At 69.2% G+C, this 57671-nt stretch carries 49 protein-coding genes and 1 pseudogene (1 of these 50 running past the window's edge); 24 read left to right on the top strand and 26 right to left on the bottom strand.

What is annotated here, in order from left to right; translation table 11 throughout:
* Window positions 1-398: 398 nt before the first annotated feature.
* The 7 genes from ASG60_RS06430 to ASG60_RS06455 form a co-directional block, all read right to left on the bottom strand.
* Window positions 399-1256 carry a DUF4336 domain-containing protein gene (locus ASG60_RS06430; protein WP_347379654.1) on the bottom strand — a complete coding sequence of 286 codons (858 nt, stop codon included), beginning with the start codon at window positions 1254-1256 and terminating at the stop codon, window positions 399-401.
* Between the two features lie 94 nt (window positions 1257-1350).
* A complete protein-coding gene (locus ASG60_RS06435) occupies window positions 1351-2178 on the bottom strand; it encodes a WecB/TagA/CpsF family glycosyltransferase (RefSeq protein WP_082515361.1) in 828 nt (275 codons plus the stop codon).
* A gap of 83 nt (window positions 2179-2261) precedes the next feature.
* Complete coding sequence (locus ASG60_RS06440; RefSeq protein WP_056384565.1) at window positions 2262-3830, bottom strand: GumC family protein; 1569 nt, start codon at window positions 3828-3830, stop codon at window positions 2262-2264.
* Between the two features lie 187 nt (window positions 3831-4017).
* Entirely contained in the window at window positions 4018-4860 is an 843-nt protein-coding gene (locus ASG60_RS06445) for a polysaccharide deacetylase family protein (protein ID WP_162244778.1), read from the bottom strand.
* Window positions 4847-4996, bottom strand: a complete 150-nt coding sequence (locus ASG60_RS23020) for a hypothetical protein (RefSeq protein ID WP_162238659.1) — start codon at window positions 4994-4996, stop codon at window positions 4847-4849. The genes ASG60_RS06445 and ASG60_RS23020 overlap by 14 nt, the downstream gene beginning before the upstream one ends.
* Window positions 4997-5197: 201 nt before the next feature.
* The gene (locus ASG60_RS06450) at window positions 5198-6154 is read right to left on the bottom strand and encodes a DUF6492 family protein (protein WP_056384569.1); all 957 of its coding nucleotides are present in this window, start codon (window positions 6152-6154) and stop codon (window positions 5198-5200) included.
* Window positions 6155-6231: 77 nt separating this feature from the next.
* On the bottom strand, window positions 6232-7593 hold the full coding sequence (locus ASG60_RS06455) for an oligosaccharide flippase family protein (RefSeq protein WP_056384570.1): 1362 nt from the start codon (window positions 7591-7593) through the stop codon (window positions 6232-6234).
* Window positions 7594-7797: 204 nt separating this feature from the next.
* Between ASG60_RS06455 and ASG60_RS06460 the strand changes: the two genes are divergently transcribed.
* Genes ASG60_RS06460 through ASG60_RS06470 form a run of 3 tightly spaced genes read left to right on the top strand, consistent with a single transcriptional unit; the run spans window position 7798 to window position 11257 of the window.
* On the top strand, window positions 7798-8889 hold the full coding sequence (locus tag ASG60_RS06460; RefSeq protein ID WP_056384571.1) for an endo-1,4-beta-xylanase: 1092 nt from the start codon (window positions 7798-7800) through the stop codon (window positions 8887-8889).
* On the top strand, window positions 8886-9842 hold the full coding sequence (locus ASG60_RS06465) for a glycosyltransferase (RefSeq protein ID WP_056384572.1): 957 nt from the start codon (window positions 8886-8888) through the stop codon (window positions 9840-9842). The genes ASG60_RS06460 and ASG60_RS06465 overlap by 4 nt, the downstream gene beginning before the upstream one ends.
* Window positions 9839-11257, top strand: a complete 1419-nt coding sequence (locus ASG60_RS06470; RefSeq protein ID WP_244476589.1) for an O-antigen ligase — start codon at window positions 9839-9841, stop codon at window positions 11255-11257. Before ASG60_RS06465 ends, ASG60_RS06470 begins: the two co-directional genes overlap by 4 nt.
* 115 nt (window positions 11258-11372) lie before the next feature.
* Here ASG60_RS06470 and ASG60_RS06475 read toward each other — a convergent pair whose 3' ends face one another.
* The 4 genes from ASG60_RS06475 to ASG60_RS06485 form a co-directional block, all read right to left on the bottom strand.
* Complete coding sequence (locus tag ASG60_RS06475; protein ID WP_244476590.1) at window positions 11373-12560, bottom strand: hypothetical protein; 1188 nt, start codon at window positions 12558-12560, stop codon at window positions 11373-11375.
* 54 nt (window positions 12561-12614) lie between these two features.
* Window positions 12615-13568, bottom strand: coding sequence for a hypothetical protein (locus tag ASG60_RS06480; RefSeq protein WP_244472888.1), 954 nt, complete (start codon window positions 13566-13568; stop codon window positions 12615-12617).
* A gap of 546 nt (window positions 13569-14114) precedes the next feature.
* The gene (locus tag ASG60_RS22555) at window positions 14115-14327 is read right to left on the bottom strand and encodes a hypothetical protein (protein WP_156398821.1); all 213 of its coding nucleotides are present in this window, start codon (window positions 14325-14327) and stop codon (window positions 14115-14117) included.
* A 505-nt stretch (window positions 14328-14832) separates the two neighbouring features.
* Complete coding sequence (locus ASG60_RS06485) at window positions 14833-15249, bottom strand: hypothetical protein (RefSeq protein ID WP_056384576.1); 417 nt, start codon at window positions 15247-15249, stop codon at window positions 14833-14835.
* Between the two features lie 182 nt (window positions 15250-15431).
* Between ASG60_RS06485 and ASG60_RS06490 the strand changes: the two genes are divergently transcribed.
* From ASG60_RS06490 to ASG60_RS06500, 3 genes are all read left to right on the top strand, one after another.
* Window positions 15432-16562, top strand: a complete 1131-nt coding sequence (locus ASG60_RS06490) for an HWE histidine kinase domain-containing protein (protein ID WP_056303346.1) — start codon at window positions 15432-15434, stop codon at window positions 16560-16562.
* Entirely contained in the window at window positions 16544-17032 is a 489-nt protein-coding gene (locus ASG60_RS06495; RefSeq protein WP_244476591.1) for a response regulator, read from the top strand. The genes ASG60_RS06490 and ASG60_RS06495 overlap by 19 nt, the downstream gene beginning before the upstream one ends.
* Window positions 17033-17196: 164 nt before the next feature.
* Entirely contained in the window at window positions 17197-17472 is a 276-nt protein-coding gene (locus tag ASG60_RS06500) for a hypothetical protein (RefSeq protein ID WP_156398822.1), read from the top strand.
* A 54-nt stretch (window positions 17473-17526) separates the two neighbouring features.
* Here the strand turns inward: ASG60_RS06500 and ASG60_RS06505 are convergent, their stop codons facing one another.
* From ASG60_RS06505 to ASG60_RS23355, 4 genes and pseudogenes are all read right to left on the bottom strand, one after another.
* A complete protein-coding gene (locus ASG60_RS06505) occupies window positions 17527-19305 on the bottom strand; it encodes an ABC transporter ATP-binding protein (RefSeq protein WP_056360098.1) in 1779 nt (592 codons plus the stop codon).
* 323 nt (window positions 19306-19628) lie between these two features.
* A complete protein-coding gene (locus ASG60_RS06510) occupies window positions 19629-20072 on the bottom strand; it encodes a hypothetical protein (RefSeq protein WP_056384578.1) in 444 nt (147 codons plus the stop codon).
* 98 nt (window positions 20073-20170) lie between these two features.
* Window positions 20171-20680 (bottom strand): CinA family protein, encoded by a 510-nt coding sequence (locus ASG60_RS06515; protein ID WP_056384580.1) that lies wholly within the window; start codon window positions 20678-20680, stop codon window positions 20171-20173.
* A pseudogene (locus ASG60_RS23355) lies at window positions 20677-22000 on the bottom strand (bifunctional 2-C-methyl-D-erythritol 4-phosphate cytidylyltransferase/2-C-methyl-D-erythritol 2,4-cyclodiphosphate synthase). The gene ASG60_RS06515 and the pseudogene ASG60_RS23355 overlap by 4 nt, the downstream one beginning before the upstream one ends.
* 142 nt (window positions 22001-22142) lie before the next feature.
* Here ASG60_RS23355 and dusB point away from each other — a divergent pair.
* The 6 genes from dusB (at window position 22143) to ASG60_RS23725 (ending at window position 27894) form a co-directional block, all read left to right on the top strand.
* Entirely contained in the window at window positions 22143-23219 is a 1077-nt protein-coding gene (gene dusB / locus ASG60_RS06530) for a tRNA dihydrouridine synthase DusB (RefSeq protein WP_056384584.1), read from the top strand.
* The gene (locus ASG60_RS06535; protein ID WP_056268354.1) at window positions 23216-24355 is read left to right on the top strand and encodes an ATP-binding protein; all 1140 of its coding nucleotides are present in this window, start codon (window positions 23216-23218) and stop codon (window positions 24353-24355) included. The genes dusB and ASG60_RS06535 overlap by 4 nt, the downstream gene beginning before the upstream one ends.
* Window positions 24356-24364: 9 nt before the next feature.
* Window positions 24365-25825, top strand: coding sequence for a nitrogen regulation protein NR(I) (gene ntrC / locus ASG60_RS06540; RefSeq protein ID WP_056384585.1), 1461 nt, complete (start codon window positions 24365-24367; stop codon window positions 25823-25825).
* 197 nt (window positions 25826-26022) lie between these two features.
* Window positions 26023-27369, top strand: a complete 1347-nt coding sequence (locus ASG60_RS06545) for an adenylate/guanylate cyclase domain-containing protein (protein WP_082531643.1) — start codon at window positions 26023-26025, stop codon at window positions 27367-27369.
* 145 nt (window positions 27370-27514) lie between these two features.
* Entirely contained in the window at window positions 27515-27772 is a 258-nt protein-coding gene (locus ASG60_RS06550) for a hypothetical protein (RefSeq protein ID WP_056174601.1), read from the top strand.
* Entirely contained in the window at window positions 27766-27894 is a 129-nt protein-coding gene (locus ASG60_RS23725; protein WP_277996228.1) for a hypothetical protein, read from the top strand. Before ASG60_RS06550 ends, ASG60_RS23725 begins: the two co-directional genes overlap by 7 nt.
* 84 nt (window positions 27895-27978) lie before the next feature.
* On the opposite strand, the gene oxlT is transcribed toward ASG60_RS23725, so the two are convergent.
* From oxlT to ASG60_RS06565, 3 genes are all read right to left on the bottom strand, one after another.
* Complete coding sequence (oxlT, locus tag ASG60_RS06555) at window positions 27979-29253, bottom strand: oxalate/formate MFS antiporter (RefSeq protein WP_056384587.1); 1275 nt, start codon at window positions 29251-29253, stop codon at window positions 27979-27981.
* Window positions 29254-29326: 73 nt separating this feature from the next.
* Window positions 29327-30199: a class I SAM-dependent methyltransferase gene (locus ASG60_RS06560; protein WP_056174604.1), complete on the bottom strand. Its 873-nt coding sequence runs from the start codon at window positions 30197-30199 to the stop codon at window positions 29327-29329.
* A gap of 58 nt (window positions 30200-30257) precedes the next feature.
* Window positions 30258-31856 carry a gamma-glutamyltransferase family protein gene (locus ASG60_RS06565; RefSeq protein WP_056384588.1) on the bottom strand — a complete coding sequence of 533 codons (1599 nt, stop codon included), beginning with the start codon at window positions 31854-31856 and terminating at the stop codon, window positions 30258-30260.
* A gap of 131 nt (window positions 31857-31987) precedes the next feature.
* Between ASG60_RS06565 and ASG60_RS06570 the strand changes: the two genes are divergently transcribed.
* The 6 genes from ASG60_RS06570 (at window position 31988) to hflX (ending at window position 38780) form a co-directional block, all read left to right on the top strand.
* Entirely contained in the window at window positions 31988-32254 is a 267-nt protein-coding gene (locus ASG60_RS06570) for a hypothetical protein (RefSeq protein WP_056384590.1), read from the top strand.
* Window positions 32251-32673 carry a type II toxin-antitoxin system VapC family toxin gene (locus tag ASG60_RS06575; RefSeq protein WP_082531644.1) on the top strand — a complete coding sequence of 141 codons (423 nt, stop codon included), beginning with the start codon at window positions 32251-32253 and terminating at the stop codon, window positions 32671-32673. Before ASG60_RS06570 ends, ASG60_RS06575 begins: the two co-directional genes overlap by 4 nt.
* A 118-nt stretch (window positions 32674-32791) precedes the next feature.
* Window positions 32792-35140 (top strand): PAS domain-containing sensor histidine kinase, encoded by a 2349-nt coding sequence (locus ASG60_RS06580; RefSeq protein WP_056384593.1) that lies wholly within the window; start codon window positions 32792-32794, stop codon window positions 35138-35140.
* Window positions 35137-36507 carry a sigma-54 dependent transcriptional regulator gene (locus tag ASG60_RS06585; protein WP_056268340.1) on the top strand — a complete coding sequence of 457 codons (1371 nt, stop codon included), beginning with the start codon at window positions 35137-35139 and terminating at the stop codon, window positions 36505-36507. The genes ASG60_RS06580 and ASG60_RS06585 overlap by 4 nt, the downstream gene beginning before the upstream one ends.
* Before the next feature lie 249 nt (window positions 36508-36756).
* Window positions 36757-37020, top strand: a complete 264-nt coding sequence (gene hfq, locus ASG60_RS06590; RefSeq protein WP_056174614.1) for an RNA chaperone Hfq — start codon at window positions 36757-36759, stop codon at window positions 37018-37020.
* 347 nt (window positions 37021-37367) lie between these two features.
* On the top strand, window positions 37368-38780 hold the full coding sequence (gene hflX, locus ASG60_RS06595) for a GTPase HflX (protein WP_056384594.1): 1413 nt from the start codon (window positions 37368-37370) through the stop codon (window positions 38778-38780).
* A gap of 32 nt (window positions 38781-38812) precedes the next feature.
* On the opposite strand, the gene ASG60_RS06600 is transcribed toward hflX, so the two are convergent.
* The 3 genes from ASG60_RS06600 to uvrA all read right to left on the bottom strand — a co-directional run bounded on the left by ASG60_RS06600 (window position 38813) and on the right by uvrA (window position 45819).
* On the bottom strand, window positions 38813-41119 hold the full coding sequence (locus tag ASG60_RS06600; protein ID WP_056384596.1) for a fused MFS/spermidine synthase: 2307 nt from the start codon (window positions 41117-41119) through the stop codon (window positions 38813-38815).
* A gap of 218 nt (window positions 41120-41337) precedes the next feature.
* Window positions 41338-42312: a transporter gene (locus tag ASG60_RS06605; protein ID WP_056268324.1), complete on the bottom strand. Its 975-nt coding sequence runs from the start codon at window positions 42310-42312 to the stop codon at window positions 41338-41340.
* Window positions 42313-42840: 528 nt separating this feature from the next.
* Window positions 42841-45819 (bottom strand): excinuclease ABC subunit UvrA, encoded by a 2979-nt coding sequence (gene uvrA / locus ASG60_RS06610; RefSeq protein ID WP_056360128.1) that lies wholly within the window; start codon window positions 45817-45819, stop codon window positions 42841-42843.
* 405 nt (window positions 45820-46224) lie between these two features.
* Here uvrA and ASG60_RS06615 point away from each other — a divergent pair, with 405 nt between their 5' ends.
* From ASG60_RS06615 to ASG60_RS06630, 5 genes are all read left to right on the top strand, one after another.
* Window positions 46225-47382, top strand: coding sequence for a Gfo/Idh/MocA family oxidoreductase (locus tag ASG60_RS06615; RefSeq protein WP_056384599.1), 1158 nt, complete (start codon window positions 46225-46227; stop codon window positions 47380-47382).
* Window positions 47383-47404: 22 nt separating this feature from the next.
* Entirely contained in the window at window positions 47405-49267 is a 1863-nt protein-coding gene (locus ASG60_RS06620) for a glycoside hydrolase family 15 protein (protein WP_244476592.1), read from the top strand.
* Between the two features lie 175 nt (window positions 49268-49442).
* On the top strand, window positions 49443-49940 hold the full coding sequence (locus tag ASG60_RS06625; protein ID WP_056268319.1) for a ferritin-like domain-containing protein: 498 nt from the start codon (window positions 49443-49445) through the stop codon (window positions 49938-49940).
* 163 nt (window positions 49941-50103) lie between these two features.
* On the top strand, window positions 50104-50253 hold the full coding sequence (locus tag ASG60_RS22560) for a hypothetical protein (protein WP_156368854.1): 150 nt from the start codon (window positions 50104-50106) through the stop codon (window positions 50251-50253).
* Between the two features lie 31 nt (window positions 50254-50284).
* Complete coding sequence (locus ASG60_RS06630; protein ID WP_056384601.1) at window positions 50285-50686, top strand: STAS/SEC14 domain-containing protein; 402 nt, start codon at window positions 50285-50287, stop codon at window positions 50684-50686.
* Between the two features lie 54 nt (window positions 50687-50740).
* Here ASG60_RS06630 and ASG60_RS06635 read toward each other — a convergent pair whose 3' ends face one another.
* Window positions 50741-50989: a hypothetical protein gene (locus tag ASG60_RS06635; RefSeq protein WP_056384603.1), complete on the bottom strand. Its 249-nt coding sequence runs from the start codon at window positions 50987-50989 to the stop codon at window positions 50741-50743.
* 712 nt (window positions 50990-51701) lie between these two features.
* Between ASG60_RS06635 and ASG60_RS06640 the strand changes: the two genes are divergently transcribed.
* On the top strand, window positions 51702-53753 hold the full coding sequence (locus tag ASG60_RS06640) for a nitrate- and nitrite sensing domain-containing protein (protein WP_056384633.1): 2052 nt from the start codon (window positions 51702-51704) through the stop codon (window positions 53751-53753).
* A gap of 260 nt (window positions 53754-54013) precedes the next feature.
* Here the strand turns inward: ASG60_RS06640 and ASG60_RS06645 are convergent, their stop codons facing one another.
* The 4 genes from ASG60_RS06645 to ASG60_RS06660 all read right to left on the bottom strand — a co-directional run.
* Window positions 54014-55099 carry a hypothetical protein gene (locus tag ASG60_RS06645; protein ID WP_162244779.1) on the bottom strand — a complete coding sequence of 362 codons (1086 nt, stop codon included), beginning with the start codon at window positions 55097-55099 and terminating at the stop codon, window positions 54014-54016.
* A 180-nt stretch (window positions 55100-55279) separates the two neighbouring features.
* Window positions 55280-56209, bottom strand: a complete 930-nt coding sequence (locus ASG60_RS06650; RefSeq protein ID WP_156398823.1) for a hypothetical protein — start codon at window positions 56207-56209, stop codon at window positions 55280-55282.
* Window positions 56139-56933 (bottom strand): 2OG-Fe(II) oxygenase, encoded by a 795-nt coding sequence (locus ASG60_RS06655; protein WP_056384608.1) that lies wholly within the window; start codon window positions 56931-56933, stop codon window positions 56139-56141. The genes ASG60_RS06650 and ASG60_RS06655 overlap by 71 nt, the downstream gene beginning before the upstream one ends.
* Window positions 56934-56998: 65 nt before the next feature.
* Window positions 56999-57671: the 3' portion of a glycosyltransferase gene (locus tag ASG60_RS06660; RefSeq protein ID WP_082531645.1), read on the bottom strand. 521 nt of this gene lie beyond the right edge of the window; 673 of the gene's 1194 nt are visible here — the last part of the coding sequence; the start codon falls outside the window, past its right edge; the stop codon is at window positions 56999-57001.

Here is a 57671-nt window from a genome sequence, read left to right on the forward strand (position 1 = left end):
GCGCCTGTCACCCTCCCGGATCTGGCCTTCCGGCTACCCATGGCCGCCACCATGCAGTAGCCTTCCAATTGGCTCGGTCCAAAATACCGGTCAGGTCACGCCGAAAAAGATCAACGATTTCAATGTCATCTAATGGTGCGGGGGGTCTCCCGCCGTCCGCACCATTTCGTAGACATCGTGACAGCCACTCTGGGAAGCCAGGCTCACGCAGGTCGCGGGACGATGACGTCCGACGATCCTTGTTTAGACGGAGACCTCAGGGTCGTACGAGCGTCGAGACACGAAGTCGATCCGTGTTCGTTGTAGGGGCGGCGCGACGACATTCCACGCATCGCGCGTCGGAAACATGCGCGGTGCGTCGGGTTGACGAAAGGGCGTCGTCGGGGCGGTCGCCCATCTCAGCGACGCCTGCGGTCCGCATAGACCAGCGCGGCGATCATCCCAACGACGGCGACGCTCGCCAGGACCGTGGAGATCCGCGGCGCGGGGCTGTGCACGGAGGGGGAGCCGGAGGTCCGCGCCGGGCCGAGGGCCCATCGCAGTGAACGCCGCAAATCCCCTGCCGCGTCGTGGCGGAACCACTGCCCGTGCGCGAAGATCACCCGGTCCGGTTCGAAGGCAACGAGCCGCTGGGCGGCCCGCGCCACCGCGCGGCGGTTCGCGCCGAGAAGCAGCCTGAGGTAGAGCGGCGCCCGGCCATCCGGCGCCACGATCCCCAGGGCATGGGCGAGAGGGCGCACCGGGATCGGGAGTAGATCGGCCTCCAGGTTGATCACGAGGTCGGTCAGAAGCAGCGTCCGGCTCGGACGGTGGAACAAGCAGATCTCCCGGAACACCGGCCCGGCGACTAGGACCTGGTCGATTTCGCCCGCCCAGACGCGGGGTGGGATGTTCGACAGATCGGCATCGATCCGGACGCCGGAGCGGCGAACCTGGCCCCGGTCCCGGAGGCCGGGCACTGCCCAGGTGATGGCGTTGGGGCACGCCGCCTGCCAGTATTGAAGGAACATCCAGTGGCCGACGCTCGGGGCGACAAGATGTCCGATGCGCCCGAGCCGTTCCAAGGCGCGCTGGAGGAGCGGATCGTGGGGAACCGGCGAATGCAGCAGCAGCTCACCGCCTGCGAGGCGCAGCACCGTCATGCGGATCGGCAGCGGCATGCCCCCCGGATGGACGGGCGGCGCGTCGACGATCCAGACGCCTTCGGCGACCTGTTTGGGCGTGTTCAGCGGCGGATAGCTGATTTCGTGCGCCACGCGTCAAGACTCCCGTCGACGTTCCCGGTCCCGAAGAAACGTGGGCTCGCGCCGATGGCTCCGCCAAGCGGCGAAACCCGGCAACGAAACCCGGTCAGGGAACGCGCCCGAGGCTCGGTATGCGGGCGATCACGGCGCGATACAGGCCCGTGCGCGCCCGCAGGAACGGCCGGCTGTGCGCGATCATCAGGAAGATCGCGTGCGGGTTCGTGGTGACGTAGCGCCAGAAAAGCCGCGACGGCTCCTCCTTGATTCGCCAGAGCCATTCCAGGCTCCAGCGCTGCATCCAGTGTGGCGCGCGCGTGCGGCTCCCCGACAGGAAGTTGAACAGCCCCCCGGAGGTCTTGATCATCCCGACATGGATGAGCAGCGGGCTGAACTCGTAGACGAAAAGCTGCTCGCGCGGCACCCCGAGGGCGAGCCAGAGGATGTCCGGCCTGAGGGCGTCGATCTCGCGGACCTTGTCGCGGAGCGCTTCGCCATGGAGATACCCGTGCGAATGTCCGACGATGCGGATGCCGGGATGGCGACGCCGGACGTTCTCGACGGCGCGTTGGTTCTCAGCCTCGCTCGATCCGAACAGGTAGAAGGTCAGGTTCCGGCGGATCGCGCCCTCGGCGACACTGTGGAAGAGATCCGTCGTCGCCACCCGCTCCGGGAGGGCATGCGTCCCGATGAAGCGGGACGCCACCACCATGGGCTGGCCGTCGGCATTGACGAGATCGGCCTGCGCCATGATGCGGGCGAAGTCGCGATCCCGGGCGAAGCGCGACAGGACCTCGCCGTTGGCCGAGGTCAGAAAAAGCGGAAGGTTCGGGCGCGGGCGTCCCTCGGCGGCGGTGAGCATCAGCTCGGCCGTTTCCGCCATGCTGAGGACGGCGATCGGCATGCCGCCCAGGGGGGTCGTCTGTACCACTTTCATGGGATCCGTCGCCAGATCCGCTGGTGGGTCGTCGGACAAACCGGGGGCCGGGCCGGTTGCATACTGTGCCACGGGATCGGTTCTCACGGGTGACCTCCGACCGCGGCGGACAGCCGCTTCGTACCGGTGTCGGTGATCGCCCGCGCCGTCGGCGGACGCTGCCGCGCGGCCGTGATCGCGTCGAGCGTACCCGGTTCGACCTCGGCGGGCGGGCGCATCTCGCCCTTCAGCCACTCTCCCCCGAGGGTGAGGGCGACGCCGACGAGAAGCCCCGCGACGAGCCCGAACAGCGCGAGGGTGATGGCCGGCGGCGGATAGCTTCGGTAGATCGGCTTGACGGCCTGCGTGATCACGCGGGCATTGCCGACATCGAGTCGGGCCTGCTGGCCGATTTCCCGCGCGCGCAGCAGGAATGCCTCGTAGACCGCGCGGCTGGCTTCGACCTCGCGGTCGAGTTCGCGCAGCCGGATCGATGCCTGGGCGAGGCCCACGGTGTTGCCCTTGGCCGCATCGAAGCTCCTCTCCAAGGCGGTCACCGTCGCGAGGGCGCGGGCGAGATCGGTGCGGGCGGCCTGTCCGTATCGGGTGATCTCCTGCTCGATGAGCTGGCGCGACAGCCGGATCTGCGAGGCGATGGAGGTGACCTGGGGGTGACGGGGCCCGAGGTCGTTGGCGAGTTCAGCCTGCTTGCGCGAGAGTTCCGCATACTGGGCACGCAGGGCGGCGATGGCCGGGGAGGCGAGGGCGGCTTCCGTCGCGCCAGCGTCGATGCGGGCTTCCTTCATGCGCTGGACCCCGTCGACGCGGGCCTGGGCGTCGGCGGCGCGCACGCGGGCCCCGGCGAGCTGGGCGTTGAGCTGCGTCAGCTGCTGGTCGGTCACCAGCACGTCGCGGGTGCCGATCAGGCCGTTCTCGGCCTTGTAGGCCTGGACCCGGCTCTCGGCCCGGTTGACGTCCTCGCGCAGCTCCACGAGCCGGGCCGAGAGGCCGGCGGTGGCGCGGTTGGCCGCCTCGGCCCGGTTCGCGGCGCCTACGGCCAGGTAGGACTCGACCACGGCGTTCGCGATCAGGGCCGCCTTGGCGGCCTCGCGCGACGTGGCCTCGACGTCGACGATGAAGGTCTTGCCGGTGCGACGCACGGCGATGCGCTTCGTCAGGGCAGCGAGGGCGGGCGTGGCCCCGGTCTCCGCTTCCGGAGGGAGCGGGGAAGACAGCCCGAGGCCCTCGATCAGAGATCCGAACAAGCCGGGTGCCTTGCTGGTCCCACCGAATTCGGGATCGTTCTCGAGATCGAGCTTCTCGACGACACGGCCGAGCACGCTGCTCGACGTGATCACCTGTGCCTGGCTCTCGACGATGGTGAGGAACCCGGCGGAATCCTGCCCGACCGTCGTCAATTCCTTGTCCATGAGGCGCAGTTCGCGCGGGTCGATGTAGATCTGCGCCACCGCGGTGAAGCGGGGCGTCGCCGCCTTGCCGACCGCGAAGGCGAGCAGGGCGCAGACCAGAGCGCAGCCGGCGATCGCCAACGCCCTCCGGCGCAGCAGGGCGTAGACGTGACGGACGGACAACGGACGGCCACCTGCGTTGCCGGCTTGGCTTCGCAGCGCAGGCCGGCGGTCGCTCGGATGATCTTCGTCGTAGACCAGCATCGAAGGGCTCCGTCGAGACCGGCCGCGGAACATGTCCCGCACCGGATTGCCGGTGTCATTCCCGGACCGATCCGACCCATTCCGGGACGGAAGCCGTTCTCGGGAGATGGCTCACCGAAGAGGTCGCAACCGACGCACCATCGGATGGAAGGAAGGCGGCAGGCCCGACCATCGTACCTCGGGCCGGTTAACGGGTCGGGTGCGTGGGGAGCAGGGATCGGTCGGCGGGCGAAGGGGCGGGGAGGGCGCGGCGCAAGCCCTCCGCGACGGTGACGCAGGGGATGCCGCGATCCCCGGCGAGGCGCAGGGCTGCCGAGAGGAGGCCCGGCGTGCATCCGTAGGGACTGGGACGGTCGACGACGTCGTGTCCGTAGAAGATCAGCCAGGCACGGCGGGCCAGAGCCGCATCCATCAACCCGGCGATCCGCGCCGGATCGGTCCAGACCTCCATGAGCGGGTTCGCGCGCAGGAACTGCAGGTCCGTGCGACCGACGTTGAGGCCCGGCACGATGCCCCGGCTCGAGCGGTAGAGGCCCGCCAGGGTACGCTTGGCCGTCACCGATCCGAATCCGTAGGGGAACGCGAAGCTCTCCAGGGGCAGGCCCGGCACGGTGGCCCGCAGCCGATCGCGGTTGCGGCGGGATTCGGCGACAAGCGCGGCGCGGTCCAGGCCCGGCACGAAGGCGTGACCGTAGGTGTGGCTGCCGATCTCATGGCCGTTCGTGTGCAAAGCCGCGATCTCGGCGTCGTCCGCCACGGTCCAGTACCGGTCGCGCTGGCCGATCAGCCCGCCCGAGATGTAGTAGGTGCCCTTGGCGCCATGGTCGTCGAGCATCGCCGCCCCGGTGGTGCAGGCGCAGGTCGGGGCGTCGTCGAAGGTGAAGCTCACCAGCGGCGTATCTGGGGCGACCAGGGCCGGGGCCGTCCGCAGATGCCGTGCGAGGCGCTGCTGCAGACGCGTGCGCACGCTGGCGACGGGTTCGACGGTCCCATCGGGCAGAACCGAAAGCATGGCGCTAGACCGCCGCATGCGGACCGCCCTGCCTGCGCAGGACGAAATCGTCATCGCCGTATCGCGCATTCGTCGGATTCAGGATTTCGGTATCGAAGGAGAGGTCACAGGCGGCAAGTCGTGCTTCGCCTGCCGCCGCCATGATTTGATTCACCGTCCCCTCCGTCCGTCGTACAAAGCCTGCCCTGGAATGGGACGACTCCAGGGCCGCCGCGTCCCGTTCCGGACAGATGCCCCACCGTCATTCTTTCCAACAGGGTAGTCGTACCCTAAAGGTGCCCAACGGGATTATGCACGACTCGTGGGATAGTTTTACAACTCTCTTTTCTCTCTGACTGATTCAGGGATATTTTACTCACACTTCGACGCTGTTATGCTTAATATCGTTCTGTTCTTCCGTCGCCTCGGCATAGAACGTACTTAGTGCCGCTCGAATCGTCGCAATCGGTGTCGAGCCGAACGACTGTATACAGAACGCCCGCTCGCGCGGGGTCGAAGTCCGCAGCATTGCGAGGATGTCGGGAAGGCTCAGTTCATCGGCTTCCCAGTGGGTCCGCGTGAAACTCTCGTGCGTGACCGCGTGGCGCGATCCGGCGATGGCCGACGCCGCGACGAAGGCGCCGTAGATCATGTACTCCGAGAAATCCCGGTCCCGGCACATGGCCGCCACCCAATCGCGGCCCGACACCGTCTCGATCCGGGCGGTCATGTCCCGAACGGTGGCCTGATCCCAGACGATGATCTGATCGATGTAGTCGTTGGCGGGCAAGGCGGGCACCGGCGTCGCCAGGAGGCGGGCGGCGGTGGCGACCCACAGCTTGTGCCGCGGCCGATCCTGCGTGACCCCGCCGACATGGACATGGAACGGCGTCGGGTTCGGATGCGCGATCCGGCCGAGGTCGAAATCCTTGAAGAAGCAGACATCGGAATCGATGATGCAGAAGCGTGCCTCAGGGAGCGAGCGTGCGGCCTCGATCTTCACGAATTGTTGGACGTGCCAGCCACTGACCGGCCGACCGTGGAGGGACCACCAGTAGCGGCGCCCGCGCCAGCGCAGGCCGAAGATCGGCCGCAGCCAGGAGGGCATGAACTGCGATTTGGGCAGGATCTGCCGATCGGCGCGGGCACAGGGCGCGAAGAGCTGCAGGTCCTCGTCATCGACGATGACGTAGTGCCGGCCGCGTCGCGGCATATGACGGTCGATGCTGTCGAAGAGCACGGTGCAGCGATCGAGATCCCCGCGGTGGCTGATGGTGATCAAGCCGACCGATTCGGGCCGTCCGGGAATGGCGACTTCGCCTTGGTCGCGCATATGTGCCTCCGTCGAACCCGCCCTGCAACCTCGGGCTGGCCCCGTCTCGGAGACCGGGGGCCTCCTGCTCGCGATCATCATGCGGCGTTCCGAGTCAACAAGCCGTACACGGCGAGGAACGAGAGCCCGTAAATCAGCGCGGAGGCCGCATTCAGCCCCAGGGTCCAGGATTCGGGGGCCGGGAACAGGGTGATGAGGGCCGCAACAGAGAGGGCCTTGATCAGCACGAGGGTGCCGGTGATGGCCGCGCGCAGGCCGAGATTGCCGAAGCCGAACAGCAGTTCGCTGTGGAACTCAAGAAGGTTGCGCACCGCCGGTACCACGAGGACGACCGTGAGCATTCCGTAGGCGGCCGAGACGTTGGTCCCGAGAATGTTCGGCCAGATCGACAATAGGGCGATGAGGGCGAGGAGGCCGCCGGTGGAAATGCCGGCGATCACCACCTCGATCCGCATGCTCTCCCGCAGCAGGGCCTTGGTGACCCGACCGGCCTGAATGAGCTTGCGCGAGTACATCATGTACATCGGACGTAGCGGCACCGCGGTGAGATCGATGAGCCGGATGGTGATGGCGTAAATGCCGGCCATGCGCTCGCCCGCCAGGGACAGGATGATGATCTTGTCGATCTCGCCCTGGGAGAGGAACAGGAAGTGCGACAGGGTATAGTACAACCCGTCGCGGAGCTTGCCCCGCACCAGCTTGGGCCGCAGGCGCATCCGGACGCGCGGATGGAAAACCACCACCAGCACGACGACGGCGACGAGGTTGCCGACGAGATAGTACAGGCTCCACCTCTCGGCATCGCCGCCGCCCATGGCCCAGAACGCCACCGCCGCGGCGGCGCGAAAGCCGACCGGCAGGGACACCAGGGTCGAGGCGGCCCCGAATCGGCCCAGACCGCTGTTGACCTGGACGAGGAGCTCGATCTCGCGCCACAGGGCGATCTCGACCACGATGATCGCGAGATAGCCCGGCAGCGCGATCACCTCGCGGAAGAGCACGAGGTAGAGCAGGCCCGCCAGCGCCAGCATGATCGGCAGGGCGAGGGCGGAGCAGGCGTAATAGGCGGCGAGATAGCCGCCGAGGGACGAACGCCGGCGGGCCGCCGCGCGCATCACCGCGGATTGGAAACCGAAGCCGGCGAGGCATCCGATCAGAACGCCCGCCGCCGAGACGGTGGCGAACACCCCCATGTCGGCGAGACTGAGGGTGTTGGCGAGCAGGAAGAAGTACAGCACCTGCAGGACGAGGCGGCCGCCGGAGCCCGCCAGCAGCTGGAAGTAGCCGAGAACGGCACCACGGTGCGTCGCGAACCGGGACAGTACGCGACGTCCAGATCCGGGACCCTGCCCCGGAATGGGATTTTGTCCCGGGATGGGACGGCCAGGCGGTACGGCGGGCCCGGCCAGTGTCGGATTGTGAGACAGGGTGGCGGTCATGGGCCGGGTGTCCGCAGGCGCCGTGCCAGGATATCTCTGCTCCGATCGAGCGCGTGCCGGGTACCGCGGGGAGGGGTGGCCGCCCCGGCTCGACATTCCCCGCCTGATTTCCCCCGCCTGATTTCCCCCGCCTGAATTCCCCGGCACGACGTCTCGGACCCGAACTTGCAGCTCCGTCGGCTTGGAAGCCACCGAGGTTTCACGATGACACAGTTCCGTCCCACACGGCGGACGATGATCGCTGGCGCATTGGCCGGATCGGGCCTGCTCGCCCGCGATTCGTCGGCCCGCGCGGCCCCGGGGGGGCCAGCCCGCATCGAATCGGTGCGCGCCACCTACGGGGCCGCCGTACGGGGCGATGCGCTGGCGAACGACCCGGCCTATGCCCAGGCCCTCGCCGAGCGGTGCCGCCTGATCGTGCCGGAAGGCAGCTTGAAATGGCCGGTGATCCGACCGAACCGCGAGACCTTCGACTTCGCCGATGCCGACCGCATCGCGGCGTTCGCGAGCCGCCTCGGTATCGGACTGCGCGGGCACACCCTCGCCTGGTACGGCGCCATGCCGGCGTGGACCGACGCGATCACCTCCCGGGCCGAAGCCGAGCGGGTGCTGACGCAGCACATCGAGCGGGTGGTCTCGCGCTACGCCGGACTGATCACCTCCTGGGACGTGGTGAACGAGGCGGTTCCGGACGACCCCGCCGCGGCCGGCGACCTGCGCCCCTTCGTCTGGAGCAACACTTTGGGGGCGGATTACATCCCCATCGCGTTCCGCGCCGCCGCCGCGGCCGATCCGGCCGCCCGCCTCGTCCTCAACGAGTACGATCTTGAATACGTCGGGGCGCGCTTCGAGGGCCGGCGCGCCGCCCTGCTGCGAATCGCGCGCCGCCTGGTCGAGTCCGGCGTGCCGCTCCACGCCATCGGTCTCCAGGCGCACCTCTTCGCCGATCGCCGGATCGACCGGGACGGACTGCAAGCTTTTCTTCGTGAGATCCGTGCCATGAACCTCGATGTTCTCGTGACGGAGCTCGACGTGATCGACGCCAGCCTTCCCGGCGACGTGGAAACCCGCGACCGGCGCGTGGCCGAGACGGCCCGGACGTTCCTCGCCGCGGTGCACGAAGTCGTGCCGCCGAGCGCGATCCTCACCTGGGGCATCAGCGACCGCTACACCTGGGTGCCGACCTACTTCACCCGGTCCGACGGATTGCCGAACCGGCCGCTCCCCCTCGACGCGACCATGCGGCCGAAGCCCTTGATGGCCGTCCTCGAAGACTTCACCCGGAGTGCCGCGTGAGCCCGAACCGCGCCGTGGATACCGCCATCGACATCGTCGTGTGCGTTCCGACCTTCCGTCGCCCGGACTGGCTCGCACGGACCCTCGATTCCCTGGTCGCGCAGACCACCCGTCGCCCCTTCGCCGTCGTCGTCGTCGAGAACGACGCCGGGGCGCGGCAGGGGGCTGACGTGGCGGAGGCGTACTTCGCGTCCGGCCGCCTGCGCGGGCTCGCTCTGGTCGAACACGCGCAAGGCAATTGCCACGCGATCAACGCGGCCTTCGGCACCGCCCTCGGGGCCTACCCGGCGGCCCGGTTCTTTCTGATGATCGACGACGACGAATGGGCCGAGCCGACCTGGCTCGAAGCCATGGTGGCGACCGCCGAGCGCACCGGCGCGGGCGTCGTCGGCGGTCCTGTCATGCCGCAGATCGCGCAGGGCGGCCCGCCCGCCCTGGCGCGCCATCCGGCGTTTTGTCCGGCCTTCGACACTAGCGGCCCGGTGCCGGTGATCTACGGCAGCGGCAACTGCCTGATCGCCCGCTCGACCTTCGCGCGGCTCGGGCTGCCGGCCTTCGACGTCGCCTACAATTTCCTCGGCGGCGGCGACACCGACTTCTTCATGCGGGCCCGGCGAGCCGGTATCCAATTCCAATGGGAGCAGGGGGCCGTGATCAGCGAGACCGTCCCCGTCGCCCGTACGACCTTGCGATGGCTCGCGGCGCGGGGCCTCCGAATCGGTGCGATCAACTACAGGATCGACCGCAAGCACAGGCTGGGCGGGATCGGAGGGGTCGTCATCGCGATGAAATCCGCGGTGATCCTGAGCCTTTCGGTGGGGCGTAGCCTTCGCATCCTCGCCAAGACCCGCCAGCTGACCTTCGCACTTCATCCCATTGCCGTTGCGGTGGGGCGATGCCTCGCCAGCATCGGCATCGAGCCTCAGCCCTATCGCGCGGCCACGCCCAAATGAACGTTACGCGGCCCGCATTCGGCCAGCGTGACGCGTCCGAGGGGCGCCGCGGGAGCGACGCTCACCACGCCCGGGCCGATGCGGCCGTGCCCGGCGAGGCGGCGGTGTCGGCGTCCGACATGGCCAAGCACCTGCACGAGCGCATCGCGAATCTCTCCGTGCCGCGCCTGCTCCGCCAAACGGTGTTCCTGGCGACGCTCCTGCTCGCCTGGATCACGCTGAAGCCGTTCGCGGACCTGTCGCGCCTCGACGCGGCGGACCTCGTGACCGGGCAGGAGACCGTCACCTACGCCACCTACGGCCTCCTGGCCCTCGCGGGCTTCCTGCTCGTGGTACGCGACCACGGCCGGGCACTGGCCTCGCTGGTCCTGCCGACGCACGTCGCCCTCGTCGGTTGGCTGGCCCTGAGCGTGATCCTGTCCCAGGATCCCACCACCTCGATGAAACGACTGGCGCTGACCGCGGCGGTGATGCTGCTGACCGCGAGCCTTCCGCTCCTGGCGCAGACCCGGGCGGAGTTCCGCACGCTCCTGGCCGTCGCGACCCTCGGTCTCCTCACGGTCTGCTACGTCGGATTGGTGGTCGCCCCCGATCTCGCGATCCACCAGCCGCGCGACCTCATGGAACCCGCCCTGGTCGGCAACTGGCGCGGCGCCTTCGGCCACAAGAACGCCGCGGCCGCTGTGATGGCGATGTTGCTGTTCGTCGGCCTCGCGGTGATGCGGACCGGAGGGCGCGTCTCCGGTCTCGCGATCCTCGGCCTTGCCTGCGTGTTCCTGGTGGGCTCGGAGGGCAAGAGCGCCTTCGCGCTCAGCCTCTTGGTGTTCGTGCTGACCGGGGCCTTCGCGGCGATTCGGAGCTTTCGCGGGCGCCTGCTGATCACGGTCGGACCGATCGTGCTGATGAACCTGTTCACCGTCGGGACGGTGATGAGCGATGCCATCGCGTCGATCGTTGGCGCATTGCCCATCGACGCGACCTTCACGGGCCGGACGGACATCTGGCGGTTCGTTATCGAGAGTATCGCTGCGCGCCCCATCGCCGGCCACGGCTTCGCGGCATTCTGGGGCACCCAGACCCTGCGCGACCTCTCGGACGACGGCGCGACTTGGGCCGGGTACGCCAGCCACAGCCACAACGGCTACCTCGACACCACCCTGACCCTCGGCGCCATCGGCCTCGTGCTTCTAGTGCTGGTCTTCGTGATCGGCCCGCTGCGCAACTATCACCGGCTGCAGACGGAAACCGGAAATGCCGGGCCGTTCGCCACGATGTTCCTGCAGATCTGGTTGTTCGGGCTACTGCTCTCGACCATGGAGAGCTTCTTCTTCGATCGGGGCGACCCGATCTGGCTCATGTTCCTGTTCGCGGTGTTCGGGCTTCACTATCTGGCCCGCTTCCGAACGCGCCGGTGAACGCGGAGCCGGCGCCAGCCGGGTCCTTGGATATCAGGATCCCGCGATCCCAAGATTCCAACACGATGCTAAGCCAGGCGTCCTCGCGGCCGGTCTCGTCGTAGGGCCCTGAGCATCAGGTCTCCGACGCGCCGCGCCGCCGGCGGCCACGGTCCGGCATTCGCGCCCGCAGGCCGTCCGCCGCGTCCCGGAACCAGGCGGCGCGGTCGATCTCCGGCAATCGGGTCGGACGGGCGCGCACGCGGAGCACCGCCTCCGCGTAGGCCTCCGCCGGCGCCCCGCGCGGGACCGGGAGGATCGCGCCCGCCGCGAGGAGTTCACGGTAGCGGGAATGATGATCGAACTCGTCGGCGCGCATCGGTGCCGTGACGACCACGGGCCGGCCGGCCTGGACGCAGGCGAGCACGCTGGCGCGCCGCGCCGTCAGCCCCTCGGGCAGGACGTACGCGAAGGCGTCGACGGTCTCGAACAGGCCGAACAGTTCCTCCGCCGAGGCGACGTAGCCCGAGACGACGACCGCATCCTCCAGCCCGAGTGCGGCGACCTTGGCATCGAAGACGCCCTCGATGCCGTCCGAGGCCTTGATGAAGGATCCGATGAACACGAGGAGGGGGTCTTCGCCCCGCGCCGCGAGGGCCGCCGCGATGTCGAGCACCGCCTCCGGCTGCTTGCCCGGGTAGATCGACCCGAAATGGCCGAGGACGACGCGGCCCGCCCGCCGGGCGGCGAGGAGGCGCTGGCGCAGGGGGCTGTCGGCGATGCCGGCCGGGCGGCTCAGGTTCGGCGGCACCGGCATCAGGGCGGCGCGGCGCGCCAGGAACCCAACGAGGGGATCGGCGGCGAGCTCCTCGCGCACCTGCGGCGAGACGAGGAAGATCGTGTCGGACAGGAGCAGCAGCGGCCGGAGCACCAGGCGGCGCAGCCGGTGCAGTCCGGCCCATTCGTGCAGGATCGTGAGGCAGGCGCGCCGGCGCAGCTTGGCCAGGGCGTAGACCGCAAGGGGCCCGAACAAGGCCCGCTTCCAGGCGACGACGGGGAAATTCGCCACCACCGCATCCGCGCGGCCGATGGCGGCCCAGGTTTCGGCGAGTCGGAACTGGCGGGGCTCGATGGTCAGAGCGTTGTGCACGCCGGGCTCGGCCGCCCGCAGCGTGTCGAGGAGAAGCTGGCTGAAATCACCGATGCCGCAGGGCGGGTGTCCCGCTCCGAGCAGGTGCAGGCTCGCGACCGGTGTGGCCGACCGATGGGGCACAGGCTCGGAAGATGCCGCGAAGGCACCGGCGGGCGACGGAGGCAGGGTCACGGATCGCTCGCGGTTGGGGGTTGGAACCGTGCCCGATGGGGCGGGGGGCCGCGCTCACGCGCCGAACAGCACGCGCTCGGTGTAGCTCAGGTCGCCGATCGGAACGGGGTGCGGCCCGCGGGCGTAGCGGGGTTCGCGCCCGTGAAGGTAGCGGCCGACCACGCCCGGCAGCGGCCCGTTGGCATCGAGCATCACGAACAGGACGCCGTGCCGAAGCAACAGATACCGCCCGATCGCGCCGAGCCATGCCGCCAGCGTATCCGGCTCGGGTGCGAAGACGATCTGATAACACGCCAGGGTCGGGCTCGCGGACCAGCGTGGCACGGCCTTGATTCGATGCGGCTGCAGGACGACGGCCCGCGCCGTCGTGGCGTCGCGGCACACGAGGACGAGGGAGCCGTAGCCGGCATGGTCCAGTGCGAGTCCGCGCTCCCGGGGCGACAGGATTCCCGCATGGCCCTCGGAGAAGAGCTCCACCCGTTGCCCCCGCTGCGGGCGGCTCAGGCTGGGCACCGCCAGCAGCTGCCCGCGCACGAAGGCCCGGAAGCCGCGCGCCTCGTGGATCGCACGCGTGTGCACGGACGCGGAGATGTTGAGATAGGTCACGGACTTGTCCTGCATCGCCCGCCCGTCGAGGAGCGTCGCCGCCGCGCGGAACTTCGGATCGACGTACCAGCTCGACAGGTTGCAGCGCAGGTGGGAGCCGGTGGCATCGGCGATGCGCGTGTAGAGCGTCAGCAGCACGCCGACCGCCACCCCGTCGTGATCGAGGAGATACCCGTAGCGCGGAACCCCGTCCGGCACGCCCCGCGCGACGTGACGGGCGAGGCCGTCGCGCCAGTACGCCTGCGGCCGTTCGGGAAAGCCGGCCGCGAGCAAACCGACCACGGTGTCGAGATCGGTTTCCTCGATGGGGCGGCAGCGCAGGGCTCCCGGACGCGGCGCCACCGGTACGGAACCCGCGCCCGGACCCGGCGCGGGTTCCGATTCCGGGGAGGACGAAGTCATGGCCGTGCTTCCTTTTCGAAAGGATCTGCCACGTTGGATGATCCTCCCTTAGAATACCGGTCGCTAACGCTTGGTTAGGGCGGGCGTCGCGCCGATGGCGGCGTCACACCCGGCCAAGCCAACTGGGACGCCCCGGACCTGAAGGCAGCGCGGGACCGGTCCGGGCCCTTGGCGAAGCGGTTCGATCGGACAAAGACCCTGCCTATCGAAGGTTTGCGGCGGCCCCTATCGCCGATCGCGGCAAACTCTCCCGGCGCTCAAACCCGCGATCATTGAATTCGGACACCGCGCGGACGTGTCGGACCGTCAACGAGCGGTCCGACGGTGCAGCCTTCGCGGAGGTGGCTTGAGGGGAGCAGCGAACGATCAGGGGGAATGCCGCATGGGCGGGGTCCGCAGCGCAACGCCGGCCACGATGGGATCGTGCGCGATCATGGGAGGCGTTGGCCGAGACCTGTTTACCTCATCGTCACCGGGATATCCTTGCGTGCCCAACCGAGTACCCAGGCCAAATTCCGAATATCCGGTGGAACGCCTGGAAAGCTGTCAGGATGCATCCGTGTGCGTGTCGACGAAAAATCCCTGATCTTCTTCGATGAGAATGGGCAGGACATACGTTTCGATCACACGATCGGCGGCTTCGATGACTAGAAAAATCAAAACCGAGACCAACGAAGCAACGGATAGAACGATAAGAAGACAAACCAACGAAAAACTTGCTTTGATTCCCCAGGCATGAGCGCGGCTGTCCTGGTTCATTTTTTCGGCACCTGCCACAGGAAATATTCGTCGCGTCGAAATGCTCACATTTTTATGCTCGAAACAACATCGCATTTAGAGGAATTTTCTACTTAGGCCAGGATACCCACAGCGCGCCATCGTACGCCTTTTGGTGAAGACTATACTTCCGGGCGTCAGCCTTGAAAGAAAAACAAATAGTCGTCATCGAGTGGACAAACACCGTGCAGGGTGGGCCAGACACGATCGTGTCTCAGTGCCGTCAGGTTCGATAGGCGTTGTAAAGCGAACGTATTCGTACCCTTGCGTCAGACGCCTTTAGGCATGACGGCTTGCGTTTCAGGAAGCCCGGCCGTCTGAGCACGGCGACAGGAAAACGTTCGCGCTGGATCGCACGACGCTCGCCACACCATTGCGTGCAGGTTGCCGTCCCGCGGCACTGCCTCGGCCGGTCGAACCCATCAACCCGTAACGAAAAAAGGGCCGCCTTTCGGCGACCCCCCTTTCATGGAATGTTGTCGGACGTTCAGTAGCCGTAATAGCCACCGCCGCCGTAGCCGTAGGCCGGAGCGTAGCCATAGGCGGGGGCGTAGCCGTAACCGACCGCGCGCGGGCCGCCGTAGGAATACCCGCCATAGGCCGGGTAACCGTAGCCGCCGCCATACCCGCCGCCGTAGGCGCCCGCCGCAATGGCGCCTGCTGCGAGACCGGCGATGCCGAGGCCCACGGCCGCGCCGGTTCCGATTCCGCGCCGTCCGTAACCACGGCCGTAGCCGCCACCGTAGCGACCGTAGCCGCCGCCATATCCACGGCCATAACCGCCGTGACCGTAACCGCCGTGACCGTAGCCACCACCGTAACCGTAGCCGCGGGCTTCGGCGGGGGCGGCGGCGAGGAGGCCGAGACCGAGGACGGCCGTCGAGGCGAGTGCGAGCTTGCGCATGCGAGAGTTCCCAGAGTTGTGAGGATTGATGCAACAACCCGCCAGACGCGAGACCGTTCCGTCCCGCCCGCGGCGCCGGATGGCGAAGCTGCGGGACGCGGGTCCCGGAACACGCGCAGCGTTGACGCGAACCATCCGGCAGTGCACGTCGTTGGCACCCGTTCCGTGGGAAGGATCCAGCCGTGCCGCAATCCCGGCAGCCCCTGCAATCGTCCGCCCTGGCTGCGGCTTCGCTCGCGACCCTGCGGCGCGGCGACCAGTTGTTCGAGACGGAGCGCCGGCTGAATGCGGTGCTCAACAACGCCTCGGTGTCGATCTTCCTCATGGATGACCGCCAACACTGCGTCTACATGAACCGCGCCGCCGAGCAGCTGACCGGCTTCACCCTGGCCGAGGTGCTCGCGCGCGATTGCCCGCTCCACGACATCGTGCACCACACCTATCCGGACGGCCGGCCGTTCCCCCTCGCGGAATGCGCCATCGACCGGGCGTTCCCCCAGAACAACCACGAGCGGGGCGAGGAGGTGTTCGTCCACGCCGACGGGCATTTCTATCCCGTCGGCTTCACCGCCAGCCCGATCCGCGACGACTCGGCCAACATCATCGGCACCATCATCGAGGTGCGCGACATCAGCGAGGAGAAGGCGGCGGCCGAGCGCCAGCGCCTGCTCCTCAACGAGCTCAACCACCGGGTGAAGAACACCCTGGCAACGGTGCAGTCCATCGCCGCGCAGACGTTCCGGGGCCAGGCCGAGGTCGGCGCCCGCACGGTGTTCGACGCCCGGATGGCGGCCCTGTCCACGGCCCACAACGTCCTCGTGGCGGACAATTGGGAGAGCGCCAGCCTGCGCAGCGTGGTCACGCGCGCCCTGGCGCCCCATCTTCTCGCCGAGGTCGACGTTGACCGGTTTCGGATGGACGGGCCGGATGCCCGGCTTCATCCGAAGGTGGCGGTGACCCTGTCCATGGCCCTGCACGAACTGATGACCAATGCGGCGAAGTACGGCGCGCTGTCGGTTCCCGAGGGCCGCGTCCACGTCACCTGGTCCCTCGAACCCATGGCGGACGACCGACAACGACTCGACCTGCTGTGGGAGGAACAGGGCGGCCCCGAAGTCGCGGCCCCGACCCGAAAGGGCTTCGGCTCGCGGCTGATCGAGCGCCAATTGCCCCTGGAATTCGATGGGCGGGCCGAGATCGAGTATCGTGTCGCAGGGGTGGTGTGCAGGCTCGAAGTGCCCCTGACCGCGTTGGGGTGGATGGGACAGGACGTGATCACCGGGCAGACTGCCCCATGGCAGACCGCCCCATGACGGTGCTGAATGGACGCCGCGTCCTTCTGGTCGAGGATGAGAGCCTCGTCGCCATGCTGGCCGAGGACATGCTGATGGACCTCGGCTGCGAGGTCGTTCTCGCCATGCGCCTCGACAAGGCCCTGGCGCTCGCCCGCACGGAGACGTTCGATGCCGCCGTGCTCGACGTGAACCTCGGCGAGGCCCGGAGCTACCCCATCGCCGACGTACTGTTCGAGCGCAGCCTGCCGTTCCTGTTCGCCACGGGCTACGGCACGCAGGGGCTGGAGCGGGCCTACCAGAGTGTCCCGGTCCTGCAGAAGCCCTACCAGCAGGGTCCGATGGAACACCTGCTGCATCGTCTGCTGATTTGCGGCGAGCTGGCACAGAAGGGGTCCGAGCCCTGCATGCGGCCCGGCTGCACCTGCCAGGCCTCCCTGCGCTCGCCGTCCGGCGGAGGGACGGGGTTCCAGGCCGACAGCCCGGCCTGAGCCCTCCCCGGCGGAGGCGATCGCCACCGGGGGCCCGACCGCTCGACTGCCCGCTGCTTCCCATGGTCGCCTGCCAACATCCGTGCGAACCGCTATGGTCCGGGGCCTGACCGCACGCGACGCCGAAGGGCGACGTCCCGCGCGTGCCACGCATGAGTGCCCCCATGAGTGCCACCCTCCTCGGGCTCACGACCCTCGCCTTCCTGTTCCCCGCCCCGGCGGAGCGGCCGGCCTTTCCCGATCCGCCGCGCGGAACCGGATGGGCCATCGCAGCGGTGGCGGTGTTCCTCGGCCTCGTGACCCTGGTGCCCCTCAGCCTCGCCTTGGCCGACAAGTGGGTGATGGACGCCCGGGCGGCCGAGTGCCGGGCGACGGGCGGCCGGATCGCCTACGTCTCGGCCGAGGGCCGTGCCCATCGCTGCGAACACCCGGACAAGTGACCGCCGATCCGCAGGCCGGGGCATCGCCCGTCGCCGTAAGGTGAGGCACCGTCCTCATGCACGCACGGCCGCTTGGGTCTCGAACAGCGCGCGGTACCGGCCCTCCGGCTCATGGATCAGGTCATCGTGGGGGCCGTCCTCGACGATGCGGCCGCGGTCGAACACCAGGATGCGGTCGAGGGACCGGACCGTGGAGAGCCGGTGGGCGATGACGATGGCGGTGCGCCCGCGCATGAGCCGCTCCATCGCCTGCTGGATCAGGGCCTCCGATTCCGAATCGAGGCTCGAGGTCGCCTCGTCGAGGATGAGGATCGGCGCATCGGCCAGGAAGGCGCGGGCCAGCGCCACCCGCTGGCGCTCGCCGCCCGACAGCTTCACGCCGCGCTCGCCGACCAGGGTGCCGTAGCCCTTCGGCAACCGGGCGATGAAGTCGTGCGCGTTGGCGAGCCGCGCCGCCCGCTCGATGGCCTCGGCGGAAGCGCCCGGCCGCGCGTAGGCGATGTTCTCGGAAAGCGACCGGTGGAACAGCACCGGCTCCTGCGGCACGATGGCAATATTCTCGCGCAACGAGGCTTGGGTGACATCGGCGATGTCGATGCCGTCGATGCGGATCCGCCCGCCGGTGACGTCGTAGAGCCGCTGCACCAACTTGACGAAAGTGGTCTTGCCCGATCCCGAGCGCCCCACCAGACCGACCCGCTGTCCGGGGGGAATCGTCACCGAGAGGTCGCGGTAGAGCGGCGCGGCGTGCCCGGCATAGTGGAACGTCACCGCCTCGAACCGCAGCGCCCCGCCCGTCACCGAGAGCCCCGTCGCGCCGGGCCGGTCGGCGACGCCGTAGGGCTCTGAATCGAGGGCGACGAGTTCCTCCATCTCGTTCACCGCCCGCTGGAGGTGGTTGATGTGCTGGCCGATGTCGCCGAGGTAGCCGTGCACCACGAAGTAGGTGGTGAGCACGTAGGCGACGTCGCCGGGCGTGGCGGCCTTCGTCCACCACAGCCACAGGGCGACGCCCACGATGGCGGTGCGCAGGGCGAGCAGCAGGCCGAGTTGCGCGGTGACGCTCCAGGTCACCCGCATCCAGGTGCGGCGGGTGCGCTTGTGCCACTTGCCCAGGATGTGCGCGAGGCGCGCATCCTCTCGGCCCTCGGCGCCGAAGGCCTTCACCACGGCGTTGTTGCCGATGGCGTCGGACAGGGTGCCGCCGAGCCGGGTGTCCCAGCCGTTGGAGAGTTGCGCTGCCGGGGCGATCACCTTGGTGGCGAGGCCGATGGCGGTGCCGACATAGGCCAGGGTGCCGAGCCCGATGACCGCCCCCATGGCGGGCCAGTGCCAGCCGAGGAGCACCATGGTGCCGAGCAGCACCACCACGGAGGGCAGCAGGGCGAGGAGCAGGGTGTCGTTGAGCCCGTCGAGGGCCCACATCCCCCGCGAGATCTTGCGGACCGTCGAGCCGGAGAAGCTGTTGGCGTGCCAGTCCGTCGACAGGCGCTGGACCCGGTGGAAGCCGGCCCGCGCCACGTCCGCCATGGTGCCGAGGGTGAGCGGCACCACGAGGGCCCAGGCGACGTGGCGCAGGCCGATATGGACCGCACCCAGGGCCGCCATGGCGGCGAAGGCCGGCAACGCCGCCGCGAGCGCCGCGTCGCGGTCGTCCCCCGCGAGGGCATCGACGAGGCGACCGGCGTAGAGCGGCAGGAACACGTCCGCGAGGGTGGCACAGGTGATGGCCGCGACGAGGCCGGCGACGAGGCCGAGCCGCGCGCGCCATCGGCGGAACACGAAGGCGAGGACCGCCCGATAGGCGCTTTCGCGCTGGTTACGAACAGACATGGGAACCTCGCGACGCGGATCGCGCGTCGTTCCGGAGGCCGCGGCACCGTGGAAAACCGGCGGCGGACAAAAGGACAAAAGGATCGGAAAAGGAGCGACGGACGGAAGCGGGACGCCCTCGGGCGCGCGGCTGACGTCAGATCTGGCAGCCGAAGCGGCTGGCGCCGGCACGGACGGGAATCGCTACGATACGCATGCGGCCTCCCTCGTCGGCGCGGGAACAATCGGGCGGTGGGTTGAGCATGGCGCGCGGTGATTCGCAAGCCGATCCGAAGGGGCGACACGCGGATGGAGGCAGGGTGCGTCCCTCACCACCGAGGGCTTCAGGCGGTATTGACGAGACCTTGGAGCAGCGTCCGGTTCGCCGCGACGAGATCCCATAGGATGCGGGTGTTGCGATCGTCGTTCGCGTCCATCCACGCGTCCACGGCCGTCAAGGCGGACGGTGTGCGCCAGTCGCGCATGCCGGTCTCGTAGGCCTGCCGGAATTCAGGGTGTGCCGCGTCGGCCTTCAGGATCGCCAGCATCGCGTTCTGACACGGAAGGGGCGTGGCTTCGAAGTAGGTCCATACGCCGGAGCGGACGCCCTGGGCGAACCACGTAAGACGCTCGACGAGACCGAACGCGACCTCCGGCAAGCCGTAGGTCGGCGCCTCGGGATCGTAGCGGCTGCACCCGGCGAGAATGCCGGCGATCCAGACGAGATCCTCGTAGGCCGGCGCCGCGAGCATCCGATCCAGGGTCGCGGACGAGAGAATGATCGGCATGGTCTACCTCGGCGAGGGTATCTGCCTCAGCGAGGGTACTTGCCTGGATCGCGCCTCGGAACCCTGTCGTCGCGGACACGATGCTCGGTGCCAACCCGTCAGGGCGCCGGCATCGGGCCGACGAGCCCTTCGAGCAACCCCAGCGCGTCCCCCACGGCCAGACGCCGGATCTCGCCCCGGCCGAGATCGCCGTAGCGCCGCTCCAGATGACGCGTCGGTTCGCCCGTGAGGGCCAGCCCGAAATGCACCAGTCCCACGGGCTTGTCCGCGCTGCCGCCGCCCGGGCCGGCGATGCCGGTGATCGCCACCGCCACATCGGCGCGGGCATGGGCGAGGGCGCCCTCCGCCATGGCGCGGGCCGTCGCTTGGCTGACGGCGCCGTGGGCGGCGATCAGCGCGGTCGGCACGCCGAGGGATTCGGACTTGGCGTCATTGGAATAGGTGACGAAGCCGCGTTCCAGCACCGCCGAGGAGCCCGGCACGGCGGTGAGCAGTCCGGCGACGAGGCCGCCGGTGCAGGATTCCGCCGTGGCGATTCTCCGCCCCGCCGCCGCGAAGGCGGCGACCAGCGCCTCCGCGCGGGCGAGCAGGGCGGGGTCTGCGATCAAGATCGACGCTCGGACGTCTCGGAGGCGGTGTCGAGGTCGATTTCCGGCAGGCGCACGGTGGCGGCGGCCTGGGCGGCGAGGCCCTCGGCCCGGCCGACGAAGCCGAGCTTCTCCGTGGTCGTCGCCTTGATGGAGACGGAGGTCAGCGGCACGCTAGCGATCTCGGCGATGCGGGCGCGGATGGCTTCGCGGTGGGCGCCGATGCGCGGGGCCTCGGCCAGCACGGTGATGTCGAGGTGATCGATCTTGCCGCCGCGCGCGCGGACGAGATCGCAGGCATGCGCCAGGAAGCGGTCCGAGGAGGCACCGCGCCACTGCTCGTCGGAGGGCGGGAAGTGAGTGCCGATGTCGCCGTCCGCGATGGCGCCGAGCAGGGCGTCGGTGAGGGCGTGGAGAGCCACGTCGCCGTCCGAATGGGCGAGCACGCCCCGGTCGGCCGGGATCTTGATGCCGCCGAGCCAGACGTGGTCGCCCTCCGTGAAGGCATGGACGTCGAAGCCGGTGCCGAGGCGGGTGAGGTAGGTGGTCATGCGGGCTCCAGGCTGAGCGGGTTTCGTGAAAGCGGCCGACGCACGTCTCGCCTCAAAGGGAGACGGGGCCGGAAAAGTCGCGGTCGGCGTCGATGAGGTCGGAAGGCTGGGTGATCTTGCGGTTGCGCGGGTCGCCCTCGAACACCACCACGGGGAGACCGGCCCATTCGGCGAGCGCCCCGTCGTCGGTGAAGCCGTCTAGGTTCTCCGCGCGCGCGGCGCGATGCGCATCCAGCAGCAGGCGGAAGGCGAAGGCCTGGGGCGTCTGCACGGCGCGCAGGGTTTCGCGGGCCGGCGTCTCGACCACACGGCCGATCCCGGGCGCGATGGTCTCGACGCGCTTGATGGTGTCGGTGACGGCAAGGCCCGGCACGGCGGCGCCGTAGGCGCGCCCGGCCGCCAGGGCGCGGTCGATGAGGGCGGTGTCGACATGCGGGCGGGCGGCGTCGTGCACGAGGACGAGATCCGGCGTCGCCCCCGTCGCCAAGGCTTCGAGCCCGGCGCGGACGGAGAGCTGGCGCGTGGCCCCGCCCGGTACCGGCGCCCGGAGTTTCTCGCGGTGGGCCGGGTCGAGATCGGCGACGCACTCGTGATAGAACGCCTCCGCGTCGACCGCGATGACGGGCTGGATGCAGGTGATGGACTCGTGCGCGGCAAGCGCCGCCAGGGTCCGGGTCAACACCGCCTGGCCGCCGACCCGGCGATACTGCTTGGGCACATCGCCGCCGATGCGGATGCCGCGGCCGGCCGCGACCACCACTGCCGCCGCCTCGAACGCGGTGCCGGCCATGAAAACGCTCCCACCATCGCGTTGCAAGGCCTTGCGGATTGTAAGGGCTTGAACGAGCCCAGCGTTTAAGCGGGGCATGGCGTGAAATCAAATCGCCGGGAGCGCTTGCGCCCGCCGCGGTTTTGACTATTCCTTGAGCACAATGATCCATGATGATTATTTGAGCGTTCTGCGCTCGCCCTCTTCCCCGTCGTCCGCCGTCCCCGGGTCCATCCCGGCGCCGGGCGGTTCCGGCCGGCCGGTGCCCGTCCTGCTGGCGCCGCTCTCGGGCGTCACCGACGTGCACATGCGCCGGATCGCCCGGGCCTGCGGTGCCAGCGCCGTGGTCTCCGAGATGGTAGCGGCGGCCGAGTTCGCGCGCGGCAGCGTCGAGGCCACCCTGCGGGCCGAGGGCGGGGGCATCGAGCCCCACGTCGTCCAGCTCGCCGGCTGCGCGCCCGAGCCCATGGGTTTGGCCGCGCGGATCGCCGAAGAGAACGGCGCCGACGCGATCGACATCAACATGGGCTGCCCGGCCAAGGTCGTGACCGGCGGCGCCTCCGGCTCTGCCCTCATGCGCGACCTCGACGGGGCCACACGCATCCTCGCCGCCGTGCGCGCCGCCGTGTCGATTCCGGTCACGGTGAAGATGCGCCTCGGCTGGGATCATGCCAGCCTCAACGCCGCCGGCCTCGCCCGGCGCGCCGAGGGGCTCGGGCTCAACGCCGTCACAGTCCACGGCCGCACCCGCCAGCAATTCTACAAGGGCGATGCCGATTGGGACGCCATCCGCAGCGTCGTCGAGGCGGTGTCGATCCCGGTCATCGCCAACGGCGACATCACCACCCTCGACGCGGCCCGGACCTGCCTCGCCCGCTCGGGTGCGGCCGGGGTGATGATCGGGCGCGCCGCCGTGGGCCGGCCCTGGCTCGTCGGCGAGATCGCGGCCGGGCTCGCGGGCCGGGCGGGCCCGACCCTGACGAACGCCCGCAAGGCCGCCTTCGCCATCGCCCATTACGAGGGGATCCTCGCCCTCTACGGCGTCCGCATGGGCGTGCGCCATGCCCGCAAGCACCTCGCCGCCTATGCCGAGGCCGGCGGCGGCCTGTCGGCGGACGGGCGCACGCGGCTCCTCACCACCACCGACCCCGCCGTGGTGATCGCCCTGCTGGCTTCGGCGTTCGACGGGGAAGCCCGCGGCGGGGCGAAGACGGACGCGGCGATGGAGAAGGCGGCATGACGGGCCCTGACGAGTCCCGCGGCCCGACCGTCGCGGCCCCCACCAGCGAAGCGGTGATCAACGCCCTGCCGCTGCCGGTGCTCACCATCGGGGTCGACGACCGCATCCTCCACGTGAACCACGCCGGCGAATCGTTCTTCGACCATTCCGCCCGGCTGATGCAGCGCCGGCGTCTCGCCGACATCATCCCGTTCGCCTCGCCCATCTCGGCCCTCGTCACAGAGGTCCGCCGCCGCCGGGCCAGCGTCAGCGAGTACGGGGTCGAACTCGTGCATCCGCGCTCGGGGCAGGAGCGCAGCGTCGACGTGTTCGCGACGCCGCTGGGCGACGACGGCGAGGCCGTGGTGCTCATGCTGCAGGAGCGCACCATCGCCGACAAGATGAACCGCCAGCTCACCCACCGGGGGGCGGCCCGCTCCATGGTGGCGCTCGGCGCCATGCTGGCCCACGAGATCAAGAACCCGCTGGCCGGCATTCGTGGCGCCGCCCAGCTCCTCGAGCAATCGGCCGACGACGAGGACCGCCTCCTCACCCGACTCATCTGCGACGAGTCCGACCGGATCGTCCGCATCGTCGAGCGCATGGAGCTGTTCGGCGACGAGCGCCCGGTGGAGCGCGTCTCCGTCAACGTCCACGGCGTGCTCGATCAGGTGAAGCGCTCGGCCCAGTCGGGCTTCGCCCGCCACATCCGCTTCGTCGAGACCTACGATCCGTCGCTGCCGCCGGTGCTCGGCAACCGCGACCAGCTGATCCAGGTGATCCTCAACCTCGTGAAGAACGCTGCCGAGGCCATTGGCGCCGACACGGTGGACGGCGAGATCACCCTGTCGACGGCCTTCCGCACGGGCCTGCGCCTGCAGATCCCCGGCTCGCGCGAACGCGTCAGCCTGCCCATCGAGGTGGCGGTGCGCGACAACGGACCCGGCGTCACCGCCGATCTGCTGCCGGACCTGTTCGACCCGTTCGTGACCACGAAGGCGCAGGGGTCCGGCCTGGGACTTGCTTTGGTGGCCAAGATCGTCGGCGACCACGGCGGCATCGTCGAATGCGATCCCGCGCCGCGCCGCACCACCTTCCGCCTTCTCCTTCCCATGTCGAGCGCCCGTGACGGGCGCGAGTCGAGCGCGGAGCTGTAGAGTCGCTGCATGCCCAACGGCCACATCATCGTCGCGGACGACGACGCCGCCATCCGCACCGTCCTGAACCAGGCACTGTCGCGGGCCGGCTACGAGGTCCGCACCACCGGCAATTGCGCCACCCTCTGGCGCTGGGTCGCCGAAGGGGAGGGCGACCTCGTCATCACCGACGTGGTGATGCCCGACGAGAACGTGTTCGACCTGCTGCCCCGCATCAAGCGGGTGCGGCCGGAGCTGCCGATCATCGTCATGAGCGCGCAGAACACCTTCATGACGGCGATCCGTGCCTCGGAGCGCGGGGCCTACGAATACCTGCCCAAACCCTTCGACCTGAAGGAGCTCATCGCCATCGTGGGGCGCGCCCTGTCGCGGCCGCGCGGCACGCCGGCCCCCGGCGCCGACCCCGGCAACGAGGATATTCCCCTGGTCGGGCGCTCGCCCGCCATGCAGGAGATCTACCGGGCGCTGGCCCGCCTGATGCCGACCGATCTCACGGTGATGATCACGGGCGAGTCCGGCACCGGCAAGGAGCTGGTCGCCCGCGCCCTGCACGATTACGGCCGCCGCCGCACGGGCCCGTTCGTGCCCGTCAACATGGCGGCGATCCCGCGCGACCTCATCGAGTCCGAGCTGTTCGGGCACGAGAAGGGCGCCTTCACGGGGGCGCTGTCGCGCTCGGCCGGCCGGTTCGAGCAGGCCGAGAGCGGCACCCTGTTCCTCGACGAGATCGGCGACATGCCGATGGAGGCCCAGACCCGGCTGCTGCGCGTGCTGCAGCAGGGCGAGTACACCACCGTCGGCGGCCGGGTGCCGATCAAGACCAACGTCCGCATCATCGCGGCCACCAACAAGGACCTGCGGGTCTCGATCCAGCAGGGCATCTTTCGCGAGGACCTGTTCTTCCGCCTCAACGTCGTGCCGCTGCGCCTGCCGGCCCTGCGCGAGCGCTCGGAGGACGTGCCCGACCTCATCCGGCACTTCTTCGTCATGGTGGAGCGCGAGGGCCTGAGCCGCAAGCAGCTCGACGGCGAGGCCATGGAGCGATTGAAGCGCTACCGCTGGCCCGGCAACGTCCGCGAACTGGAAAACCTCGTCCGGCGCCTCGCCGCCCTCTACCCGCAGGAGACCATCACCGGGCCGGTGATCGAGGCGGAGCTCGACACCCTGCCGCTCGCCCAGAGCGCGCCCGCCAACGGCACGGCCCGCAAGGCCGCCGGGGAGGGCGAGACCCTGTCGGGTGCCGTGGAGCGGCACCTGGCCGAGTATTTCGGCAATTATCGCGATACCCTGCCGCCGCCGGGCCTCTATCACCGCATCCTGCGCGAGATCGAAGGCCCGCTCATCGGCGCGGCGCTGGCGGCCACGCGCGGCAACCAGATCCGCGCGGCGGAGCTGCTCGGGGTCAACCGCAACACCCTGCGCAAGAAGGTGCGCGACCTCGACCTGCAGGTGTTCCGCAACGCCCGGTGACGCCGGCGCGGGGGGGGGACGGGGGACCGGGACTTGACGATGGCGTGAGGGAGGGCCGCGCGGCGGATGATCGGGGCATCCGCATGCGTTCACGACGCATGCGCCCACGGTATCGCTCGCGTCGTCATGCGGCGTTGGCCGGGTCCGCGCCCTGTGGCCTAAGACCGGCCAGCCCGAATCCCTCCCGCCGGAGTCTCATGCCCCCGTTCACACGCCGCCCGCCCCACGGCGACCCCACCGTCATGCGCCTCATCCAGACCGCTTCGGGGCGACGCTCCGTCGTGCTGCACCTCGTGATCGTGCTGGTGCTGCTGGCCACCGCCAAGGGCTTCGACGGATCGAGCCACACCGCCAACCATTGGATCGTGCTCGTCGTCTACGCCGTCTGCTCCGTCTGCCTCGGCCTCGCCGATTGGCGCGAGGCCCATCGCGGCCGCCGCCGGGAATACGGCGGCACTGATTCGGACAAGGCGGCCGACATGGAATGGCTCGCCTGGACGGCGACGCTCCTCAATGCCGGCGTCGCCCTGTTCCTCGTGGTCGAGCACATGCTCGTCGGCGCGGTGGAAACCGAGGAGACCGCAACGGCGGTGAGCCGGCTCCCCGCCTTCCTGCTCCTGCTCCAGACGGGCTTGAGCATGCGGGTCCTGCACACGGCGGTGTTCGCGGGACTCGTCAGCCTCGCCTGGGGCAGCACCATCCTGTTCGCCTTCGCGTACCCCGAGAGCGCCCTGCTCGGCCCGCACGTCACCCTCGACGAGGAGGTACCGGGCCTGCTCACCTTCATGGCCGCGAGCCTCGTGGTGATCGACGGGGTGCGGCGCCTGCGCTCGGCCGTGACCACCGCCCTGCGGATGGAGCGCGAGCGCACCACCCTGGCGCGGTTCGTCCCCACCCGGGTGGTCGGCGAACTCGCGAGCGCGTGCCTCGAAGCCGTGCGCTCGCGCCATGCCTGCCTGTTCGCCCTCGACCTGCGCGGCTTCTCGGCCTTCACCCGCGAGCATGCGCAGGAGGAGGTGGTGCGCGCCCTCCTGGATGTCCGCGCCCTGACCCACGTGGCGGTGACGGAGCACGGCGGCATCGTCGACAAGTACGTGGGCGACGGAATCCTGGCGCAGTTCGTCGTCGGGCGCCCGCAGGCCCAGGCCCATGCGGCGCTGGCCTGCGGGCACGCCATCGTCGCGCGCCTCGCGGCCCTCAACGCCGAGCGGGCCCGCGAAGGGCGGCCGACCCTGCGCATCACCATGGCGCTCCATTGCGGCGAGGTGCTCGTCGGGGTGTTCGACGACGGCCACCGGGCCGAGTTCACTGTGCTCGGCCAGGCGATGAACACCCTCGCGCGGATCGAAGCGCGGGCCAAGGCGGCGGACCTGACCCTAACCGCGTCGGACGCCTTCCTGCGCCTCCTCGGCCCGGCGATCCGCTCGGGCCTGACCCTTTCGGCCATGCCGCCCTCGGAGTGCCGCGACACCCGCGACCTGGCGCTCTACGCGGTGGCGTGGGCCGACGCGCCGGCAGAAACCGCACTGAATCCGGCCGCGTGACGCGAGAGAAGCGCCTAAGCTTAATCCGCGATGCCGCGTGCGTCGCGACACGTCGTATCCGGCAAAGGCACCCTATATCAGTATCAGACGCAACGGAAACAGACCGGACCGCCGGACTGTACTGATCAGGAGCTAGTAGACCATTATGATGACCCGTATCGCCGCCGCCACCGCCGCCCTGGTCCTTGGTGTTGCTTCGATCTCGTCCGCGATGGCCTTCGATCGCCCGGCCCGCTACACCGGGTTCGCCAACGACACCGAGACGACCGGCACGCTCTACGGCAACCCGCAATCCCGCTCGCCCGCGAATTGCCCGGTGAGCTCCGCCGCCGAGGGCAACGCCAACCAGCAGAACTTCCCGGTCAAGCAGTACGGCCAGACCGCGGGTGGCAACCGTTGCTGAACCGGTCCCTCAAGGCGGTCTCGCTGATCTGGAACGGGTTCTCCTACGCCATGGCGGTCGCCTTCGTGGGCGGCCTGGTCTTCACCCTCATCGGCGCATCCCAGGCCCTGCTCGGCCTGTAGACGCCCCGGGGCGATGTGAAACGAAGAACGGCGGGGCTCGGGGCCCCGCCGTCTTTCGTTCTCGTTCCGCGACTGCCCGCGGGCTCACGCCAGGGCGGGCTTGCCTACGGCCACGGGCGCGCCGCCGAGCCCGAGCCACTCGCGCCGCATGGGACGCAGGACGAACCAGGCGAGGGCGGCGGTGAGGAGGTCGAGGCCGATAGCGATGCCGAACACCGGGATCCACGACCCTTGCGCGGCGTAGATCATCGCCGCGACGGGGCCGCCCAACAGCGAGCCCACGCCCTGCGCCATGTACAGGAAGCCGTAATTCGTGGTGGCGTGCTTGGTGCCGAAGGTGTCGGTGAGGAGCGACGGGAACAGGGAGAAGATCTCGCCCCAGGCGAAGAACACGACGCCCGACAGCAGGGCGAACGCGTAGGCGTTCTCGCGGAACACCAGCATCAGCGCGATGGCGACGGCCTCGGCCGCGAACGCGATGGCCATGGTCTTCTCCCGGCCGATCCGGTCCGAGACCCAGCCGAAGAACGGGCGGGTGAGGCCGTTGGTGATCCGGTCGAACGTCAGGGCGAAGGGCAGGGCGGCAAAGCCGAACACGATGGCGTCGGCGACCCCGAAGTCGCGGGCGAAGGAGGCGAACTGCGCCACCACCATCAGGCCGCCCGTGGACATCATCGTCATCATCACGAACATCAACCAGAACAGCGGCGTGCGCAGCATCTCCTTCGGCGCCGTGTCGTGGGTGCAGGTCGAGAGGTTGCGTGCCGGCGCCGGCAGGGCCTCGCCGGGGCGCGGGGCGCGCAGGCCGAGGGCCGCCAGCACGCCGACGATGCCGAGCACGATGCCGAAGGTGGTCAGGGTCTCGCGGTAGCCCGAGGCCGCCATCATGTTGGTGATGGGGAAGGTGGTGAGCAGGGCGCCCATGCCGTAGCCGGCCGCAACCACGCCGACGGCGAAGCCCCGCCGGTCGGGAAACCATTTCACCATCAGGCCGACGATGCCGACATAGACGATGCCGGTGCCGAGACCGCAGAACAGGCCGTAGGTGGCGTAGAGGCCCCACAGGCTGTCGATCCGGGCGGCGAGCACCCAGCCGAGGCCCGAGAGCGCGGCGCCGAGCGCGATCATCACCTTCGGGCTGAACCGCTCGATGAGGTAGCCCTGCACGGGCGAGAAGAACGTCTGCAGGACGATGACGATGGTGAAGGTGACCTGGATGGCGGCCAGCGTCGCGCCGGTGGTCGCCATCAGCGGCTTGGTGAAGAGGGTCCAGACATACTGGGGACTGGAGATCGCCATCATGGCGACGAGGCCGAGGCCGAGTTGCAGCCAGCGCTGGCGGGAGACGATCGTATCCATAATTCACTCCTGAGGCGGAGCGCCCGAAGCATACGCCGTGCCAGGATGTCCGGTGTCGTCTGGTCGTTCGGCGTTAACGCACGGCCGTGACCAGCCAGCACGCCGCTCCGAGCCGCAGGGCTCCGTTCGAGACCCTCTCCGCGAAGTCGCGCAGGACGATCGCGTGGGCGCGGCTGCGGATCTCGGGGGTCTGATCGCGGACGAGGCGGGAAGCCGGGCCGAGGTCGAGGGCGAAGTTCGCCGCCGCCTCGGCCGCTTCCCGGGGGTCGCCGGCCTCGGAGTGACCGAGCACGAGGGGCTCGTCCACGGGCATGAGGGCGATGTCGCGGAACCCGGCGGCGGCCAGGATGCCGGGCAGCCGGGCCGGATCGGCGAACCGGAACGGGCCGGCGGCGTCGAAGGGCGTCGGCTCCGGCTCCGGCACCAGGGCGCGGACGAGGCCGAACGGGTGGTCGATCCAGGCGTTCTCGGCTTGGGCTCGCCAGCACAGCATCGTCAGCCGGCCCTCCGGCCGCAGGGCGCGGTGGAGGTTGGCGAAGGCGGCGATCGAGTCGTCGAAGAACATGATCCCGAAGCGCGAGATCAGGTGCGTGAACGCCGCGTCCGCGAAGGCGTGCGTCTGCGCATCGGCCTCCACCAGGGCGATGGGGGCGCCGCCGGGCGGCCGGGATGCGGCCCGGCGCGCGGTGACGGCGAGGAGGGGCGCCGAGACGTCGGCGGCGGTGACGCGGCCGGACGGACCGACGATGTCGGCGGCCCGCAGGGCGGTGGCACCGGCACCGCACCCGACATCAAGCACGGCGTCTCCGGGGCGCAGGGCGGCGCCCGCGAACAGGCGTTCGGTCAGCGGCGCGAACACTCGATCGAAGGTCGCCTGATGGCGGGCCCAGCGGGCGCCCGCGTCGCCGTTCCAATAATCGCTCTGGGTCTGGTCGGATGCCGCCATGGAGTCTGAACCGCTCTGTGCCTGATGCTCTGGCGCGCGAAACGCGCCGGGCCGGCTTCTACAGCCCTTCGGACCCGCCGTCCGAGCGCGGATCGTGCACCGCCTCGATGCGGCCGTTGCCGGGGTGACGGACCAGCATGCCGGCATGGCCCAGCGAATCGATGTAGGCGCCGCCGAGTTCCTCCACCGTGTGCCCCATGGCGCCGAGGGCGGCGATGCAGGCGGGGTCGAACCGGTCCTCGACCTTGACGGTGAGGGATTCCGCCCCCCAGGTCCGGCCGTAGAGCAGACGCGGCGCGTCCACCGCGGCGGCCGGGCTCATGCCGTAATCGGCGTAGCGGGCGAAGATCTGGGCCTGGAACTGGGGCTGGCCGTCGCCCCCCATGGAACCGTAGGCCATCACCCGGCCGTCGTCGAAGGCGGCAAGCGCCGGGATCAGGGTGTGGAACGGGCGCCGGCCCGGCTCCAGGGGATTGACGGCGTTGGGGTCGAGGGAGAACGACGTGCCGCGGTTCTGCCAGTGGATGCCGGTCTTCGGCAGCACCACGCCGGAGCCATACTCCCAGTAGATCGACTGGATGTAGGAGACGGCGAGGCCGTCCCTATCGATCGCCCCCATCCACACGGTGTCGCCCTCGCCGGGATTGCGCAGGGGCAGGGTGGCGGCGCGGCGCATGTCGATGGCGGCGGCCTCGCGGTCGAGGCGGGCGGGGTCGAGGAAGCGCGCGGGATCGACGCTGAGGCGGTCGAAATCCGTGACGATGCGGTCGCGGATGGCGAAGGCGCGCTTCGTCGCCTCGATGAGCCCGTGATAATGCGCCGTCGTCTCGGGCCGGGTGACGCCGAGGCGGTCGAAGATCCCGAGGATCAGCAGGGCGGCGATGCCTTGGGTCGGGGGCGGGAAGTTGTAGAGGGTGGCGTCGCGCCGGCGCAGGCTGAGGGCCCGGCGCTCGCGCGGCGCGTAGGCTTCGAGATCGGCCCGGGTCACGGGCGACCCGAGATCGGCGAGGTCGGCGGCGATCTCGCGGCCGAGATCCCCCCGGTAGAAATCGTCGAGGCCCGCATGGGCGAGCTGCGCCAGGGTGTCGGCGAGGCCCGGCAGGCGCCGGATCGCACCGGCCGCATACGGCTTGCCGTCGTCGAGGAAGGTTTTGGAGAAATTCGGCTGGTCGTGGAGGGTGTCGATCTCCTTCGGCACGTAGCGCGCCTCCGAGGGCGAGACGGCGACGCCGTCGCGGGCATGCCCGATGGCGTCGGCCAGGAGGGTCTCCAAGGGCAGGCGCCCGCCCAGCGCCTTGGCGAGATCGAGGGCGAGCCTCCAGCCGCCGATGGCACCCGCCACGGTCAGGGCCGCGTCGGCGCCACGCGACGGCAGCACGTCGTAGCCCTTGCCGCGGTAGCGGGGAATCGTGGCCAGCGCGCCGGCCGGGCCGCAGGCTTCGATGCCGCGCACCCGGCCGCCGCGCTCGCGGACCAGCCAGAACCCGTCGCCGCCGATCCCGTTCATGTGCGGGTAGACCACCGCGATGGTCGCCGCCATGGCCGCCATGGCCTCGATGGCGTTGCCGCCCTGCGCCAGGACGTGCTGGCCGGCGCGGGCGGCGAGCCGATGGGGCGCGGCCACGGCGGCGGTCGCGAAGACGGGTGTGTCGGGCATGGGGGTCTCTTGACTGGGATGGCGCGAGGATAATGAATTTTGGTCACGGGTCGATGGCGGGGCGCAAGGCAGGGTTCGTGCTCTGCCCAAACCAGCTTGCTCGATCCATCGATGTTGACGAGACTGATCGAATGCCACTGCGTTCCTCTCAGGACAGCCTCACGATTCGCAACCTCGATCCGGGGTTGAAGGAACGGCTACGCGTCCGCGCCGCCCGGAATGGGCAATCCATGCAAGCCGAGGCCCGCCATATCCTCGAATGCGCCCTCGGCGAATCCAATGACCGTCAGGCCGGCAATCTCTACGAGCGCATACGGGCGCGGTTCGCTCCCCTGGGAAGCATCGAGATCGACGTGCCTGCACGCGGGCCGCCCCGCGATCCGCCCGTGCTCGAGTGAAATTTCTCCTGGATACCAACGTCCTGTCCGCCATGATGACAGGCAGGGGCACTCCGAAGGTGGCGGCGTGGATTGCGATCCGCAGCACAGAGAGCCTGTTCACGGCGTCCATCTGCGAAGCCGAGATTCTCGCCGGTTTGGCCATCATGCCTGACGGGCGCCGGCGTTCGGCGCTTGAATTGTCCGCCCACGCCATGTTCGCGGAGGATTTTCGTGGACGGGTCTGGGCCTTCGACGCTGAAGCCGCACGAAGCTATGCCGGCATTTTCGCGGCGCGGCGGCGAACGGGCAGGCCCATTGCGACGATGGACCTGATGATTGCAGCCATCGCGCGCACGAGAGACGCTGTCGTCGTCACACGCAACGTGGCGGATTTCCTCGATTGTGGGCTGACGATCGAGAACCCATGGTTGCCCTGACGTTGACCGATCGCTCGCCCGCCCTCGTCGTCGGCGCCATGACCATCCGCCGCTTCGACGGCTCTTCCCGGCCCAATCCGTATTAATTTCGCCACACTGTTGTGGCGATGCATCACGCATGGCGTGGCTGCGGCGTTTCAAGGCATCGAAGGGTTCTGGGGAGGCGTCCGGCACGGCCGGAACGCCGCCGGATTCCGATGCGGCTCCGTTGAAGCCGCCGCCGCGCGGACCCGGCTGGGTCGGGGCCCTGGTGGTGGTCACCGCCCTCGTCTCGGCCATCGCCACCTTCCTGATTCTCGCCGGGGTGATCCGGGTGACGCCGACGCCCACCGTCGGGCTGACGCTGCTCGGCATCAACGTCGTCCTCGTGCTCGGTCTCATCGTCATCATCGCCTGGGAGGCGCGGGTCTTCCTGCACGCGCGCCGCACCAACGCGGCGGTGGCCCGGCTCCACACCCGTATCGTCGGCCTGTTCTCCCTCATCGCCATCCTGCCAACCGTACTGCTCGCCGTGGTGGCGGCCGTGACCATCGACCGGGGCCTGTCGCTGGGCTTCACCGACCGGGTCCGCGACGTGGTGCTGAAATCCGTCGAGGTGGCGGACGCCTATCAGGAAAACCAGTGCCAGAGCCTCGCCCGCGAGATCCGGATTCTCGCCGACGACCTCACCCGGGCGCGGCCGAACTTCGACGTGAACCGGCAATGGTTCGAGAGCTTCCTCACCACCCGCGCCACGGCCCTCGGCCTGCCGGTGGCCGAGATCATGCGCGGCCCCGATTCCGTGGTGGCGCGCGCGCAGATCGATCCTTTGAAGGACCGGCGCCTGCCCTCGGCCGCCGCCTTCGAGGACGCGGCGAAATCCAGCGACCCCATCTGCCTCGTGCCGAGCGAGGGCCGGATCTTCGCCGCCCTGTTTCGGATGACCGCCTATGACGGCGCCGTGCTGCTGGTGCAGCGCGAGGTCAGCCAGCTCGCCGTCGAGTTCCCCGGCGTGTCGCGGGCGGCGGCGGCCGAGTACCTCACCTACGATTCCCTGAAGCGCTCGATCCAGATCAGCTTCGCCTCGGTCTTCGTGCTCATCGCCCTCATCGCCCTGCTGTCGGCGGTGTGGTTCGGGTTGAACTTCGCCAACCGATTCGTGGCGCCCATCCGTCGGCTCATCAACGCCGCCGATCAGGTCGCGTCGGGCAACTTCTACGCCCAGGTCCCGGCCCGGAAGAGCGACGGCGACCTCGCGCACCTGTCCGAGAGCTTCAACAAGATGACGCAGGAGCTCAGGCGCCAGCACGACGGGTTGATGGCGGCGAGCGACCTCATCGACCGGCGCCGGCGCTTCACCGAGGCCGTGCTGTCGGGCGTCTCGCCGGGCGTCATCGGCGTCGATGCGGGGGGACGCGTCACCATCGCCAACCCCTCCGTGGAGCGCACCCTCGGGCTGACGGCGGACGCCATCGTGGGCCAGCCCCTGATCCAGGCCGTGCCCGAGCTGGCGCCGCTGTTCCCCGAGGGCGGCGAGGGCCGTCAGCGCGCCCTGCAGCAGCAGATCCAGCTCACCCGCGACGGGCGCGAGCGCACGGTGACGGTCCGGGTCACCAGCGAGCAGGCGCAAGGGGGCGCCCGCGGTTTCGTGGTGACGCTCGACGACATCACCGACCTCGTCTCGGCCCAGCGCACCTCGGCCTGGGCCGATGTGGCCCGCCGCATCGCCCACGAGATCAAGAACCCGCTGACGCCGATCCAGCTCTCGGCCGAGCGCATCCGGCGCAAATACGGAAAAGTGATCGTCGCGGACAAGGACGTGTTCGACCAGTGCACGGCGACGATCATCCGCCAGGTCGACGAGATCAAACGCATGGTCGACGAGTTCTCGTCCTTCGCCCGGATGCCGAAGCCGGCCATCGCCCAGAACGATCTCAGCGAGATCACCCGCCAGAACCTGTTCATGATGCGCGTGGCCCATCCGGACATGGAGTTCGGCTTCTCGGAGGCCGGAACCGAGCGGGTGCTCGCGGCCTTCGACATCCGGCTTTTGTCCCAGGCCATCACCAACATCCTCAAGAACGCCGTCGAGGCGGTGCAGGCGGTGCCGGAGGCCGATCTGGGCAAGGGGAAAGTCGACGTGCGCCTTATCCTGGAGGAGGGCTTCGCCGTCATCGAGGTCACCGACAACGGCAAGGGATTTCCCGCCGAGGGGCGCCAGCGCCTGCTTGAGCCCTATATGACCACCCGCGAGGGTGGGACGGGACTCGGCCTCGCCATCGTCAGCAAGGTGCTGGAAGAGCACGGCGGCGGGATCGAACTCAACGACAACCCCGAGGGACGGGGCGGACGCGTGCGGATGCGCGTGCCGCAAGTTCCGCAGGAGAAGGCCCCCCCGGGGCAGACGACGCCGGAGGGCCAACCCTCCGCGCAGGATGAGAAGGGCGCCGCGCGGACGGCCCCCCCAATCGCGGAGATGCAGTCATGAGCGCCGATATCCTGATCGTCGACGACGAGGCCGACATCCGCGACCTCGTCGCCGGCATCCTCGACGACGAGGGCCACCGCACCCGCACGGCCGGCGGCTCCGACGAGGCCCTGGCGGCCATCGAATCGCGCCGGCCCCACCTCGTCTTCCTCGACATCTGGCTCCAGGGCTCGCGCCTCGACGGGCTGCAGGTGCTGGATCAGATCAAGGCGGGCCACCCCGATCTGCCCGTCGTGATGATCTCGGGCCACGGCAACATCGAGACCGCCGTGGCGGCCATCAAGGCGGGTGCCTACGACTTCATCGAGAAGCCGTTCAAGGCGGACCGGCTCATCCTCGTCGCCGAGCGCGCCTTGGAGGCGTCCCGCCTCAAGCGCGAGGTGCGCGACCTCAAGACCCGCTCGGGGCAGGCGAGCCGCCTCGTCGGTGCCTCCGTGGTGTGCAACCAGCTTCGCCAGACCGTGGAGCGCGTGGCGCCCACCAACGCCCGGGTGATGATCCTCGGGGCGCCGGGCTCCGGCAAGGAGCTCTCGGCCCGCACCCTGCACGCCACGTCGACGCGCGCCAACGGTCCCTTCGTGGTGATTAACGCCGCCACCATCACACCGGACACCATGGAGGCCGAGCTGTTCGGCGTCGAGGCGGGGGAGGGGCGGGCGCGCCGGGTCGGCGCCCTGGAGGAGGCCCATGGCGGCTCCCTTTACATCGACGAAGTCGCCGACATGCCGCGCGAGACCCAGAACCGCATCCTGCGAGTCCTCGTCGACCAGAACTTCCAGCGCGTCGGTGGCACCACCCGGGTGCACGTCGATGTCCGCATCATCTCGTCCTCCTCGCGCGACCTCGCCGAGGAGATCGCCGCCGGCCGCTTCCGCGAGGATCTGTTCCACCGGCTCTCCGTGGTGCCGATCCGGGTGCCGGCCCTGTCCGAGCGCCGCGAGGACGTGCCCGAGCTGATCGCGTTCTTCATGGAGCAGATCTCGGGCGCCACCGGCCTGCCGCGCCGGCGCATCGCCGACGACGCCATGGCGGTGCTGCAATCGCACGACTGGCCCGGCAACGTCCGTCAGCTGCGCAACAACGTCGAACGCCTGATGATCCTCACCCACACCGACCCGGAGCAGGAGGTCACCTCCGAGATGCTCCCGACCGAGATCGGCGCCCTGGTGCCAACGACGCCCAACGGCTCGGGTGGCGAGAAGCTCATGAGCCTCGCGCTCCGGGAAGCCCGCGAGATCTTCGAGCGCGAGTACCTCGTGGCGCAGATCGCCCGATTCTCGGGCAACATCTCGCGCACGGCCGAGTTCATCGGCATGGAGCGTTCGGCCCTGCACAGGAAACTGAAGTCCCTCGGCATCGGCCCCTGAGGCGCGGCACGGACGATGCCGGGCGCATGGCCGGCAGACGGGCTTGCCAACACGGGCTGCCAACACGGGCTTGCCGAGCCTGACTTTCGGAGCCGGACTCTCCGAGCCGGACTTGCATCGCTGCGCCGATGCACGTGTAATGGTGCCTGCGGGGGGCACCGGATCAAGTCGTCGCTCCGAACACCCCGCACCCGACTGATGAGAACCCGTCATTCGCGGCGGGCGGCAGTTTGATCAAGGATAAGAACAATGGCGGGCGAACGCGCTCAAAACCTGCAGGACACGTTCCTGAACCACGTTCGTAAGAACAAGATCCCGCTCACCATCTTCCTCGTCAACGGCGTCAAGCTTCAGGGCGTGGTGACGTGGTTCGACAATTTCTGCGTCCTGCTGCGGCGCGACGGCCATTCCCAGCTCGTTTACAAGCACGCCATCTCGACCATCATGCCGGGCCACCCCGTGCAATTGTTCGAGCCGGACGAGACCGCCCCGACGGAGAAGGCGCTGGCCTGAGCGATTGCGGGGACGCTTGAGGAAACGGGCGTCTCCTGCGCCGTGTCATCCCGGGGCCGCGCAGCGGAACCCGGGATCCAGAAACACAGGGTCCGCCGAGTTTTCCCGCAATCGGCAGATCTGGATTGGACGCCTCCGGCGCGGCCGTCCGGGTTGGCTCAGCGCGCGCCCCGGAACGACGGCGGTGTGGCCCGCGATTGCTTCGATCACCTCCGATGGAAGGGGGTTCGCTTGATCCGCGGAGAGTCGAAGGCCCCGTTTCCCCGGATTAGCACACTGCGCCCTTGTCTGGCGTGTCCGCGCGCCCAATGTCCTGAGATCACAGGACAGGGTCTGACGCGCAACCCATGACGGAAACCATGACGCCCGGCGAAGCCCGGCTCCAGGCGATGGCCGCCCCCGAGGGCGATATCGCGGCCGCGACCCACACCCTCGTGGTCGGGCCGTATCTCGGCCGGGTCGCGCAGCGCAGTGTCGGGGGCGTCCACAACACCGAGATGCTGCGCTCCAACGAGGCGCGCCTCGACGAAGCCTCGGGCCTCGCCGCCGCCATCGAGCTCGACGTGGTCGAGGCGATCTTCGCGCCAGTGCAGCGAATCCGGCCCTCGACCTATCTCGGCAAGGGCCGGGTCGAGGAGCTCGCCGGCGTGATCAAGGCGCGCGAGATCGGCCTCGTGGTGATGGATTGCGCTCTCTCCCCGGTCCAGCAGCGCAACCTCGAGAAGGAGTTCGGCTGCAAGGTCATCGACCGCACTGGCCTCATCCTCGAGATCTTCGGGCGCCGCGCCTCGACGCGCGAGGGCACGCTGCAGGTCGAGCACGCGCATCTGGCCTACCAGCGCAGCCGCCTCGTGCGGTCCTGGACCCACCTGGAGCGCCAGCGCGGCGGCTTCGGCTTCCTCGGCGGCCCCGGCGAAACCCAGATCGAAGCCGACCGCCGCATGATTCAGGAGCGGATGACGAAGATCGAGCGCGAACTCGACGGCGTCACCCGCACCCGCGGGCTCCACCGGCAGGGCCGGGCACGGGTGCCGTATCCCATCGTTGCCCTCGTCGGCTACACCAATGCCGGCAAGTCGACCCTCTTCAACGCCCTCACCAAAGCCCAGGTGATGGCGCAGGACATGCTGTTCGCCACCCTCGACCCGACGGCCCGCGCGACCAAGCTGCCGCATGGCGAGACGGTGATCCTGTCCGACACGGTGGGTTTCATCTCCGAGCTGCCGACCTCCCTCATCGCGGCCTTCCGGGCCACGTTGGAGGACGTGATCGAGGCCGACATCCTGCTCCACGTCCGTGACGTGTCGCACGGCGACAGCGAGGCCCAGGCCGAGGATGTCGGCGCGGTCCTGCGCGAACTCGGGATCGAGACCAGCGCCACCCGGATCATCGAGGTCTGGAACAAGGCCGACCTCCTGGATCCGGCCGAGCGCACGCGCCTGCTCAACCTCAGCGCGCAGGGGCGCACGGATCGGGACAGCGACGCGCCGGTCCTCGTCTCGGCCCTCACGGGGGAGGGGCTCACGGCGCTCACCAGCCGGATCGAGGCCCGCATCGCGCGCCAGCGCTCCACCTTCGCGGTGGTGCTGCCGCCCGAGGACGGGGCGTCCCTGCACTGGCTCTACGAGAACGGCGAGGTTCTGGACCGGCGCGAGGAGGAGGGCGGCACCATGCACCTCGCCTTCCGCATCGCCCCCGAGAAGGAGCCACGCTTCCTCAACCGGTTCGCCGGCGCGCGCCGGCTCAACCGGGTCGGTTAGCGGCCCCGCTGACACACCCCGCGCCGCCGGCATCAATCCCGCAGCGGCGCGGCCTTCGTGTACCCGAGCTTGTCGAAGAACGCTTCGAGGACGTTGGCGTAGTCGTCGGTCCAGGGCCGGCGCGTCATGTCGGGGGCGACGGGCGTCCAGCCCAGCCGCACGGCTTCCCGTTCGACCACCGGATCGCGGGTGGCGATGACCACGAGGGCGGGCGCGCGGTAGCGGGCGTCGACGGGCTCGTCGAGCCGGTCGAGGCGCTGGAGGAGGGTCAGGCCCTGCTCGGCGGCGGCGCGCGCCAGGGCCGGCCGCAGGTCGAAATGGCGGTTGGAGATGTGGAGCGCGAGGACGCCCTGCGCATCGAGACGGCTGCGGTAGAGCGCCAGGGCCTCACCCGTGAGCAGGTGCATGGGGATCGCGTCGGACGAGAACGCGTCGACGATGAGCACGCGCACCGGGCTGGTCTCGGCGGCGAGGGTCAGGCGGGCGTCGCCCTGGACGATCCGGGCCGAGGGCGTGCATTCCGAGAGGAAGCGGAACCGGGCGGGGTCGGTGGCGAGGCGGATGACCACGGGATCGATCTCGTAGAACGTCCAGGCTTCCCCGGGCTCGGACTGGCAGGCGAGGCTGCCGGCGCCGAGGCCGACCACGGCCACCGCCGGCAGGGGCCCGTGCGCCGCGCGGCCGACCGCGAGGACATCCGCGATGGCGTTGCCGGGCGCGTAGTAGGTGGTGGATTCGGGCCGCCCGAGGGCGGGCCCGCCATCGTCCGCGCGGATGCGGATGGCGCCGTGCAGCGTGGTGCCGTGCGTGAGCAGGCGGAAGCGGCCCGACGCATCGGTCTCGATGCGATGGACCCCGAAGAAGCTGCGTCGGCTCTCGTAGTCCCGGGCGACGAGGTACGGCATCGCCAGGCCGAGGGCGCAGAGCAGCGCGGCAAAGCCGACGACCCGCCGCGGCGCGCGCCAGCTCACCAGAAGCCCGGCCATCAGAACGATCATCGCCAGGTGGGGCGCGAGGCCCGGGACGCACCATCCCAGCACCCCGACGATTCCGACGACCGCGCCGGCGAGCAGGGCCGGGTGCAGCCGGTGCCGCAGGTCGGGGCGCACGCGGCGCAGGCCCGCGAAGGTGCCGGGGCGGCAGGCCAGGGCCGCGACGAGGAGCAGCGGATATTCCGCCACCGTCGGGAACAGCCGCGGGGCGATGAGCGCCGCGAACAGGCCCCCGAGCATGCCGCCGAGCGACGTGAACAGGTAGAACTCGGTCAGGCGTCGTGCGGACGGCCGCAGCCCGTAGACGGCCCGGTGGGCGACGAGGCTCGCGACGAAGCCGAGCCCGAGGCTCAAGGGCAGATCGATGAGGAACGGCAGCCGCCCGATGACGGCGACGCCCAGGACCACGGCCGTCCCGGCCGTCAGCAGGACGGCGAGGGGGCGCTCCGGCCAGGTGGCGAGGGGCCGGAAGGTGATGACGAAGGTCAGGAGATAGAGGGCCAGCGGGATGACCCACATGAGGGGGATCGCCGCCACATCGGTGGTGATGTGGGCCGTGACCGCGACGAGCAGGCCCGACGGCACGGCCGAGAGGCCGATCCAGGCCAGGCGCCGGGACGGGCCGATGGCCTCGGCCTCGGCCTCCGCCGCGCGAACCGGCCTTCGCGCCGCCCGCATCACCGAGAGGGCGCAGGCCGCCAGTGCGCAGGCCCCGAGGCCGTAGCCGACCGACCACAGCCGCGTCTGCTCGGCGAGGCCCAGCATCGGCTCGATGGCGAGGGGATAGGCGAGGAGGGCCGCGAACGATCCGAGGTTCGAGGCCCGGTAGAGAAAGTACGGGTCCGCCGCTGCCGGGTCGTCCGAGCGGGCGAACCAGGCCTGGAGCAGGGGCGCGCTCGCCGAGAGGGCGAAGAACGGCGCGCCGACGGAGGCGAGGAAGAGGCCGACCAGCCACAGGGCCTCGTCGCCCGTGCCGACGCTCCCGTATCCGGCGGCGATCCCGATGGGCAGGAACGCGGCGCCCCCGAGCAGCACGAGGCCGTGCACGGTCGCGGCGATCCGGAACCGCAGCCACCGGGTCAGGGCGTGGGCGTAGGCGTAGCCCGCGAGCAGCAGGGCCTGGAAGAACACCATGGCGACGGACCACACCCCCGGCGTGCCGCCGAGGACGGGCAGGATCCGCTTGGTGAAGATCGGCTGCAGGCTGAACAGCAGGAAAGCCGCCAGCATCAGGGTGCCGGAGAACAGCGCCACCTGCGTCAGGCCACGGCCGGGCAATCCGCGCTCCGGACATGACGCCCGGGCCGATCCGTCGGGTCCCATCGCGCCGGTCTCGCTGGCTTGCATCGGTCGGGTCTCGCGTCGTTCGAGCGGACATTCTGAACGAGGAGACTTAAGGAGTGGCTGACGGACCCCCGCGGTGACCCGAGTTTCGCGCGAGCCTCCGGCGGTCGACGCCAGCGCCGAGGGCGCCAAAAACGAAAAACCGTCCCTCCCGGGGGAGGAACGGCGTGTTGTGTCCGGGGACCCGCGGACCCGGAGGTCCGCGATCAGTCCTTGCGGGATCAGTACTTGCGGATGATCGGCGACACCGGAGCGGCGGCGACGGCGGTGGGCGAGTACAGCGGAACGATCAGGCGGAACCAGCCTTCGACCGTGTCGGCGCGGCGCACGGCGTTGGCGACCGTGGTGGCGACGTAGGCCTGGGCGGTGACGGGTCCGAAGTCGTAGCCGATGAGACCGCCGACCGAGAAGTTGCCGCGGTTGCCGGCAGCGAGGCTGAAGGGGCTGATGTCGAAGTTGTAGGTGCCGTAACCGATGGCGCCGATCTCGAACTTACCGAACTTCTTGGTCGCGGTCAGGTCGAGGTTGAGCGAATCGGAGATGTTGAAGGGACCGCGGGTGTTGCCGAAGCCCACCGTGTTGGCGCCGCCGAACGAGGCCGGCGAGTCGTAGATGTTGGCGGTCAGGTTGGCGGTCAGGTTGTAGCCATCGCCGGTGTAGCTGGCGGCGACGCCCATGCGGTAGGTGTTCGAGGCGAGCTGGCCGAGAACCGGCGCACCGGCGAAGTTGCCGGAGTTGTTGACGAGGACGCCGCGACCGGCATTGAGCTCGTTGAGGTAGACACCGCCGAGCAAGCTGACGCCGAAGTTGTTGCCGAGATCGAAGGCCCAGATGCCGCCGACGAAGGTGCCGACGTTGATGGACAGATCACGGGCGCCCTGGGGACCGCTGTTCTTGCCGAAGGCGAACACGGTCGGGGGAGCGACGAGGAGCTCGACGCGGCCGCCGAACGGCACGAACGGGGTCGACCAGACGAGCACGGGCACGTTGACGCCGACGTCGACGGCACCGGGGCCGGTGTTCTCGTTGCTGCGGTAGACGAAGGTGTTGAGGGCGTAGATGCCCTCGGGCAGCGGGGCGCCGGTGGCGAGGCCGACCTGCTCACCGGGAACCGTGGTCGTCTGGGCGAAGGCGGCGGTGGCGGACATGCCGACCGAAAGCGCCACCGCTCCGGCGGCGAGCCAGTTCTTCATCATGTGTCTGTCCTTCCCAAGGATTTCAGGCGGGCGCCGCGTAGCCTTCCGCACCATTCTGCCGGTCCGCTGCTTTGGAGCAGCGTGTTCCCGTTGGTTTGGAAGGCCCCCCTTGCGGCCCGAATTCGTGTCTCAACGAGGGGAACTATTCTACAGCTCGGCTCGGAATGACAGCGCGTTGCACTGAAACGGGGCAGTTCCAAACTGACCGTTGCGCAAAAGCCGCAATCTTGCCGCGGTGCAACAGCGCGGTTCGTTAACCATTGGGGCGCGGCGCACGCGGGTCCGTTCGGACGAACCGGAACGATATCGCTGACGGCGCAAGCGTTTGTCGCTCCCGCACGGACCGGGCAAAACCGGAAAGACGCCTCCGGCGATTGCGCAAGCGTTAACCTTTGGCGCCGGGGGCCTTCGACCGCTCCCGCGATGCGGGGCCGCCCCGAATGGCCAAAAAGCCTTGGCGGCCCCGCGAATCACCCCGAAGCGCCACCGATCCGCGTCCGAGGGCCGGTTCGGAGGGCCGCCCGATCCCTAAACGGCGGCCTTGCGGCCCTTGGCGACGACGGGCGCCGGCGGCCGGCGGGCGAGGACGTCGCGCAGGAAGCGCCCGGTATGGCTCTTCTTCGCTTGGGCGATCTGCTCGGGAGTCCCCTCGGCCACGACCACGCCGCCGCCGTCGCCGCCCTCGGGGCCCATGTCGATGACCCAGTCGGCGGTCTTGATGACTTCGAGGTTGTGCTCGATCACCACCACGGTGTTGCCCTGGTCGACGAGCTCGTGGAGAACCTCCATGAGCTTGGCGACGTCGTGGAAGTGCAACCCGGTGGTCGGCTCGTCGAGGATGTAGAGGGTCCGGCCGGTGGCCCGCTTCGACAGCTCCTTGGACAGCTTCACCCGCTGGGCCTCGCCGCCCGACAGGGTGGTGGCCTGCTGGCCGACCTTGACGTAGCCGAGCCCGACGCGGGCCAGGGTCTCCATCTTCTCCCGGATGGTCGGTACCGCCTTGAACAGGTCGGCGGCCTCCTCGACGGTCATGTCGAGGACGTCGGCGATGGAGCGGTCGCGGTACTTCACCTCCAGGGTCTCGCGGTCGTAGCGGCGACCCTTGCACACGTCGCAGGTGACGTAGACGTCGGGCAGGAAGTGCATCTCGATCTTGATGACGCCGTCGCCGGAGCAGGCCTCGCAGCGCCCGCCCTTGACGTTGAAGGAGAAGCGCCCGGCCTGGTAGCCCCGCGCCTTGGCCTCGGGCAGGCCGGCGAACCAGTCGCGGATCGGCGTGAACGCGCCCGTGTACGTGGCCGGGTTCGAGCGCGGGGTCCGCCCGATGGGCGACTGGTCGATGTCGATGACCTTGTCGAGGTTCTCCAGGCCGTCGAGGCGCTCGAACGGGGCCGGGTGCTCGTGCGCGCCGTTCAGGGTCTTCGCCACGGACTTGTAGAGCGTATCGATGATGAGGGTCGACTTGCCGCCGCCCGAGACCCCCGAGACGCAGGTGAAGGTACCGAGCGGGATGTCCACCGAGACGTTCTTGAGGTTGTTGCCCCGCGCGCCCACGAGGCTGAGCTTGCCCTTCTTCGGCTTCCTCCGGGCGGTGGGCACCCGCACGCTCATCTCGCCGGTGAGGTACTTGGCGGTGAGCGAGGCGGGGTTCTTCAGCACCTCCGCGGGCGTGCCCTGCGCGATGATCCGCCCGCCATGGATGCCGGCCCCGGGGCCGACATCCACCACGTAATCGGCCTGCAGGATCGCGTCCTCGTCGTGCTCGACGACGATGACCGAGTTGCCGAGATCGCGCAGGCGCTTGAGGGTGCCGAGCAGGCGCTCGTTGTCGCGCTGGTGCAGGCCGATGGAGGGCTCGTCCAGCACGTAGAGCACGCCCGTCAGCCCAGAGCCGATCTGGGAGGCGAGCCGGATGCGCTGGCTCTCGCCGCCCGACAGGGAGCCCGAGCCCCGCCCCAGGGTGAGGTAGTCGAGGCCGACATCGATGAGGAAGGTGAGCCGGTCGCGGATCTCCTTGAGGATGCGGAAGGCGATCTCGTTCTGCTTGTCCGTGAGTTTTTCCGGGAGCTCGGAGAACCACCTGTGCGCGTCGCGCACGGAGAGAGACGTGATCGCGCCGATGTCCTCCATGGCGATCTTCACGCACAGCGCCTCGATCTTGAGGCGCTTGCCGGTGCAGGTGGCGCACGGGGTGGCGCTCATGAACCGGGCGATCTCCTCGCGGGCGGTGTCGCTCTCCGTCTCCTTGTAGCGCCGCTCCAGGTTCGGGATGACGCCCTCGAACGGCTTGTTAACCTCGTAGGCGCGCATGCCGTCGTCGTAGGCGAAGCGCACGGAGTCCCGGCCGGTGCCCTGCAGGATCACCGTGCGCGCCGTCTCGGGCAGCTCGGCCCACGGCACGGTGGTCTTGAACTTGTAGTGCCGGGCCAGGGCATCCAGGGTCTGGCCGTAATAGGGCGAGGTCGATTTCGCCCACGGGCCGACGGCGCCGCGCTTGAGGCTGAGCTTGGCGTCCGAGATCACGAGTTCGGGGTCGATGCGCATCTCGTGGCCGATGCCACCGCAGGTGGGGCAGGCGCCGAACGGGTTGTTGAACGAGAACAGCCGCGGCTCGATCTCCGCGATGGTGAAGCCCGAGACCGGACAGGCGAACCGCGACGAGAAGGTGATGGGCTCGCGCGCGGCCTCGCCCTCGGGGGTGTCGGCGAATTCGATCAGCGCGATGCCGTCGGCGAGATCGAGGGCGGTCTCGAAGGAATCGGCGAGGCGCGCGGCGATGTCGGCCCGCACGACGATGCGGTCCACCACCACGTCGATGTCGTGCTTCACCTTCTTGTCGAGGGCCGGCACGTCGTCGATGGCGCAGTACTCGCCGTCGACGCGCAGGCGCTGAAACCCCTTCTTCTGGAACTCGGCGATCTCCTTGCGGTACTCGCCCTTGCGGCCGCGCACCACGGGCGCGAGCAGGTAGAGCCGGCTCTTCTCCGGCAGGGCGAGCACCCGGTCGACCATCTGGCTCACGGTCTGGCTCTCGATGGGCAGGCCGGTGGCGGGCGAGTACGGAATGCCGACCCGCGCCCACAGCAGACGCATGTAATCGTAGATCTCGGTGACGGTACCGACGGTGGAGCGCGGGTTCTTCGAAGTGGTCTTCTGTTCGATGGAGATCGCCGGCGAGAGCCCGTCGATCTGGTCGACGTCGGGCTTGCCCATCATTTCGAGGAACTGGCGGGCATAGGCCGAGAGCGACTCGACGTAGCGGCGCTGGCCCTCGGCGTAGATGGTGTCGAAGGCGAGCGACGACTTGCCCGAGCCCGACAGCCCGGTGAACACCACGAGCCGGTCGCGCGGGATCGTCAGGTCAATGTTCTTGAGGTTGTGCTCACGCGCGCCGCGCACGGAAATCACGCGGGCGTCCCGGGCGCCGTCGAACAGCTTCTCGATGTCGGCCTCGACCTTCTCGACTTCCGCTTGCCGGGCGGCGGCTCTGGCTTTGGCTTTGGCCATGGAATCTCTTCACGCTTCGGGTCGGTTCGACAGGCTTCGCATCCGCCGGCCACCCGCATGTCGGGCGTCGGGTGTCCGAGACAAGGTGCCGCCACCGGCCGTGCAAGTCCGGCCGGTGGCGGGCTGGACGGGCGGAAACGCCGACCGGCATCGGCTTCCACGATATCATTCGGAACAAAATGAGTACACGGACGATGTGGGGCATCAACGCCTGCGATCGCGACGGGCGTATCGGATCGCGGCGTCGCTACGGCCGCCGCGCTCGTCGGGTCCGGCCGGACGGATCGCCACCTGAGGCGGATCGTATCCCCCCGCAACGATCGAGGAGGGCCTCCGTTGACTGCCCGTGCGCCGCCTCCTGCGGCCCGGGTGCCACGCTTCGCTCGCTCTCGTTTGGAGACCCGCATGAACATCGCCTCGGCCCTCGGTCTGACCTCCGGCAAAAAGGTCCGCTACGCCTTCGTCGCTCTTGGTGACATCACCCAGGAAGCCATGCTGCCCGGCGTGGCCCACACGGGCAATTCCGAGGTGGTGGCCTTCGTCACCGGCGACCCCGAAAAGGCGTCCGGCGTCGGCAAGCAGTACGGCGTCACCGCTTCCTACACGTACGACCAGTTCGACGAACTCCTCGCCTCTGGGACCATCGACGCGATCTACCTCGCGACGCCGAACTGGCGCCATGCGGAGTTTGCGATCCCGGCCCTCAAAGCCGGTATCCATGTGCTCGCCGAGAAGCCCCTGGAAGTGTCGACGGAGAAGTGCCGCGCGATCCTCAACGTCGCCGAGACCTCGCCGGCCAAGCTGATGGTGGCGTACCGCCTGCATTTCGAGCCCGCCACCCTGGCGACCATCGATCTCATCCGCTCCGGCAAGCTCGGCGACCTTCTCACCTTCTCCTCGACCTTCACCCAGATGGTCTCGCCGGAGAACCACCGGGCCCGGAACGGCGTCGAGGCCGGCCCGATCTTCGACATGGGGCCGTATCCCGTGAACGCCGCCCGCTACGTCTTCGGCGACGAGCCGACGGAGGTGGTCTCGGCAGTGGGCGTCCGGCACCCGGATGCGGGCTTGGGCGATTTCGACGACACCGTGGCGGTCACCCTGCGCTTTCCCGGCAACCGCCTCGCACAATTCGTCCTGTCCTATTACGGCAACACCCTCGACACCTACGCGGTGGTCGGCACGAAGGGCAGCGTCGAGGTCAATCCCGCCTACATGTACGGCAAGCCCCTGGAACACACCGTGACTCTCGGCGAATCGAAGAGCCACGCAAGCTTCAAGAACACCGACCATTTCGGCGGGGAGCTGAAGTACTTCTCCGACTGCATCCTCGAGGATCGCAAGCCGGAGCCGGACGGCGAGGAGGGCTACGCCGACGTGCGCGTGCTGGAGGGCATCGTCCAGGCCCTGAAGACCGGCGGCCCCGTGGCCCTCGAACCGTTCACCCGCACCAAGCGCATCGATACGAAGGCACAGGAAGAGACCTTGCGCGCCCAGAAATCACCGGCGCTCGTCAACACCTCGAACCCGGGCAAGGGCAAGGACAAAGTCCCGAAGAACTGACCGCCCCCCGCAGACCCCGACGATGACTCTGGAACGCGATTCGACCATGCACAAGGGAACGAGCGGCGACCCGGACCGCGCGGATGAATCAGGTCGGAGTTCCGGCGCTGAGGTTCCGATCCAGGACTACGCCGCCCTCGGCGACGGCCGGTCCGTGGTCCTCGTGGCGCCGGACGGGACCGTCGCGTGGTGGTGCGTGCCCGAGATGGACTCGCCGCCGCTGTTCGACAGCCTGCTCGACCCGGAGGCCGGGGGCTACTTCCAGATCACTCCCGAGGGCGCGACCCGCGTCGCACGGCATTACCGCCAGGACAGCAACGTACTGGAGACGGTGTTCGCCTCCGACACGGGCCGGGCGCGGCTCACCGAGTCGCTCAACAGTTCCACGGCCGGACGCCTGCCCTGGTGCGAGCTCGCCCGCCGCATCGAGGTGCTCTCAGGCACGATGACCTTCCGCATCCGCGCGGTGTTCGGCACCCGCGGCGACACCGCCTCGCCCTGGCTGCAGCCGACCCCCAACGGCTGCGTGTTCCATGTCGGCCCGGTCCTCGGCCTGTTCCGGTGCAGCGACAACGTCACGATCACCGAGGAGGCGGACCGCACCATCGCGGCGACCGTGACCCTGACGGCGGGCGAGCGCGCCACGGTGGCGCTGCTCGCCGGCGAGGACGAGCCCCTGGGCGTGCCGGCGATGGACGAGATCGACCGGCGCATCGACATCAGCGACGGTGCCTGGCGGGCCTGGGCCGAGAGCCTGCGCTATGCGGGTCCGTACCGCGACGCGGTCCGGCGCAGCGCGCTCGCGCTCAAGCTGCTGCTGTACTCGCCGAGCGGCGCCATCGCGGCGGCGGCCACCACCTCGCTGCCCGAGCGCATCGGCGGCCCGAAGAACTACGATTACCGCTACGCCTGGATCCGCGATGCCGGCTACGCGGTGAACGCCTTCCTGCGGGTGGGCGCGATGCCGGAGGCCAAGGCGGCGTTCTCGTGGCTGATGAACCGCCTCGACCGGCACGGCCCGCAGGTTCTCTACACCCTGTGCGGAGATGTCGGCCCCGAGGAACAGACCCTCGACCTGCCCGGCTATCGCGGCTCCCGTCCGGTACGGGTCGGCAACGGCGCCGCGCTCCAGCACCAGCACGGGATCTACGGCGACATCTTCGAGACGGCGGCCCTGTTCGTCGCCGACGGCAACATCCTCGACCAGCGCAGCGCCATGGTTCTGTCCGGGCTCGCCGACCAGAGCGCCGATCGCTGGCGGCAGAAGGATGCGGGCATCTGGGAACTGCACGAGCCGCAGCACTACACCATGTCGAAGATCAGCGCCTGGCAGGGGCTGGCGCGCGCCGTCGAGCTCGCCGAGGCCGGGCACCTCCCCTCGACCTGCGTGCCGCGCTGGAAGCGCGAGCGCGACCGCATCGCCGCCTGGGTGGAGGCGCATTGCTGGTCGGAGACGCGGGGCGCCTACACGTTCTATCCCGGAACCGAGCGCCTCGACGCCTCCATCGCCCTGGCCGTGCGCTTCGGCTTCGACGGGCGCGACCGGCTGTCGGCCACCCTCGACGCCGTGCGGGCGGAACTCGGGCATGGCCCGTTCCTCTACCGCTACTCCGGGGCGGAGCGGGAGGAGGGGGCGTTCCTCGCGTGCTCGTTCTGGGTGGCGGAGGCCCTGGCCGAACTCGGGCGCCAGGACGAGGCCGAAGCCGCCTTCGCGGCCGTCCTGGGGGCCCTGCCGCCCGGCGTCGGCATCCTGAGTGAGATGGTCGACCCGGTGACGGGGGACGGCCTCGGCAACACGCCCCAGGGCCTGAGCCATCTCGCCCTGATCCACGCCGCCTGCACCCTCGGGGGCGACCGGGCGGACCCGGTCCGGTTCCGCCTGTGAGGCATCCGGATGCAGGACAAATTCACTTAGACATAGGTTAAATCAGGCAAGCGAGGCTTTATCGATCCGCGGCGTCGAACAATGCAGCAATCAAAACACGTTGGAGAAGGCCGTTCATTGCCCGGAACGTTCGCGGACCGATGCGGTTGATGGAGGAAACCAAGGGAGATTCCTCATGTCGGCACCCAGCAGCTTGAAAGACGTCTATCTCGACGAATTGAAGGACAGCTGGTCGGCGAACGACCAGATGGTCCGCGTCGTCCAGCAGCTCAGCCAGAAGGCCAGCGACGGGACGCTGAAGCAGATGCTGGACGGGTCGGTCGACGGCATCAACAAGCACACGGGCATTCTCAAAGCGCTCATCGAGCAATGCGGCGGAACCGTCGAGCCCGAGCATTGCAAGGGCATGGAGGGTCTGGTCAGCGAGGCGCGTAAGCACGCCGGCGAAGAGGCGCCGCAGGACGGCAAGCTGCGCGATATCGTGATCATCGCGCAGTATCAGCGCATGGCCCATTACGGCCTCGCGGGTTTCGGGTCCGCCGCCGCCTACGCCAAGGCGCTGGGCAAGTCCGACGACGAGGCCAAGCTCAAGCAGGCCGTTTCGGAGATCTACAAGGGCGACGCCTTCGCGAGCCACCTTGCCGAGACCTTGCAGGGGGTCGCGACCGCCTGACGATCGCCGTCGCGGTCGCCCGGGGTCATACGTCACGAATGGGGTCGGGCCCGACGCCCGGCCCTTCCGGCGTTCGGCCCCTGTCGTGTCGGTCACGGGCGAAAGCCGGGAACACACCCGAGCGTCGCGGCTTGATCTCTGCATTTCAGCGGGAGAGAGCACCATGAGCCCAGGCGAGACCCACGACGCGTCCGAGACGAAGTCGGACCAGACGCAGCCCACCCCCCAGCAGCCCCCCAAGGGCGAGCCGCATCCGGCGATCCCGCAGGAGGACGATCCGGAGATCGAGAAGACCGAAGAACAGCCGAGCTGACGCCCCCCGCCCGAGAGACGAGGCAGAGTTCATGAACAGTGCACCGGACGGTTCGGTGATCCGGCGTGAATCACCGCGCCCGGATCTTCTGGCTTTCGAGATCAAGGACCGGATCACAAAGGCGGATATCGAGTGGATGTCGGCCGTCACCGACGAGGCCATGAAGAGCCTCGACACCATCGACATGCTGATCGTTATGTCGAACTACGAGGGCTCCGACCTCGGCGCGACCTTCGACGGCTACGCGGCGAGCGTGAAGGCGCGCTCGCTGGCGCACATCCGGCGCTACGTCGTCGTGGGTGCGCCGGCCTTCGCAAAGGCGATGATCGACCTGTCAGGCTTCGTCATGCCGGTGGAGACGAAAACCTTCGATCTCGCGGACGAGGGGGCGGCTTGGGCCTGGCTCGCGAACCCGCCGACGACCAAGGCGTAGACGCTGCCCCTCAGACCCGTCCGGTGCGCGTCGGACCGCGCATCGGAAGGGATTTTAGCGAGCGGCGGTCGCCTCGGCATCCGCCACGATCCGAATGGTGCGCGCGGCGTTAAGGGGCTTTGCCACGACCACGAGGTTCGGCGTGGTGGTGAGGTCGCTGACACGACGCACCTTCTGGGTGTCGCGGGCCTGCTCGCGGAAGAGCGGCGGGGTCAGGTACGTCGCCTCGCCAGCAACGGCGGCGCTCGCCACGAAAGCGGCCGACACGAGGGTGGCGAGGGTGAGGGCGGTCATGGCGCGCATGGGAAAATCTCCGTTTGGGCAGCTCAATGCCGCCCGATGAAGTGATTAGACCACGCTTTTGTGCGGTGCGGTATGCTGTTTTTGCAGCGCACTATAGCGCCGAGCCGGGGTCGCGGATCAACTATAGCGCCGATCCTATATTGCAGAGCACAGGAGAGATTGGCTCGAGCCATGCTCCCCGCGCATTCCCCAGGGTTTCGTTAATTTTCAATGCAAAAATAACTTGGTCGAGGCGAAAGTTTTTCTTCTCAGAGGCGGCAAATCCCAGACTCCGGTAACCCGATCGGCATTTTCGGGCCGGTCGACCGGACCGACGGGTCGGGCCACTGGCACGCGTCTCCACCATCGCCGGTCGCGGCGACGTCTGCCCCGGGAGGCACGCTGCGATGGTCCGATCGGCCACGCTCGGTCCGCACGGCCCCGTGGGTGGTCCTCCTCGGACCTTGGCCGCACGCCATCCGCGAGTCGCGGGCCATCCCCACCCGCACGGCTACCAGGGTTCATCACTGAAACCGCACCGCACGCAATCATGTGGCGAGTCAAATCCGTGGATCACAACCAAACGAAGCATCGGTTCGCGGTATTGTTCGCCTCGACGTGCGATGAAGTTTGCATCAATTAGGATTAAAAATTAGGCATTTCATCGTGCGCAAACACGACGTTTACATTCGTAATGCAGTCAGAGCGGGACTTCTTCTTCTGGGTTGCTCCGATGCTCGGTTCCGTTCTCTCGTCCCTCCGCGGCCGAATTCTCCTCGTCGCCCTGGCGCCGTGCCTCGCCTTCGCCGTGGTGGCGAGCATTGCGCTCTCCGGGCGAATCGAAGAGCGCGGCCGTATGGTCGAGGTGGAGCGCCTTCTCGGCCTCGCGGGTCATGCCGGCGGTTTCGTGCACGAGGCCCAGCGCGAACGCGGCGCCTCCAGCCTGTATCTCGGATCGAAGGGTATCCGGTTCCGCGCCGAACTCGACGCCCAGCGCGGCCGAACGGATGCAAGCCGCGAGCGTCTCATGACGAGCTACGCCTCGATGGAGACGGGCGCCGCCGGCGGACTCGCCTTAAGGGGTAGAACCCTCGCCGCCGCCCTCGCGGGTCTCGCCGCCCACCGTCAGGCGGTGGACACCCTCGCCCGCAGCCCGGCCCAGAACCTCGCGGCCTACACCGATCTCATCGCCAAGGCCCTCGACCTCGTGCGGGACATGTCCCAGGTCGCGGACGACGCCGCCCTGAGCGCCCGCGTCTCGGCCTATTCGTCGTTCCTGTCCCTCAAGGAACTCGCCGGCCAGGAGCGTGCGACCGGGGCCGCCATCATCGGCAGCGGCCAGCTCGATTTGCCGGGATTCTCGCGGCTGACGGCCCTCGGCGCCGGTCAGGCGATCCACGAAACCCTGTTCCGCCTCGCCGCCGATCGCGCGCAGGCCGAACTCCTCGACGCCGTCGCCACGAGCCCGGCGGCCCGGGAGGTCGAGCGCCAGCGCGCGATCGTCCTGGCGACGATCCCGGGCCAACCCCTCGGCATCACCGATGCACCGGGCTGGTTCACCGCCGCGACGCAGCGCATCGACGCGCTCAAGGGGATCGAGGATCGACTCGTCGACGATCTCGGGCGCGCCGCGGCAGCGGCACGTTCGGGCGTGGAGCGTAGCGCCGTCCTGTGGTTGAGCGCCAGCGTGGCGACCCTCGCCCTGTCCTGCCTCGTCGCCTTCGGCTTCGGCACCGCCATCGCCCGTCCGCTCACCCGGATCGCCGATGCCCTGTCGGCTATCGGGCGCGGCGCGGATGCCGGCCCGCTTCCCACGAAAGGCCCCCGCGAGGTCATGGCCATCGCTCGCGCGGCCGCCGAGTTCCGCGACAGCCTGAGCGAGGGCCGGCGCATCCGTGCGGAGTCCGAGCAGTTGACGCACGCTTCGGCGGCCGAGCGGCGCCAGGCGATGCTCGCCCTCGCCGACGGGTTCGAGGCGCGGGCCGGCGGCATCGTCGAAGCGGTCTCGGCGGCCTCGGCCCAGCTCGAAGGCGCGGCCTACGCCCTGTCGCAGGCGGCCAACGATACCTCGACCTTGAGCGGCGCCGTCGCCAGCACCTCGCGGAATGCGGCACTCAGCGCCGATACGGTTGCGGCGGCGACGGAGGAACTCAGCGCCTCCGTGCGCGAGATCGGCACTCGCGTCGAGACTTCCGCCACGGTGGCGGCCCAGGCCGAGCGCGATACCGCCCGCATGGGCGAGGACGTGCGCCGCCTCGCGGCGGCGGCCGGCAGCATCGGCGAGATCGTCGGGCTCATCTCCAGCATCGCCGGCCAGACCAATCTGCTCGCCCTCAACGCCACCATCGAGGCCGCGCGGGCCGGCGACGCTGGCCGAGGTTTCGCAGTGGTCGCCGCCGAGGTGAAGGAACTCGCCAACCAGACCACTCGGGCGACCGAGGAGATCGCCGCCAAGGTCCAGGAGATCACCGCTTCCACCTCGGCGTCCGTCGAGACCATCGGGGGCATCGCCACGGTGATCCAACGCCTCAGCACCCTGTCGCAGGACATCGCCGCGGCGGTCCAGCAGCAGGACGCGGCCACCCAGGAGATCGCCCGCACAACAATCCTCACCTCTGACGGCACCCGCCAGGTCTCGACCCACATCGCCGGCGTCAGCGAGGCGGCGGAGTCCGCCCGCTCGGGCTCGGACCAGGTGCTGACCGCCGCCAGCGACCTCGCCCGTCAGGCCACGAGCCTGCGCGCCGAGGTCGACGGGTTCCTCGCCACCGTACGGGCGGCGTGAACCGAACGGGAACGATACGCTTTCCGCTTGATCAGTTCGGCAGGGTGGTGAAACGCCGGTCCCCTCTCCTGGAAGGAGAGGGAGCACCGACACGACCGTTCGATCCGAGATGATCAACCGGAGGCGGTATGAGACCCCGTGCCGAGAATTGGCAGCTCGGGAACTCCCGATCGACGTCCCGATCCTTCGATACCCCAGATCGGGGGCCTTCGGCACGTCGAGGGCCGAGACCCAGGATCAATCCGGGTCTCAGGTCCGCGTCAAGGGGCCTGGAAGACTTCTTCGACCCATCCTGTGCGGAGCCAGGCCGGCATGCGGGCGTGGCAGCGGAACCCACGGTCGCGGGCGAGGTCCGCGACGACATTCTGGCGGTGGTCGCCGTTCTGGACGGCGGATTCCTGATTGATGCTGAGGAACAGGCCGCCGGGGCGGATACGGTCGAGGTAGCGTCCGGCATCCGCCGGCGCCATCTCGGGCATGCTGTCGATGTTGATCACCACATCCCAATCGGCAAACCGGTCTGCGCCTCCCGCGTAGGCGTTCACCAGGGCGATACCGGGCTCGGTTCGGTGGCCGAAGCCGACCACGTCCGCTCCGAACGCGGTGGCGAGCAGGATGTATTGCGGCACGAGGACCGGCGGCAGGTCGATGATGGCGAACCGCTCGCAGCCCATCCGCCGGGCGTAATAGGCGAGGTGGCCGGAGCCGCCACCGATCTCGAGGAGTGCGGGAGACCGAATCCCGAAATCGCGGGCGATCCGGTGGGCGCGCAAAGCCCCATAGATCCCGTCGAAGTGCCGATCGGAAAACGTGCCCTTGGCGAGTTGGACGCCGAACAGTTCGCCGGCCTGGCGGGGCGGGGTCAGGTCGCTCCCGATCCGATCCTCGATGGCTGCGAACAGGGCATCGAGTCCGTCGAGGACGAACTGCGTCTGGCCGTGCTCACGGCTCTGGACGCGCCCGGCACCGACGGCCTCCGAGAGGCGTACGAGCCGATCGAGGATGATCCGTCCGACATGGAGGCGCGCCGCCGGATTGGACGTGAGGGATTCGTGGACCATGTGGCCCTGGAGGAACCCGTGGGTCAGGGGCGTCGCGTAGAGCCGTTCCTCCACACGCGCCGCACGCACCGGGTCGTCGCCGGCGAGGTCGGCGAGACTCTCGCCGTAGAGTTCGGCATAGTCGCTCCAGAGCGAGGCATCGAGTCGTGCGGCCGGTGCCAAGCTCCGAACGTACGCACGAAGTCGCGCCTGCGGATCCGGATCGAGGCCGACACCGGTGCCGAATCCGAAGAGCTCGTCGCACAATCCCGTCCAATCGGGACGCCGGGAAAACGGATGCGACACGCGGGGGCTACTCCTGTTGCCCCGTTCTACAACCCCAGAGCAGAACGGCCAAGCCTTGGCGGTCGAGCCTCGGGGGCCACGTCGTGATGGCCGCTCCGATCCGCTCGAGGGGACGGGCTGATCCGAGAGAGGCCGAACCATCTCACAGAGGCCAGATCACCTTACAAAGGCCAAGTCACCTCATAGAGGCCAAGTCATCCGGTCCTCGGCCGCGTGACCGCCGATGCTCAAGGCCGGACGCGTCGCACCGGGCTGGCGCAGGGGGTGGTCGAGGACGTGGAGGCCGTACATCTGTTCGAGCCAGGGCTCGTCGACGAAGGGCCGCCGGTAGCGCAGGGTGCGTAAGGTATCGATCTTTCGCGACGCCGAGGCGCCCTGGTTGAACTCGTCGATGGCGAGCAATTGCCCACACCAGCGGTTGCGGAACAGGCTGCCGATGCGGGCCGGGCCGCCGATGGTGTCGTCGAAATAGGCCGGCACCACGGGAAGCAGGCAATCGGCCTTCGCCTCCGAGAACAGGGTGAGGCAGTCGACGCTGGAGCGGTAGATGTCGACATCGACGCTGACGAAGCCCACCGGCATCGCAGGCGTCAGCCCCCTGATGAAGCCCGGCAGGGTCTCGGCGATGTCGCCCCACACCATGGTGGCGTGCTCCGACAGCGCCTCGGGGTCGCGGGTCGGGAAGTCGCCCGCCTGCCAGATCTCGGGATGGTCTCGCACATCGACCAGGGGCGGCAGGCCCGCTCCGGTGTCGAAGCCGAAAATGGTGAATCGGACGCCCGTCACCGCCGTCACCTTTGCGGCGAGCTCCGACAGGGCGCGCAGGCCTGCGCCCTCGGCGACGCCGAACTCAATGGCCGCCACGTGGTCTATTCCTGAAAAGCGCGCGACATCAGCCGCCGTCAGCAGGCCGAACAGGTAGAACGGCCGCGCCTCGACGTCGTAGCGCGCCCGCTCGCGCAGGTCCGTGGAGGCGGCGGCGCGGGCGCGCTCGGCGAGGAGGAACTCCGGATAGCGTCCGTTGAGCGGCGGAAGGGCCTCAGACAGGAGACTTCTCCTCGTGCGACTGCCACTGCACCGTGCGGGGCGTGGCGTCGCCCTCTTCGGCATGGCGCGAATAGTAGAAGAACGCGAGGGACTTGCGGGTGCGCCCCTCGGGGCAGGCCAGCGGCTCGGGGTGGCCGTGATGCGAGGTCGACAGGGTGCTGAACACCGCGAGCCGGTTGAAGTGCGGCATCACCCGGGCCTCGCACTTGGTGGCGTCGCGGTTCCAGAGCTGGAGGTCGCCGCCCCAGGATTCGTCCCAGTCCTTGTTGAGGTAGAGGATCGCGTTGAGCTTCCGGTAGAGCCCGAACGGCTCGATCATGTTGAAGTCCGCGTGCACCCGGAGTTTTCCACCCGGCAGGATCTGGTGCATGCCGCCGCCGTTGAGGCACGGGTCGGAGATGAGGTCCTTGAGGCCCGTCAGCGTCTCCAAAAAGTGCAGGAACGTGTACGAATTGAACGCGTAGCACATGTTGTGGATGAGCGGCGGTGCGCCCTCCATCCGCGAGGCGTGGCGCACCCCGAGCTTCTTCGGCTGGTTGACCGTATCGCCCGCCTTCCAGTCGAACCACACCGGATCGTCCACCCCCGGATAGGCGGCGTGGATGCGCTCGGCCACGTCGGCGGGCAGGAAGTCGTCGATCACCACGTGCGGGAATGGGTGCGCGCCGTTGTAGCCGGCGGCGTAATGCGCCGCCTTCTCCTGGAGGAACGCGTCCTCGAACTTGAAGAAGGGCTCGCCCACAGGGGGGAGGGGAGCCGGGGCCGCTCGCTTGAAGAGGTTCAGCATCGACGCGATGTCTCGAAAGGGTGGGGCAAGCGATGTCGGTCCGCGCCGTGGCGGAATCGTGACGCTCACAACAGGGAGGCGATGAGCGCCTTCTGGCGCGGCAGGCAATGGCCGTGGAGGTCGTAGCGCTCGAGGATGGTGCGGCGCGCCTCCAGCCGGATGGCGTCGTAGTCGCGCGGGCGCTCCAGCACGGCGCGGACCCGCTCGGCCAACGCGTGGGCATCGTGGAAATCGACGAGCAGGCCGTTGTGGCCGTCGACGATCACCTCCTCCACCGGGGGGGTGCGCGAGCCGATCACCAGGCACTCGGCCGCCATGGCCTCCAGCATCGACCAGGACAGGAAGTACGGGTACGTCAGATAGATGTGCGCCGCGCTCACGTAGAGCACGTCGAGGAAGGTGGTGTAGGGAACCCGCCCGAGGAAGTGGACGCGGTTCGCATCGATCTCCAGCTCGGCGAGCAGGCGCTGCCGGTGGGTCTCGCCGTTGGGCAGCGGGTTGCCGTAGGCCGGCTCGTCGGCCCCGATGATCACGAAATGTGCCTTCGGCCGGGTCTTGCACAGCTCGGCGATGGCCCGGATGGCGGTAGGGAAGCCGCGCAGGGGCTCCAACCCGCGCCCGACATAGGTCACCACCTCGTCCGCGCTCGTGAGCACCCGCCCGTCGGGGAGAGTGAGCTTGCCCCGGGCCGGGCGGCGGATCGACACCGTGTCGATCCCGTCGTGGATCACGTTGAGC

It is taken from the genome of Methylobacterium sp. Leaf469, assembly GCF_001424745.1.
Taxonomy (GTDB): domain Bacteria; phylum Pseudomonadota; class Alphaproteobacteria; order Rhizobiales; family Beijerinckiaceae; genus Methylobacterium.

Bases quoted from the DNA above. Each gene is read 5' to 3' on its own strand.
- ASG60_RS06435 (WP_082515361.1), bottom strand. From the start codon at position 2,178: ATGAAAGTGGTACAGACGACCCCCCTGGGCGGCATGCCGATCGCCGTC.
- ASG60_RS06440 (WP_056384565.1), bottom strand. From the start codon at position 3,830: ATGCTGGTCTACGACGAAGATCATCCGAGCGACCGCCGGCCTGCGCTG.
- ASG60_RS06445 (WP_162244778.1), bottom strand. From the start codon at position 4,860: ATGCGGCGGTCTAGCGCCATGCTTTCGGTTCTGCCCGATGGGACCGTC.
- ASG60_RS06450 (WP_056384569.1), bottom strand. From the start codon at position 6,154: ATGCGCGACCAAGGCGAAGTCGCCATTCCCGGACGGCCCGAATCGGTC.
- ASG60_RS06455 (WP_056384570.1), bottom strand. From the start codon at position 7,593: ATGACCGCCACCCTGTCTCACAATCCGACACTGGCCGGGCCCGCCGTA.
- ASG60_RS06460 (WP_056384571.1), top strand. From the start codon at position 7,798: ATGACACAGTTCCGTCCCACACGGCGGACGATGATCGCTGGCGCATTG.
- ASG60_RS06470 (WP_244476589.1), top strand. From the start codon at position 9,839: ATGAACGTTACGCGGCCCGCATTCGGCCAGCGTGACGCGTCCGAGGGG.
- ASG60_RS06480 (WP_244472888.1), bottom strand. From the start codon at position 13,568: ATGACTTCGTCCTCCCCGGAATCGGAACCCGCGCCGGGTCCGGGCGCG.
- ASG60_RS22555 (WP_156398821.1), bottom strand. From the start codon at position 14,327: ATGAACCAGGACAGCCGCGCTCATGCCTGGGGAATCAAAGCAAGTTTT.
- ASG60_RS06485 (WP_056384576.1), bottom strand. From the start codon at position 15,249: ATGCGCAAGCTCGCACTCGCCTCGACGGCCGTCCTCGGTCTCGGCCTC.
- ASG60_RS06495 (WP_244476591.1), top strand. From the start codon at position 16,544: ATGGCAGACCGCCCCATGACGGTGCTGAATGGACGCCGCGTCCTTCTG.
- ASG60_RS06500 (WP_156398822.1), top strand. From the start codon at position 17,197: ATGAGTGCCACCCTCCTCGGGCTCACGACCCTCGCCTTCCTGTTCCCC.
- ASG60_RS06505 (WP_056360098.1), bottom strand. From the start codon at position 19,305: ATGTCTGTTCGTAACCAGCGCGAAAGCGCCTATCGGGCGGTCCTCGCC.
- ASG60_RS06510 (WP_056384578.1), bottom strand. From the start codon at position 20,072: ATGCCGATCATTCTCTCGTCCGCGACCCTGGATCGGATGCTCGCGGCG.
- dusB (WP_056384584.1), top strand. From the start codon at position 22,143: ATGATCCATGATGATTATTTGAGCGTTCTGCGCTCGCCCTCTTCCCCG.
- ASG60_RS06535 (WP_056268354.1), top strand. From the start codon at position 23,216: ATGACGGGCCCTGACGAGTCCCGCGGCCCGACCGTCGCGGCCCCCACC.
- ntrC (WP_056384585.1), top strand. From the start codon at position 24,365: ATGCCCAACGGCCACATCATCGTCGCGGACGACGACGCCGCCATCCGC.
- ASG60_RS06545 (WP_082531643.1), top strand. From the start codon at position 26,023: ATGCCCCCGTTCACACGCCGCCCGCCCCACGGCGACCCCACCGTCATG.
- ASG60_RS06550 (WP_056174601.1), top strand. From the start codon at position 27,515: ATGATGACCCGTATCGCCGCCGCCACCGCCGCCCTGGTCCTTGGTGTT.
- oxlT (WP_056384587.1), bottom strand. From the start codon at position 29,253: ATGGATACGATCGTCTCCCGCCAGCGCTGGCTGCAACTCGGCCTCGGC.
- ASG60_RS06560 (WP_056174604.1), bottom strand. From the start codon at position 30,199: ATGGCGGCATCCGACCAGACCCAGAGCGATTATTGGAACGGCGACGCG.
- ASG60_RS06565 (WP_056384588.1), bottom strand. From the start codon at position 31,856: ATGCCCGACACACCCGTCTTCGCGACCGCCGCCGTGGCCGCGCCCCAT.
- ASG60_RS06570 (WP_056384590.1), top strand. From the start codon at position 31,988: ATGCCACTGCGTTCCTCTCAGGACAGCCTCACGATTCGCAACCTCGAT.
- ASG60_RS06580 (WP_056384593.1), top strand. From the start codon at position 32,792: ATGGCGTGGCTGCGGCGTTTCAAGGCATCGAAGGGTTCTGGGGAGGCG.
- ASG60_RS06585 (WP_056268340.1), top strand. From the start codon at position 35,137: ATGAGCGCCGATATCCTGATCGTCGACGACGAGGCCGACATCCGCGAC.
- hfq (WP_056174614.1), top strand. From the start codon at position 36,757: ATGGCGGGCGAACGCGCTCAAAACCTGCAGGACACGTTCCTGAACCAC.
- hflX (WP_056384594.1), top strand. From the start codon at position 37,368: ATGACGGAAACCATGACGCCCGGCGAAGCCCGGCTCCAGGCGATGGCC.
- ASG60_RS06600 (WP_056384596.1), bottom strand. From the start codon at position 41,119: ATGCAAGCCAGCGAGACCGGCGCGATGGGACCCGACGGATCGGCCCGG.
- ASG60_RS06605 (WP_056268324.1), bottom strand. From the start codon at position 42,312: ATGATGAAGAACTGGCTCGCCGCCGGAGCGGTGGCGCTTTCGGTCGGC.
- uvrA (WP_056360128.1), bottom strand. From the start codon at position 45,819: ATGGCCAAAGCCAAAGCCAGAGCCGCCGCCCGGCAAGCGGAAGTCGAG.
- ASG60_RS06615 (WP_056384599.1), top strand. From the start codon at position 46,225: ATGAACATCGCCTCGGCCCTCGGTCTGACCTCCGGCAAAAAGGTCCGC.
- ASG60_RS06620 (WP_244476592.1), top strand. From the start codon at position 47,405: ATGACTCTGGAACGCGATTCGACCATGCACAAGGGAACGAGCGGCGAC.
- ASG60_RS06625 (WP_056268319.1), top strand. From the start codon at position 49,443: ATGTCGGCACCCAGCAGCTTGAAAGACGTCTATCTCGACGAATTGAAG.
- ASG60_RS22560 (WP_156368854.1), top strand. From the start codon at position 50,104: ATGAGCCCAGGCGAGACCCACGACGCGTCCGAGACGAAGTCGGACCAG.
- ASG60_RS06630 (WP_056384601.1), top strand. From the start codon at position 50,285: ATGAACAGTGCACCGGACGGTTCGGTGATCCGGCGTGAATCACCGCGC.
- ASG60_RS06635 (WP_056384603.1), bottom strand. From the start codon at position 50,989: ATGCGCGCCATGACCGCCCTCACCCTCGCCACCCTCGTGTCGGCCGCT.
- ASG60_RS06640 (WP_056384633.1), top strand. From the start codon at position 51,702: ATGCTCGGTTCCGTTCTCTCGTCCCTCCGCGGCCGAATTCTCCTCGTC.
- ASG60_RS06650 (WP_156398823.1), bottom strand. From the start codon at position 56,209: ATGCCGAAGAGGGCGACGCCACGCCCCGCACGGTGCAGTGGCAGTCGC.
- ASG60_RS06655 (WP_056384608.1), bottom strand. From the start codon at position 56,933: ATGCTGAACCTCTTCAAGCGAGCGGCCCCGGCTCCCCTCCCCCCTGTG.